Raw genomic sequence first — 57,671 nt, 5'->3', positions numbered from 1 at the left:
CGAGGATGTCAACATCCTGGTACTCGATACGGAGGTTTACTCCAACACGGGTGGTCAGAGTTCAAAGTCTACTCCGCTCGGCGCCATTGCTCAGTTTGCTGCCAAGGGCAAGCGTGTACGCAAGAAAGATCTCGGTCTGATGGCTACAACCTACGGTTACGTTTACGTAGCACAGGTTGCCATGGGTGCTGACAACGCACAGACATTGAAGGCCATCCGTGAGGCTGAGGCTTATCCCGGGCCGTCGCTCATCATCGCTTACTCTCCGTGTATCAACCACGGTCTGAAGATCAAGGGCGGTATGGGTCGCAGTCAGGCGCAGGAGGCCAATGCTGTTGCCTGCGGTTACTGGCACCTCTGGCGTTACAACCCGCAGTTGGCTGAAGAAGGCAAGAATCCGTTCTCTCTTGATTCCAAGGTACCGGACTGGAGCAAGTTCCAGGACTTCCTCCGCAGCGAGGTACGCTTCCTCTCTGTCCTCAAGGCTTATCCGGACGAGGGGGCTGAACTCTTCAAGGCCTGTGAGGATATGGCGAAACTTCGTTACCAGAGCTACGTCCGCAAGACGAAAGAGGACTGGAGCGAAGAGGCTTAACGGATTTTCTGAACGGAACACCTTATAGTCGAAGGACTATATGACTCATATTCCAACCCTCATTTTATAGGTACTGCCAGATTGTCTCTCAGTCTGGAACGCCTATAAGATGAGGGCTTTGACGTTTTATAGGAACGGTATCGGGCCTTCCGTTAAATGCGCAGATTGGGAATAGTGGCTTATGCACTTGCATGGTATGGCTGTCCAAAAGCAGAGGGGCTTACAAAAGGGGGCTACACTGCAATATAAGATGCAGAAAAGGCGAATTGATATGAAGCCTGTCCATCAGCCTGTCTTTCCGTCTTCTACAAACAACTTATTACCCTATCATCAGTATTTGTAAAATGTTTTCATGTAATGCAAAGCAACACATGCCCTTCTGGCTTCTAAAAGATGCCTGATTGGCTTGCAACAGGTGCCCTTTTAGCGTGTTGCCAACGCCCTTTTGAAGTCCAATCAAGCACCTTTTAAAAACGACTTGACAACCTGTTGATTTACTACTGGTTACAAACTTGCTTTTTTGTTTGTGTCTTTTATATTTACAGCTGATTCATTCGATATTATGTAATAGTTTTTCAAAACGGTGCCTGTATTTTCAACCTATTAAATTGAGAAGGGCTTTGTTTCGGAGGATGATGATGGAATAGCCAGTTGACGGTCTTGGCTATGTTTTTGTTGAATGAATCACTTCGGTTCTTCCGTTAAAACTATGCGAAAAGCATCCACGCATTTAACGGAAGAACCATATATAACACACATCGGAAACCGACTTCGCCGGTGTGTTGCGTTCGTTCTGTTGGTTTACACCACCCGTGTCGGATCTTCGCACCCTTATATTCTATTGCCTGGAAAATAGTAACTTACGGTGGAAGAAGCGTTGTACTGCCTCGGTCGGAGAATTGATGCACCTCTGTATACGATGAACTTTACCCCGGCAACGGTTTCTCTTAGCAGTTCTTCTTACAGCTCTGCACGGCCACACGCTTATGCACAGCTTAGCAGTTCTTCTTATAGCTCTGCACGGCCCACATGCTCATGAGAAGTCCGATTCCGAGCAGGGCGAGTACCTGATGGTAGATGCTTCCCATGTCGCCTCCGCGGATGCAGACCGTCCGCATGGCCTCGATGAAATAGCTTACCGGATTGACATAGGTTGTCAGATAAACTGCGTAAGGCATGGAACGTGTCGGTGTGAACAGGCCGGAGAGCAGCAGGAGCATCACGACGAAGAACCACATGACGAAGATGGCCTGCTGCATGGTGTCCGAATAATTGGAGACAATCAGCCCGAAGGACGAGAAGAACAGTGCCAGCAGCATCGCCAGCAGATAGACAAGGGCAATGCTTCCCGCGGGAACAATGCCGTATATCCCCCATGAAAGAAGCAGGCAGACGGTGACGACGAAGAAGGCGATGATCCAGTAGGGAATCAGCTTGGCAAGGATGAATGTCCATTTGCTTACGGGTGTCACGTTGATCTGTTCGATAGTCCCTGCCTCCTTCTCACCTACGATGTTGAGCGTCGGCAGGTATCCTGTCATCAGCATCATCACGATGGCGAAGAGTGCGGGAATCATGAAGCGTTTGAAGTCCAGCTGCTTGTTGTAGAGATATAAGGTAGACACCTGCGACTGGACAGAAGCTGCGGAAGGAGATGCGCGGGCGATGACAACCTGTGAGAGATAGGCAGACCCTATCGAGCCTTTTGTCCCGTTGACGGCGTTGGCAGCCACCAGCACCTGCGGCGTACGTCCCAGGACAAGATCCCTGCTGTAGTGCTGTGGAATGACCACTATGGCATCTGACGTGGAATGCTCTATGTTGCTGAGTGCTGCCGCATACGTAGGCTGCTGTCCATGAAAGACAAAGTAGTTGTTTGCTTCAATCTCATGCACCAGCCGCTGCGACTGTGTGGAGCGGTCGTTGTCGACGACATCTACCACGATATTCTTCACTTCCATGTTCATTACCCACGGCATGACACACATGACCATGATGGGGAAGACGATGATGAGCCGTGGCAGAAACGAGTTGCGGCGTATCTGGGTGAACTCCTTGCGTAAAAGATATTTCAGTACCATATAGTTTCTATTCCAGTCGTTTGTTGAACTTCGTAAGCGAGAGAGCCAGCAATATGACGAGCATGCCGACGAGAATCATCAGCTCACGGAACACCTGTCCGATGCCGGTGTCCATGATCATCAGCTTTCGCATGGCGCTGATATAGTAACGTGTGGGGATGATGGCCGACACATATTGCAGTATCCGGGGCATCGACTCGATGGGGAATACCATTCCCGAAAGCATGATGATGGGCATCAGCAGCACCATGGCCGACAGCAGCAGGGCGGCAAGCTGTGTTTTTGCGACGTTGGAGACCAGCAGTCCCAATGAGAGTGCCAGCAGAATGTAGACGGTGGAGATGGCGAATATCCAGAACAGGGAACCATGCAGCGGTACGTCCAGGACGTAAGTGGACATGAGGAGGATTGCCGTCAGAATCAGGAAGGCGAGTACCAGGTAGGGAACGACTTTGGCGACAATGATCAGCAGCGGACGTGTGGGCGATACGAGCAGCACCTCCATCGTGCCTCTCTCTTTTTCCCGGACAATGGAAATGGAGGTCATCATGGCACAGACCAGCATGAGCAGCATCCCCATGATGGCAGGCACGAAGTTATAGGCGGATTTCATCTGCGGATTGTAAAGCATCTGTGAATTGACGGCGGTCCCCTCCGCATTCATGAGCACGGCACGGGCATAGTTAGACCACAGCTGCGCCATGTTGGGATCCGCCCCGTCCACGATGAACTGGACTCCATGTCCCGGTTCTGTAAAGTCCTGTGCGAAGACAACCGCAATGTCCGCCTGCTGGTTGCGGATCGTCTGCTCGGCTTCGGCAGGTGTGGCGACGGTCTTCACGATCGTGAAATACTCCGATGCCGCCAGACGGTCAGCCGCCTGCCGCGTCGCATAGCTGGCATTGCTCATGACGATGACTGTCCGCACGTTCCGCACGTCGTTGGTGATGGCGAATCCGAAGATCAGCATCATGACGACAGGCATGCCGAAAAGCATCAGCATGGTACGCTTGTCACGGATGATATGTTTTGCCTCCTTGGTGACAAAAGCTATGAACTGCCTCATACGTTATGGATTGGTTTCATTCTTAATCTGCACATCTTGTGGCCTGCCGTGCCAGGAATGTAAAGACATGGTCCATGTCCGGCTGCCCCAGTTTCTGTTTCAGTTCTTCAGGTGTGCCCAGGGCTTTGATCTTGCCGTCTACCATGATGGAAATCCGGTCGCAGTATTCCGCCTCGTCCATGTAGTGAGTGGTCACGAAGACCGTTATCCCCTGCTTCGCAGCGTCATAGATCAGTTTCCAGAACTGGCGGCGTGTGGCGGGGTCTACACCCCCCGTAGGTTCATCGAGGAATACGACATGAGGGTCGTGGAAGATGCTGACCGAGAAGGCGAGCTTCTGCTTCCATCCCAAAGGCAGACTGGATACAAGCGTGTTTCGGTGTGCCGAGAAGTCCAGCCGATCGAGCAGGTCGCTGGTCTTGCGGCGTATCTCTCCGTCGTCCATGCCGTAGATGCCGGCGAAGAGACTGATGTTCTCGGCAACGGTAAGGTCCTCGTAGAGCGAGAACTTCTGGCTCATGTAGCCGATATGCTTCTTTATCTGCTCGTACTCGGTACGGATGTCAAAGCCTGCTACTTTTCCGTTTCCATCCGTCGGCTGGCTGAGTCCGGTGAGCATACGCATGGCTGTGGTCTTGCCGGCTCCATTGGCGCCGAGGAAGCCGAAGATTTCTCCTTTCCTGACCGTGAAGGAAATGTCGTCTACCGCATGGAAGCTGCCAAAGGCCTTGACGAGGTGTTTTACTTCGATGGCATTCTCGTTGCTCTTCGTTCCGGCTTCCGGATTCTCGATGGCAGGAGGATTGAAGGTGTCCCTGAAGGTGGTGAGGATGTCGTCTGGAGTACCGATACCCCTGATACGACCTTCCGAAAGGAAAGCGACACGCTCGCACATCCTCACCTCGTCCAGATAAGGCGTTGAGGCGACAATGGTCATCTCACGCTCCTTCAACTGGGACAGCATCTCCCAGAACTCTTTGCGGCTGACAGGGTCGACACCTGTTGTCGGTTCGTCAAGGAACAGGACACTCGGCTGGTGGACCAGTGCGCAGCAGAGTGCCAGCTTCTGTTTCATGCCGCCCGAGAGTGCTCCCGTCCTGCGTTTTCTGAACGGTTCAATCTGTGTATAGATGGCCTTGATGGAGTCGTAGTTTTCTTCTATCGTCGTTCCGAAGAGCGTGGCGAAGAACCTCAGGTTTTCTTCTACCGTCAGATCCTGATAGAGTGAGAACCTGCCCGGCATGTAACCTACCCGCCGGCGTATCTCTTTCATGCCGCTGACGACATCGTATCCGTTCACCGAAGCCGTGCCCTCGTCGGGGAGCAGCAGCGAGCAGAGAATGCGGTACAGCGTCGTCTTTCCGGCTCCGTCAGGGCCGATGATGCCGAACAGTTCGCCTCTTTCCACGGAGAAGCTGACCGCTTTCAGCGCCTGCACCTTGCCGTAACGGCGGGACAGATTGTTTACTTCGATTGCATTCATCGGTACTGACTAAAACTTCACCTCACCGTACATGCCGATCTTCACATAGCCGTCGTTGCGGAACCGTATCTTGACGGCATAGACGAGGTCGGCACGCTCGTCGTCGGTAAGGATGGTCTTGGGCGTGAACTCCGAACGGCTGGAAATCCACGTGACGATTCCGTTATAGGACTTCTTCTGCCCTTTTCCGTAGTCAGCCATGACCTTCACCCGCTGCCCGATCCTGACATTCCGGAGCTGTGCGGAGGTGATGTAGGCACGGATGAACATCCTGACTGTGTCTGCCAGCTTGAAGAGTGGCCTGCCGGCCTGTACGAACTCTCCCCGTTCGGCATACTTCTCCAGGACCGTCCCTGTGATGGGACTCTTCACGAAAGTATGGGCTATCTGGTCGTCAATCTGTGCCTGCTGGGTACGTACGCCGGCCTGCTGGGCATCCACGCCGGCCTGTTGGGCGGCGATGCCCTCCATCTGTGCGGCGATACCCTTGTCCTGTTCGGCCAATGCAGCGTTCTGGCTGGCAATCTGCTCTTCGGCTGCGGCGAGCTGTTTCTTCAGCACCTGGATCTGGTAATCGATCTCGTCAACCTGCCTGCGCGGTGCCGCCCCGTCCCGGAACAGTTCGTCAAAACGCTTCCGTTCCCTTTGCTGGTCGGCAATCTGCTGCCGTATGGCCGCCACCTGCTTTTCAAGGTCCAGCTGCCGGCTGACCGTTGCCTGCCTGCTGGCTGCGAGCTGCCGTCTGTTGGCTTCGAACTGTCCATGGGTCGCCCGGAGCTGGTCATTGTCCGTAGCCAGCTGGTCTCGTTTCAGCGCCAGCTGACGGGCATCGATCTGGCCTACCGTCAGCCCGCCATTGAGCAGTTGTCCTTCTGTAACGTCAAAACTTACCAGCTGTCCCGAGGACTCGGCCGATACGGTCACCTCCGTAGCCTCGAACGTTCCCGTGGCATCATACTCTTTCCCGCTGTCTTTGCAGGATACCGCCCCAAGGGCAAGTGCGGCGAATAAAAATATCTTTCTCATTTCCGTCAGTCGTTTCATTCGTTGTTGGTATATTTCAGGTTGTACATTTCCCGTAGCATATCCATCTCGTGTATTGCCTGCCGTATTCTGGCCGCATTCTCGTTGTTGATTTCCTGCATCAGTCCGTGGGCGTCGATGATGCCGTGGGCCAGCTTCGATTCGGCGGCCTTGCGGACGTGCGTGCGGAGACTGATGATTTCGTCGTCGGCAAGCATCATGCTTCGGTACCGGGCGGCGTTCTCCTCCGCCTGTATCTGTTCCAGACGGTTGTTGAGGAGGAACACCTCCCGCATATTCCCGATCTGTTCACGTTGCACTTCCAGCTTCTCCCTGTCGTTCTTCCGTGTATAGAGTGCGCCGACATCCCACGACAGCTTCACGCCGATGATGCCGTTGAGGCTCCACTTCCGGTTCATCATGTCGTCGAACATGTTAAGTCCCGGATAACCGTAAAAGCCCTGTGCGAAGAGCCCGACCTTCGGCCGCAGCCTTGCCCCCAGTGCTTTCTCCTGTGCGTCGACAAGCATCAGCTGACGGTCGAAGAGCCCGAGTTCCGGCCGGTTGCCGGTCTGCCCGGAAATCCTGACAGCGTCCGGTTTCTGCAGGTTGTAGATCTCTCTGCCACAGAAGACACCCAGCATCCGCCGCAGCATCTGCCGCTGTGCCCTGAGCCCGGTGTTCTGCTGCTCCTTGTCCAGCCGTCCCGCCTTTACATTCTCAAGGTCGCTTGCGGCGGCCGTACCGGCCCTGACCATTGCCGAAAGCGTCTTCTCGCTGGACAGCAGCAGTGCCGCCGCATCTTCGTTGAGCCTGATCTGTTCGTCGAGAAGCAGGAGTGAGAAGTACATCTCGTTGACACGTCTGCGTACCTGATAGAGGTTTACCTTGTTTTCGGCCTTCTGCACCTCTCCTTGTCTCCGTGCTATTCCCGCCTGGCTGCTGACCGCCCCGCCGTCGTAGAGCGGCTGGGTGACTTCTATGCCCGCCCTGTACTGGTCTTTGGACAGTCCTTTCATATCCAGTCCCATCCGCCGGTACGCCGTCCGTATGCCGTCCGGCCACGAGGCGACGCCGCTCTGGCAGGTCGCCTGGGCGGAGACGCTGATCTGGGGCAGCCATTCCTTTCTGATGTTGCTGACCGTCAGTTCCGTTGTCCGTGCAAGGAGTCCGTACCGCTTGATAAGCGGATAGTTCCGTCCGGCCGCCTGCTGACATTCGTCCAGCGTCTGTGCCGGAACGGCAATGGGAAAGACCGCCAGTGCGAGAAGTCCTAATTTCTTCTTCATGTGCTGTTTCTTCATCTCTTCTTTCTTGTCTAATCGGCTGTTTTCTTCTTCCTGTCGTGCAAAGATAGGACTATTATGCCATAGGAAGATGATGAAATACGAACAAAAACTTTCCCGATTGTATGATTTCCTGTGTCTCGCACGTATTATTACGGAGAATAATGTTAGATTTGCAATATAATCATACAATAAGGAAAGATGAAAGAGAAGTCCAGAACCATCAACCCGTTCTCAATGGACAGCATCAATCCCGAAGAACTGCTGCCGCAGCAGGGACGTGTCACGGCAAATGACGAGGCCGTCCTCGTCATCGACGGTCACATACAGCACAGCCGTTTCCTCGAGGAAGGGAAGATCTACCAGATAGTAGAGCCGAGGCTGGTATTTGTCATGGAAGGACATGCCGACCTCTGCATCAACCTCCAGGACTGGCATCTCGAGAAGGGGATGCTGATGGTGCTGCCTGCCGATACCATTGTCGACATAAAGAAAATATCGGAGGAAACGCGCGTCGTTGCCATCATCTTCCGCAAGGGGGTGGAGCTGCCGGAGGAGAGCGTACTCACCGTTTCGCCCACAGAGGCCGACCGGCTGCTGCGCATGATTTACCTCGTCTGGGACTTCATGCAGGTCCCCCCTGTCCGCCGCACGGTGCTGCGGCATCTCCTGCAGGCACTCGTGGACAACGTCCAGTACATCAGGGACACTGCCGAGAAGGCTGCGGCAGACAGTATTCCCATGCGCATGCAGGAAACCTTCAGGAAGTTCCGGCGGCTGGTACATCGCCACTGTGTCAGGGAGCGTTCCATTCCTTTCTATGCCGGAGAACTGAACATGACCCCTCACTACCTGTCTTCCGTCATCAAGAAGGCGAGCGGTCGGAGCGTCATGTACTGGGTTAACCGTGCGACGGTACAGGAGGCGAAAATCCTCCTGGAGACCGGCGGCCTGACCGGCTGCGAGATTGCCTACCGGCTGCACTTCCCCAGTGCATCCGCCTTCTCCAAGTTCTTCCGGAGAGAGGTGGGCACGACCCCTCGGAAGTACCGGGAGGAATGCGGATGATCCGGAGAGGGACAAACGTCCCTCCTCTGATTGTATGGGAGCCGGATTCCCAACCGTGTGGGAACAGCGGTACCAGCCCTTGGGAACAGCGGTACCGCCCCTTGGGAACAGCAGTACCAGCCACCGGCAGCAGCCGGTATCGCACAGAGTATTTTCCGCAGGAGGAATCTTTCTGGTTCTTCCGAAATATGGAGTGATAAAGTAAGTCTGCTACATAATGAGGTTTGAGATTTGAGGTTTGAGATTTGAGGTTTGAGATTTGAGGTTTGAGATTTGAGGTTTGAGATTTGAGGTTTGTCCACTATATTGCATCCATCAAAAAGGGTTCTCCCGAAATATGGAGTGATAAAGTAAGTCTGCTACATAATGAGCACGGAGAAGCTGGGAAAGCGGGGGCAGGACGGCGGAATGAGAGAATAATGTTTACCTTTTTACTCTTTTACCTTTTTACTGTTTCCAACAGCTCACTGTTTCTGTGTGATATTTCATCAAGGTCGTCAATTCACAGGAAAAGCCTCATCACTCCAAATTCCTGAAGATGCATATTTCTCCACGAAAAGTTTGGTGATAAGAAATAAAAGTAATAAATTTGCAGTCGAATACAAACGAAAATGAAGATTATGAGCACGTCTTATGTATCTTTCCGTTACTTTTATTTTTTCTTTGCAGAAAGTTGCAAGGCGGGAGGTTGCGTGTAGATTTCAACTTATGACCATCACATAAAGCAAGAAACAGACGACGAAGCGGTCCCGCCCATTCCTGGGCAGGGCCGTTTTTCGTAGACCGGCCTTCTGACGGGCCGGTTCTCCACAAAACAGACGAAGCAGATGAAACGAATAGCCATACAGGGAGAACGGGGATGTTTCCACGACATTGCCGCCCATGCTTACTTTCCCGATGAACAGGTACAGCTTATATGCTGCACCACTTTTGAGAAGGTGTTCGAGGAGGTGGAAAAAGACCCGACGGTCATCGCGCTGCTCGCCATCGAGAACACGATAGCCGGCAGCCTGCTGCACAATTACGATCTCCTGCGCAAGTCGGGGACAATGGTCGTAGGCGAGCAGCGGCTCCATATCCAGCACTGCATCTGCTGCCTGCCTGACGACGACTGGACAACGGTCACCGAGGTTCATTCCCACCCTGTGGCATTCATGCAGTGCCGTTCGTTCCTTGCCGGTCATCCTGCTCTCAAGGCCGTGGAGGCTGATGATACGGCCGGGGCGGCTGCCTGTATCGCACGGAAACGTTGCCGCGGCCGGGCGGCTATCTGCGCCGCGGATGCCGCACGGATCTACGGACTGAAGATTCTCGAGGATTCGATAGAGGACAACAAGCACAACTTCACACGTTTCCTCATTGCCTGCCAGCCGCAGAAGGCCGACTTCCTCCGTCCGCTGACGGATGTGGACAAGGCGAGCATCGTATTCTCGCTGCCGCATGAAGAGGGGTCTCTGAGCAAGGTGCTGACCATCCTCTCTTTCTATGGCATCAATCTCACGAAGATACAGTCTCTGCCCGTCATCGGGCACGAGTGGGAATACCTCTTCTATGTAGACCTGACTTTTGACAGCCTCACCCGCTACCGGCAGTCGATAGACGCCATCACTCCGCTGGTGAAAAGCATCAGGATTCTGGGAGAGTACAGAGAACATTAGCAGCCGTCGGCGCGGGGAAAGTGCCCCGGCAGACAGAACATGAACAGCAGATGAAAAGGAAACAGCCTATGATACAGCCGGCAAGCCGTGTACGGGAGGTGCAGGAGTACTACTTCTCGCGCAAACTGAAAGAAGTGGCAGAACTGAATGCGGAAGGACAGGACATCATCTCCCTGGCTGTCGGCAGTCCCGACCAGCCTCCCTCGAAGCAGACCATTGACAAGCTCTGCGAGGTCGCCCGGGAGGCGGCAGGGCATGGCTATCAGCCCACCATGGGCACAGCCGAACTGCGCGGGGCGATGGCCGACTTCTATAAACGCTGGTATGGCGTGGAGGTGGATGCGCTGACCGAGGTACAGCCGCTTATCGGATCGAAGGAAGGTATCCTGCACGTCACCCTGGCCTTTGTCAATCCCGGCGAACAGGTGCTTGTCCCGGATCCCGGTTATCCCACCTACACATCCCTCTCACGGCTGCTCGGAGCAGAGGTCGTGACCTACGACCTGCGGGAGGAAAGGGGATGGCAGCCCGATTTCGACGCATTGGAGCGGATGGATCTGGGCCGTGTCCGCCTGATGTGGACGAATTATCCGAACATGCCGACCGGCGGTAACGCCCGCCGGGAGACCTATGTCAGGCTGGTCGACTTTGCCCGCCGGCATGGAATCGTGGTTGTCAACGACAATCCTTACTCGTTTATCCTCAACGAGGGAGAGAAGCTGAGCCTGCTGCAGGTGCCCGGTGCCAAAGACTGCTGCATAGAGCTCAATTCCATGTCGAAGGCTTACAATATGCCGGGATGGCGTGTGGGGATGTGCATCAGCAATCCTACTTTCATCTCGTGGATACTGAAAGTGAAGAGCAACATCGATTCGGGAACTTTCCGGGGCATACAGCTGGCTGCGGCGGAGGCCATGAGGACGAATACGGATGAATGGCATCGGCGGTATAACATAGAGGTCTATCGCCGGCGGCGTGTCCTGGCCGAAGAGATGTTGACACTGCTGGGCTGCCGTTTCGACAGGGCACAGGTGGGGATGTTCCTGTGGGGAAAGATACCGGAGAAGTACGCCGATGCGGAGGAACTGACCGAACGGGTGCTGCACGGGGCACGTGTGTTCCTTACCCCGGGATTCATCTTCGGCAGCAACGGCAGGCGTTATGTCCGCATTTCCTTGTGTGCAAAAGACGAGAGGATGGCGGAGGCATGCGACCGTATTGCCGCCCTGGAGTGGTAAGGCGGTATGCCGGATGCCGTGCCGTTGCCGCCGGTGCGGCTTTTGAGGAGGAACGGGACGATGCGCTCATCCCATCAAGTGAAACTAAAGAACAGATGATTATGGAATTAGACTTAGAACCTTTAAGACTCCCGAGCGACAATGTTCGCCCTGTTGTCATCGCTGGTCCCTGCTCGGCAGAGACGGAAGAACAGGTAATGTCCACGGCACGCAGCCTGGCAGACAAAGGCTGCCATATCTTCCGTGCCGGGATATGGAAGCCGCGTACGAAGCCCGGTGGATTTGAGGGCAATGGCGAAACGGCCTTGCCCTGGATGAAGGAGGTGAAGGAAGAGACAGGCATGCTGATCTCTACCGAAGTGGCAACGCCCGAACACGTCGAACTGGCCTTGAAGTACGGCATGGACATACTCTGGATAGGGGCGCGTACCTCTGCCAATCCCTTTGCCATGCAGGCACTGGCAGACACCCTGCAGGGGATGGACATTCCCGTGCTGGTGAAGAATCCTGTCAATCCCGACCTTGAGCTATGGATAGGAGCGCTGCAGCGGCTGAACCAGGCCGGGCTGAAGCGGCTGGGCGTGATACACCGTGGCTTCTCAAGCTACGAAAAGAAGATCTACCGCAACGTGCCGATGTGGCAGATTCCCATCGAGCTGCGCCGGCGTATCCCGGGGCTTCCCATCATCTGTGACCCGAGCCACATCGGGGGCCGCCGTGACCTGATAGCGCCGCTCTGCCAGCAGGCGATGGACCTGGGATTCGACGGACTGATCGTCGAGAGCCACTGTAATCCGGAGAAAGCCTGGAGTGATGCGAAGCAGCAGGTCACGCCCGATATTCTCGATTATATCCTGTCGCTTCTGGTCGTGCGTGACCATACCTCAACGACTGAAGGACTCCGCCTTCTCCGTGCGCAGATCGACGAGGTGGACAACTCGCTGATGGGACTTCTTTCCAAGCGTTTCCGTATCTGCCGTGAAATCGGCACTTTCAAGAAAGAGCATAACATGACGGTCCTGCAGACCGGCAGGTACAATGAGATACTTGAGAAGCGCGGTGCACAGGCAAGTCTTTGCGGCATGGATCCCAACTTTGCCGCACAGGTCTTCGAGCTGATCCATGAAGAGAGCGTGCGCCAGCAGCTGGAGATAGTGAACAGGTAGGAGCATCGGGTGTCGATGGTTCGCATTGCCGGCCGACGGGTATCGGGGGGATAAGCGGTGATTGTCTGTTGTCGATCAGCCTCTTGGCTGTTATTGGCTGCTGCTTTTCTTCATCATGACAATCGGCTGGTAACGAGTAATGTCCGTCACCGAATCCCCCTCTTGAAAAAGGAAGAATATGAAAATACTGATTATGGGTGCGGGAAAGATGGGAAGTTTCTTCATCGACCTGCTCAGTTTCGACCACGAAGTGGCGGCCTACGAAAAGGATGCCCGCCGTCTCCGCTTTACATACAACTGCCGCCGGTTTACCACCTTGGACGAGGTGGAAGCCTTCCGGCCGGAGCTGGTCATCAATGCCGTGACGGTGAAATATACGGTTCCGGCCTTTGAGGAAGTACTGCCGGTGCTGCCGTCCGGCAGCATCCTGTCAGACATCAGTTCGGTGAAAACGGGGCTGAAGGAATGGTATGGCCGCTGCGGGCATCCCTACGTGTCTACGCATCCGATGTTCGGGCCGACCTTTGCCAATCTCAACCAGCTGAGCGAAGAAAACGCCATCCTCATCAGCGAGGGAGACTATATGGGGAGAATCTTCTTCAAGGATCTCTACCAGCGGTTGGGATTGAACATCTACGAGTATAGTTTTGAGGAACATGACAAGACGGTAGCCTATTCGCTGAGCATTCCGTTTGTCTCGACCTTCGTCTTTGCGGCCGTGATGAAGCACCAGGATGCACCGGGCACCACTTTCAAACGGCACATGCAGATAGCGAAGGGCGTATTGAATGAGGATGACTACCTGCTCCAGGAGATTCTTTTCAATCCCTGCACGCACGACCAGGTGGCGCAGATCCGTACGGAACTGAAAGAGCTGCTGCAGATCATCGACGACAAGGATGCCGATGGCATGAAAGCTTATCTGGCGAAGATCCGCAAGCATGTGAAGGGGTAGGGGATCCGTCGGGAGGTGGATGATTCAGAGGAGGATAAGTCGTCACCGTCGTAGGGAATGAACGGCCTTATGTCTTCATCGTGGTCTTCTTGCCGGAGAGGAAGTCCTCTTGTCTTCAGACAACACCCCTGCGGCCGATTCCCCTTTATGGATGGAATGCGGTAAAGGCCTGATACCTTTACTCACTTTCCCCTCTGGCTTCTCATCCTTCCTTCAACTACCCCGTCTGTCCCCGCAATACTTTTAACTCTTGATATTTAATTCCCAACGGCTTATGCGTTTAGCATTAATCTTTATCTTTACAGTACTGACCACCTTGCAGACCTTTGCACAAAGTCGCCTGACCGTCGTCGAACTCAATGCGGAGAACCTGTTTGACACACGGCATGACACGCTGAAGGAAGATCGTGAATTTCTGCCGGATTCTCCCCGGCATTGGACCCGGACCAAGTACTGGGAGAAACTGAACAGGACAGGACAGACCCTCATAGCCTGCGGCGAAGACGGCAGCGGCTGGCATCTGCCCGACATCGTAGGACTGTGCGAGGTGGAGAACGACTCCGTCCTGTTCGACCTTACCCGCCGTTCATTGCTCCGCAAGGCACGTTATGAATACGTAATGACCGCCTCCGGTGATGTGCGCGGCATTGATGTGGCATTGCTGTATTCTCCTTTTTCCTTCAGGCTGATCAGAGCGGATACGATACGTGTCGCACCGATTCTGGACATGCGTCCTACAAGGGACATTCTTCATGTGGAAGGTGAAGTGGAAAACGGCGACACGCTGCACGTCTTCCTGGTTCATGCGCCGAGCCGAATGGGAGGTGAACTGTATTCCAGACCTTTCAGGAAACACGTGGTAAACCGGCTGTGCGATGCGGTAGATTCTCTCCGGCTGTGCCACTCGGATCCCAAAGTACTGGTGATGGGCGATTTCAATGATTATCCTGACAGTCCCTCCCTGCAGACCGCATATACGCACGGACTGGTCAATGTGTCGGCAGAAGCGCGGGGAAGCAACGGAGCCAAAGGAACCTATCGTTACCATGGTGCCTGGGGGAGTCTGGATCAGATTCTGGTGAGCGAGAACCTGCGTGAGCGTGTGTCAGGCTGTCATGTCCATGATGCCGTGTTCCTGCTGGAGCCGGATGAGAAATACGGTGGAGTGAAGCCACGCCGTAATTATAATGGTATGCGTTATAACAATGGATTCAGCGATCATCTGCCATTGGTCCTGCACTTAGAACTGAAATGAGGGGACGCTGGAGCTTGGCGGAATCAGCCTGTCGCAAAAGCCGGAGGCTGACATCCTTTTTCTGATGAGGGAGGACTTCTACCCGCCTCTTGTGCTGTGTATCTGCCTGATACATGGTCTTCCCGCCTGTAAGTGGCATTAACGAAAAAGTCCGGAGTTCCGTTGCCGGACTTCGGACTTCGTTCCCCTGTTGTTACAGGATGCCTGTATTTATTGTTTCTTCAGCAGGTCGCGTATCTCCATGAGGATCTTCTCTTCGTTCGTCGGCTCTGGAGCAGGTGCCGGCGCAGCTGTCTCCTCCTTTTTCTTAGACAGTCTGTTGATACCCTTTACGAGGAGGAATACACAGAAAGCGATGATCAGGAAATCGAATGTCGTCTGGAGGAAATTGCCGTAGTTGATGGTGGCGGCCTCCATCTTCTCCACTCCCGGAATGTCGACGGTGGGGAGCGTGATCTTCAGGTCGGTGAACTTGACGCCGCCGATGAGCCATCCGATAGGAGGCATGAGGATGTCGTCGACGATAGATGAGACGATCTTTCCGAAAGCACCGCCGATGATTACACCGACCGCCATGTCGACGGCATTCCCTTTTACTGCAAAGTCTTTGAATTCTTGAATGAGTCTGCTCATAATTTTATCTGTTGTTAAATTGTTGTTGTCCTGTACTTCTTTATCCTAAACATCCCGCTTTTGGCATACGGACGTTACAATCTCGGTCTGTAGGATTGCATCCATCCATCTGTATGCGTGTCGCACGTTATTTTTTATAATATTTAATACGCAAAGCGTCTGCAAAAATAAAAAAATAATTGTATCTTTGCAATCGTAACAAGGAAAATATTTCTACTGGGGAGGTAAAAAGAAAATAGTTTTATAAACTTTCATAAATTAATTAAGGTAAAAAATGGTAAATGTAGCTATTAACGGCTTTGGCCGTATCGGTCGTCTCGCATTCCGTCAGATGTTTGAGGCTGAAGGTTATGAGGTTGTTGCAATCAACGACTTGACAAGTCCTAAGATGCTTGCTCATCTTCTGAAATACGATACCGCTCAGGGTGGTTTCGCCGGCAAGTACGGTGAGGGCAAGCACACTGTAGAGGCAACAGAGGATTCTATCATCGTTGATGGCAAGGAAATCAAGATCTCTGCTGAGAAGGACGCTACAAACTGCCCATGGGCTGCTAACAAGGTAGACGTTGTTCTCGAGTGCACTGGTTTCTACACATCAAAGGAGAAGGCTTCTGCCCACCTCAAGGCAGGTGCCAAGAAAGTGGTTATCTCTGCTCCGGCAGGCAACGACCTTCCTACTATCGTATTCAATACAAACCACAAAACCCTGACAGCTGACGACAAGGTCATCTCTGCCGCTTCTTGTACAACCAACTGTCTGGCTCCTATGGCAGCTGCACTGAACGCATACGCTCCTATCCAGTCAGGTATCATGTCAACCATCCACGCTTACACGGGCGACCAGATGATTCTCGACGGTCCGCAGCGCAAGGGCGACCTCCGTCGTTCACGTGCAGGTGCCTGCAACATCGTTCCTAACTCAACAGGTGCTGCAAAGGCCATCGGTCTCGTCATCCCTGAGCTGAACGGCAAGCTGATCGGTTCTGCACAGCGTGTTCCGACTCCGACAGGTTCTACCACCATCCTCGTTGCTGTTGTCAAGGGCAAGGACATTACCGTTGAGGGCATCAACGCTGCCATGAAGGCTGCTGCAACGGAGAGCTTCGGTTACAACGAGGACCTGATAGTTTCTTCTGACATCATCGGTATGCGCTACGGCTCACTGTTCGATGCGACTCAGACAATGGTAAGCAAGATCAGCGACGACACATATCAGGTACAGGTTGTTTCCTGGTATGACAATGAGAACTCTTACACTTCTCAGATGGTACGCACAATCAAGTACTTCGCAGAGCTGAAGTAATATTGCTGGAAAGTGAATCTGCAATTCTCTCTTGCGCAGAGAGACATTGACGGATGAAATATTAATCCCTGCCGGTTCTCCGGCAGGGATTTTTCTGTTATCTTCCTTCTAAAGAAAAAATATTTTCTTTATCCGACTGGCTTATAGTTCGGGAATTTTATCTAAATTTGCGACATGAAGCATGAACATACGGAGAGCGGTGCGGATTATGGGACGGCTTCGGGAAAACGTATGATAACCATTCTCGGGCCTACGGCATCGGGCAAGACAGACCTCGCCGCACATCTGGCGGTGCGCATTGGTGCTGAAATCATCAGTGCCGACAGCCGGCAGGTGTACCGGGACATGGACATCGGCACGGGGAAGGATCTGGGAGATTATACGGTGGACGGACGATCCGTTCCCTACCACCTGATAGATATATGTGAGCCCGGGACGAAGTACAATCTCTTCCGCTATCAGCAGGACTTCCTCAACTGTTATGAAGACATACGGAGCAGGGGGGTACCGCCCATTCTCTGTGGCGGGACAGGCCTCTACATAGAAGCGGTGCTGAAAGGTTACAGCCTGTCTCCGGTGCCCCAGAATCCGGAGCTGCGCCGGTCACTGGAGAACAGATCGCTTGGGGAGCTGACACAGATTCTGACCGGATTGAAAGAGAGGAACCACTCCGTCATGCACAACAGGACGGATGTAGACTCCTGTCAGCGGGCCATCCGCGCCATAGAGATTGAAACGCACAACCTGTCGGCTCCGACAGAAGACCGGCACTGCCCGCCGATAGACTCGTTCATAATAGGTGTGGACATTGATCGTGACGAGCGCAGGCAGAAAATAACAGAGCGTCTGAAAGCCCGGCTTGAAGCGGGGATGGTGGAGGAGATAGACCGCCTCCTGAAACGTGGTATTCCTGCCGAAGATCTTATTTATTATGGGCTGGAATACAGGTTTGTCACGGAATATCTCGTCGGACGGCTGTCTTATGAGGAAATGTTCGGACAGCTGGAAACGGCCATCCACCAGTTTGCGAAACGGCAGATGACATGGTTCCGGGGCATGGAACGGCGAGGCTTCACAATACACTGGGTCAATGCCCGGCAGCCGATGAATGCAAAGATAGAAGAAATATTAAGTCTATGGTAGAAGAAGAGAGGTGGGGCATCATCTATTGTCCCAAAGGCGGATTGCTGAGTAATCCTGTGAAACGCTGGGAACAGGCAGAACATTGTCTGCAATCGCATCATATATTGTATGACATGGTACAGAGTGAGAACCCGCGCAGTGTGGAAAGGCTGGTTCGTATGATGATCAACAACGGTTACAGGACCCTTGTCATCTTCGGCGGGGACTCTGCCCTGAATGATGCGGTCAACTACCTGATGCGCATGGAACCGGAAGAGCGGGGACAGATCACGCTGGGGGTGATTCCGAACGGGGTGCTGAACGACTTTGCTCATTTCTGGGGTTTTGATGAATCCTGTCTGGACCGGACCATCCGATGGCTGATGCAGAAAAGGGTGAGAAAGATAGATGTCGGATGTATCCGTTATCAGAACAGAAAGAACGAGCACTGCCGGCGTTATTTCCTCAACTGTGTGAACTTTGGCTTTGTTGCCACCATTATGAGCCTTCGCCGCCGTACCCGTCATCTGTTTGTCTCCAGAAGACTGTCCTTCATCCTTTCGACTTTCCTGCTTCTCTTCCAGCGTACCGACTTCCTCATGCACCTCCATGTCAATACGGAGACGGTAAACAAACGCCTTATGACGGTCTGCATAGGCAATGCCTCGGGCTACGGACAGACCCCCAACGCCGTACCGTACAACGGTCTGCTGGATGTCTCGGTCGTCTCCCAGCCCAAGACCGTGCAGATTATCGAGGGGCTTTATCTCCTCCTGCGTGGGAAAATTCTGAATCATAGGAGTGTGCATCCTTATCGGACGGCCGAACTGACATTGCAGGCAGAGAGCCATACCCCTGTCAGTGTGGATGGACGCCTGTTGAACGGGACGCCTGTCGGAACATGCAAGGTCAGCGTGGAGAAGGAGGTGATCAACTTCCTGATACCCGACTGACAGACGGCTTTCTGATGCTGGCAGTCCTGAATCCTTGTCAGGATATTATCTTGCCCGCAGCGGTGAAGGTGACCTTTTACCTTGTAAGACAGGAAACTTTCCTCATGGCGAATTTCCTTTAAACACATCGGCAGGAAAAGGGAAGAGCGGTTCGCTCCTGCCATGGTCCTATATAGTAAGGTGCTGATGGCCGGATTGTGCGGGAGCGGTCTGCCGGGCACACGGATCGAATGGGCAGACAGACGCTTCAGATGTATAATGACGGCATTAGCCGGAGATTATGAGCCTCTGTTTTGTCTCCTGTCCATGTATTTAACGGAAGAACTGAAAAATATAAGTAAGATTTTGACATTATCCTGATTTTTCTTCGTATCTTTGAAGTGCCAAACAGTGTAGTCGTACCGTGACTTCCTTTTGACTTGAGACCAAACAACAGAACATAAAACCTTTATAGACATGAGCTACTTAAAATTTGAAAAGGCTCTGATGACCAATCTTCAGGACTCGCTGCCACGAGAGTTGTTGCGGACCAACCGCTCGGGGGCATATTCCTGTTCTACAATCGTTGACTGCAATACGCGCAAGTATCATGGACTGCTTGTTGTGCCGGTTCCGGGACTGGATGACGACAACCATGTACTGCTTAGCTCGCTTGACCCCACCGTCATCCAGCATGGTGCTGCCTTCAACCTTGGGTTACACAAGTATCAGAGCGGCAATTTCAGCCCGCAGGGACATAAGTATATCCGTGAGTTCGACTGTGACACCGTGCCTACTACCGTGTATCGGGTAGGAGGTGTACTGCTGAAAAAGGAGGTTGTGTTCCAACACTATGAAGACCGTATTCTGATTCGTTACACATTGCTGGATGCCCACTCACAGACTACCCTTCAGTTCCGTCCTTTCCTTGCTTTCCGCAGCGTACGGCAGTTCACACACGAGAACTCCGTTGCGGACAGGTCGTACCAGGAGGTGGACAACGGCATCAGCACCCGCATGTATGCCGGCTATCCGTCGCTCTTCATGCAGTTCTCGAAGAGCAATGTATTCCACTTCGAGCCTTATTGGTACCGTGGACTGGAATATCCGAAAGAGCAGGAACGTGGTTATGCGTCCAATGAAGATCTCTATGTGCCGGGTTACTTTGAAATGAATATCCGAAAGGGAGAGAGTATAATCTTTGCCGCTTCTACGGCGGAATGCCATACATCCTCATTGAAATCCCTGTTTGAAAAAGAGGTGGCGTCACGCAGTCCTCGTGACAATTTCTTCCACTGTCTTGTCAATGCTGCCCATCAGTTCCATAACCGTTCGAAGAACGATGAGCGTTATATCCTTGCCGGCTATCCGTGGTTCAAATGTCGTGCCCGTGACCAGTTCATCGCTCTCCCGGGGTTGACGCTAAGCATCGAAGAGCAGGAATACTTTGAACTGGTAATGCAGACGGCGGAGAAAGGGCTGCGTGAGTTCATGGAGGGGAAACCGGTCAGCGTCAACATCTACGAGATGGAGAAGCCCGACGTTCCCCTGTGGTGTATATGGGCTATACAGCAATACGCCAAGGAGGCTGGCAAGGCACGCTGCCAGGAACGTTATGGCAGTCTGCTGCGTGATATTATTGATTACCTCTCTTCCGGCGGACATCCCGACCTCAGGCTGGATGCCAACGGTCTGCTTTATGCCAGTGCGAAGGGGAGAGCCATAACGTGGATGAACTCCACAAACAACGGTAAACCTGTTGTTCCCCGGACGGGATATATCGTAGAGTTCAATGCGCTTTGGTACAACGCCCTGCGCTTTGTCGCTTCCATGGAACAGGAGAGCGGCCATGAGGCACGTGCAGCGGAACTCGAGAAGACCGCTTCCAAGTGCAAGGAGGCGTTTGTCGCCACTTTCCTGAACGAGTATGGTTATCTCTATGATTACGTAGACGGCAGGATGATCGACTGGAGTGTACGTCCTAACATGATCTTTGCCGTAGCGCTTGACTATTCACCGCTCGACCAGAAACAGAAAAGAGGCGTGCTGGATGTCTGTACGCGTGAACTGCTTACGCCGAAGGGGCTTCGTTCTCTCTCTCCTAAGAGCGGCGGTTACAATCCGATGTACGTCGGGCCGCAGACACAGCGCGACCTGGCCTACCATCAGGGAACGGCCTGGCCATGGCTGGGAGGCTTCTATCTCGAAGCCTGTCTGAAACTCTATAAGCAGACGCGTCTGAGCTTTGTCGAACGCCAGCTGGTAGGGTATGAGGATGAGATGTTCAACCACTGTCTCAGCACGCTGCCCGAACTGTTCGACGGTAATCCGCCGTTCTGTGGGCGCGGAGCCATCTCTTTTGCGATGAATGTTGCTGAAGTGCTCCGTACATTAGAGTTGCTTGAGAAGTATAAATATTAAAATGGAGGAACCTGTATGAAAGTTTTAATGTTTGGATGGGAGTATCCTCCTCATGTATATGGCGGTCTGGCTACTGCCAACTTCGGTATCTCGGAGGGGCTTCATGCGCAGGGAGATGTCGAGACAATCCTCTGTCTGCCTCATCCTTTTGGTGACGAGGACCACACTTTTGCGGATATTGTGGCAATGGACCATGTGCCTATTGCCTATCGGGAGCTTGGCTACGACTATGTGAAGAACCGTCTCGGCAATCTGATGACACCGGAACAGTACTTCAAACTGCGTGAGCACATCTATGCCGACTTCAATTATATGCACGTCAACGACCTTGGTGCGATGGATTTCGCCGGCGGCTATCCGGATAATCTGCATGAGGAAATCAATAATTATTCGATCATCGCCGGTGTCGTGGCACGTACATTCGACTTCGATATCATCCATGCACACGACTGGCTGACCTATCCTGCCGGCATTCATGCCAAGCGGGTATCGGGCAAGCCGCTGTGCATCCATGTCCATGCCACCGATTTCGACCGTTCGCGCGGTAAGGTCAATCCGACAGTCTATGGCATCGAGAAGGACGGTATGGACAATGCCGACTGCATCATGTGCGTGTCAGAACTGACCCGCCAGACGGTCATCAATCAGTATCATCAGGATCCACGGAAGGTCTTCACGGTACACAATGCCGTCTACCCGCTGAAGCAGGAGATTGCCGAAATCCCGCGTCCCGACCATAAGGGGAAGGAGAAAGTCGTCACTTTCCTCGGCCGGCTGACAATGCAGAAAGGGCCTGAATACTTCGTCGAAGCCGCCAACATGGTGCTGCACCGTACACGTAATGTCCGTTTCTGTATGGCAGGATCGGGCGATATGATGGATCAGATGATTTACCTGGCGGCCGAACGGGGCATTGCCGACCGTTTCCATTTCCCCGGCTTTATGCGCGGCAACCAGGTGTATGAATGCCTGAAGGCTTCCGATGTCTATGTGATGCCGTCCGTAAGCGAGCCGTTCGGTATCTCTCCCTTGGAGGCGATGCAGTGCGGGACACCGTCCATCATCTCCAAGCAGAGCGGTTGCGCAGAGATTCTGGACAACTGCATCAAGGTAGACTACTGGGATATTCATGCGCTGGCAGATGCGATGTACTCCATCTGTCACAACGAAAGCCTCTTCGACTACCTCGCCGCTGAAGGAAAACGTGAGGTCGACCAGATAACATGGGAGAAGGTCGGCGCATGGATCCGCGAGCTTTACCTCCGTACATTGGGCTGGCAATAAGTCCGGATGATGGAAAACGAATGACCTAAATAAAACCAAAACAACAAGACAATGAAGACAATTTGTTTATATTTCGAGATACACCAGGTAATTCACCTGAAACGTTACCGTTTCTTTGACATCGGTACCGACCATTATTATTATGACAGCTTCGAGAACGAACGCACCATATCAGAGATTGCCGACAAGAGCTATATGCCGGCTCTGGAGGCCTTGCAGCAGATGATCCATGAGAGCGGAAAGGCTTTCAAAGTGACGTTCTCGCTCTCGGGCGTGGGCATCGAGCAGCTGGAGATACACGCTCCCCAGGTGCTGGAGAAACTGCAGGAACTGAACAGTACCGGCTGTGTGGAGTTCCTTGCCGAACCCTATTCCCACGGTCTTGCTTCGCTTGCCAATGAGGAAAGTTTCAAGTCGGAAGTAAAACGTCAGGCACAGAAAATCAAGGAATACTTCGGCCAGACTCCTAAGGTACTGCGCAACTCCTCGCTGATCTACAGTGATGAAATCGGTCTGCTGGCTTCCCGGATGGGCTTCAAGGGGATGTTGACAGAAGGGGCGAAACATGTACTGGGCTGGAAGAGTCCGCATTACGTGTACAACTGTGCGCTCGATCCGAAACTCAAGCTGCTGTTGCGTGACGTGAAGCTGAGTGATGACATCTCGCTCCGTTTCAACAATTCAGACTGGGAAGGGTATCCGCTGTTCGCCGATACCTATATGGACGAGATCGCGGCACTTCCCGAGGAAGAACAGGTCATCGGCGTTTTCATGAATCTGTCCGCTCTCGGCATTGAGCAGCCGCTTTCGAGCAATATCCTCGAGTTCTTCAAAGCGTGGCCGGCCTGTGCAAAGCAGCGGGGTATCACTTTCTCTACTCCGACAGAGCTATGTATGAAGCTGAAGAGTGTCGACCGGCTTGACGTGCCTGACACGTTGAGCTGGATGGATGAGGAGCGTGATGTCAGTACATGGCTGGGGAATCCGATGCAGCGTGAAGCATTCAACAAGCTTTACAGCATTGCCGACCGTGTGCGTATTGCCGACGACCCGCGCATCAACCAGGACTGGGACTATCTGCAGGCGAGCGACAACTTCCGGTTCATGTCTACCAAGCCCTCGCGGGTGGGAATGGACAGGGGCATCTATTCCAGTCCGTTCGATGCCTTTACCAATTACATGAATGTTCTGGGCGACTTCCTGAACCGTGTCAACAGTCTTTATCCTGCTGAAATCGACAATGAGGAGCTGAACAGCCTGCTTACAACTATCCGTAATCAGGGAGAGGAGCTTGAAATGAAGTCGAAGGAAATATCCCATTTGCAGGCAAAGGTCGATACGCTGGAAAAGGAAGAGCTCCGGCTGCGTGACGAAAAAGAGAAGAAAGCCTCGGGCAGAAAGCCCGCTGCGGGCAGGGCTGCAAAGAAGTCCGTATCAAGAAAGAAAACGGAGAAGGCCGTCCCTGCCGATGAAAAAGCAGGATAAAACCGCTTTCTGAAATCCGATCCATAACGCTCATACGGCACCTGATGGAAGTCAGCAGGTGCGGTATGGGCGTTTTTTCGTGTCCTTTCTTCATGACGGTTGCCCAAGGCACTACCGGTGCCGGCCGTCAGAACATCGGCAGGAGACCCGATCCGTTCCAGTCGGTGTCAGTAAAGTGGATGATACCCTGCATGTATGGAAAATGTTTACCGGACGGCAATCATCCGTAGTCTTTTCGTTGACTTTCCTCCGAAGGAAAACCACTTTCTTTATCCAACAGGCTCGTAAATCACCGTTTTTATGTAAATTTGTAGCATGAAACGATTGATCAACTGGAAAGAATTTATCGTGCTCTTCGTAGTCATCGGAGGCATCTACTATCTCACGAAGTCATTGCTTGTCACGGGCGGTATTCTTGCCATCCTGTTGCTGATAGACGGTCTGCTCCGTCAATATGACAACAAGAAACGGGGAGAGAAGCAGGCCGACGAGATAAAAAGAAAGCTGGAAGAATAGGAAACCGTCTCGCTCTTCCCCGGTTCTGCCTTCTATAAGAGGCTGGAGGAAAGACACTGAGCGGACTTTAATGTATGCAGGCTGTACCGTCGCCTATCTTCGGAGACAGCATAAGGAATAAGGGAATGGAGAAACTATTAGCACTGTATAAACGATGGAGAGGCAGCGAGCCTGCCGGTGTCGAAAAGCTGGAAGGGGCGGGGAGCAATCGCGCATATTATCGGCTGACGGACGAAGACGGTGAGCCGGTCATTGGCGTCATCGGTACAAGCCGCGACGAGAACCATGCTTTTGTCTATCTTGCCAGACACTTTGAGAAACGCCGGCTTCCGGTTCCACACGTGCTGGCCGTCTCGGAAGATGAGACCCGCTATCTGCAGACCGATCTTGGGGAACGTTCGCTCTTTGAGGCCGTCCGTGGCGGACGAGAAGCCGGCGGAAGATATAATCTTGCGGAGCAGGAACTGCTTCGCAGGACGATCCGTGAGCTGCCGAACATACAGCTGCGTGGGGCTCGGGGGCTTGATTTCTCCAACTGTTATCCACAGCCGGAGTTCGACCAGAGAGGGGTGCTCTTCGATTTGAACTACTTTAAGTACTGCTTTCTGAAAGCGACAGAGCTGGATTTCCACGAGCTGAAGCTCGAAGCGAATTTCCGTATGTTTGCCAAAGACCTGACCTCGGAGAAGATGGATGCCTTTCTTTATCGTGACTTCCAGGCTCGCAACGTCATGCTGGACAAGGAGGGGAAACCTTATTTCATCGATTTCCAAGGTGGCAGGAAAGGACCGTTCTATTACGACCTTGCATCCTTCCTGTGGCAGGCAAGTGCAAAGTATTCTTTCAAGCTGCGCAGGGAACTGGTGTTTGAGTACTACCAGAGTCTGAAGAATTACACAGAAGTGCCGTCGAAGCGGCATTTCGTCAACCGCCTGTCCCTCTTCGTCCTGTTCCGTACGCTGCAGGTGCTGGGTGCATACGGCTTCCGCGGTTACTTTGAACGGAAGAAGCACTTTGTCGACTCCATCCCTCCTGCCATACAGAATCTGCGCGATCTTCTGGCATTGGGAGAGGATGTATTTCCCTATCCTTATATGATGTCCATGCTGGAACGGCTTACCCGGCTGCCGCAGTTTGCACATATCGAGAGACCGGCGGCAAACAGGTCGGACGGTTTCAGGACAGCAGAGAAGGACATTTACAAGGCCAATCCGATGGACGGCCCTGCGACATTCTCCAAGTACGACGGGAAAGGGCCGCTGGTAGTCCGTGTGTTCAGCTTCTCCTATAGGAAAGGAATTCCCGAAGATACCTCCGGCAACGGGGGAGGCTATGTGTTTGACTGCCGGAGTACGCACAACCCCGGACGGTACGAGCCTTACAAAAAGATTACGGGACTGGATGAACCCGTCATTCGCTTTCTGGAGGATGACGGCGAAATACTCGATTTCCTCAAGCCCGTCTACAGACTGGCTGACCATCATGTGGAACGTTATATGCAGCGCGGTTTTACCGACCTGATGTTCTGCTTCGGCTGTACGGGAGGACAGCACCGTTCGGTCTACTGCGCACAGCATCTGGCGGAGCATCTCAATGAGAAGTATGGAATTGAAGTACACATAACGCATCGGGAGCAGGGAATCAGACAGACCCTGAATGCCCGGTGAGAGATTCCGGCTGTTGCCGGGGGAGACGGATTCATGCGGATACCCGGAATGACCTTTTGATGTCTTCTCTTCTTTTAGACGAACGGATCCTAAAATAACATAACGGACTCGTTCGGATGCTGGGAAGAAGGAACATGCTGAATAGGGGCGGAAAGCTGCGAAGGGGCGGCAGCCCCCTCTTAACATCGCCATGACAATGAGGGTATTGGGGAAGATGTCCCGACCGGACCGGCTGGTCGGGGAGGAAATGAATGAGAAAAAGCGTATCAGGCTAAGCTGGAAGGCATAGTCCGATACGCTTTTTCCGTAGACTTCTGTTTATTGGAGTTCCGCCACAATGTATTCAGACCTTGTTCCGATACGGAATTTCCCGCCCCAGATTCCGATTCCGGAAGATACGTAGTATTGCGTGTCTCCTTTTCGCAATGGCCCGAAGGCATCTTCGTAGATCAGGTCTTCGATCCAGCTGACAGGCCAGACCTGTCCATAATGTGTGTGCCCTGACAGCTGGAAGTCTATGCCGCATTGCTGTGCTTCTTCCAGATGGTAGGGCTGATGGTCCATGAGAATCGTGTAATAGCCCTTCGGAGAGTACCTCATCAGCTCCTGCAGGCCGGCCCGCCTCTTGTTCGTCCGGTCGTCGCGCCCCACGACAAGCAGACTGTCTCCGCCCGGCAGATGCACCAGGGCATGACTGTCGACCAGCAGGTGGATGCCTGCATCCTGATAGAATTTCTTTGCCTGTGATGCGCCTCCGAGATACTCATGGTTGCCCAGACAGGCGTAGACCGGGGCTTTCAGTCGCCTGAACTCTGCCGCCATGCCCTGTGCAGCCAATGCCCGGATGCTCCCGTCGACAATGTCACCTGCAATGAGAACAAGTTCGGGCTGCTCCCTGTTCACGCTGTCCACCCATTTCCTGAACTCGTCTGCACGGTTGTGGTAACCCAGATGCAGGTCGGTCATCATGACCATACGGTGCCGCTGGCGCATGGTCTTTGTAGCCTTCAAAGTCAAAGGCACACGTTCTTTATGCAGGTAATGCAGATAGCCATAGACAAACAGTCCGGTCATGACGATTGCGACTGAAGCCGTTCCGGTCCGGCTGTCGTAGAGCAATGAACGGGGGACAAGACGGAGCAGCCTCCCCATGTCGAGCACAAGGAAGAGCATCGCAAGATACAGACCGATGAAAACAGACGAGTTGCCCAGCTCATACAGCGTTATGGCGATGGGCATGGGCCTGCTGTCAAGTCCGAAGATGAAGTTGGTGAAGAAACAGACGATGAACAGCAGCAGAACCCCTACGACAATCCATCTGACAGGGGAAAAGAAAGGGAGGATATGCCAGATACGCCAGCCGACATATCCGCAGACTGACAGGAAGAAAAGTAAAAAGACGATGATTGCGGTGTATTTCATCTTTCGGAAAAATTAGATCAGGTGATGATAGAATACCGGTGCATCCATAAAAAAGACGCGGCTCCTCTCGCTGCAAGGAACAGGAGGAAAGCTATCCATAAGGCATCATTGCCCAGCTGCCTCCAGAACAGAAAATACACGGTGAAGAATGTTGCCATGGCCACCGCCGTTGAAAACAGCATGCCTTTGGTGGCGGTCAGTCCGATAAAGACACCGTCCAATACGAAGGCCGACATTCCGGCCGCCGGTATCAGATAAGCCCAGAACAGGTAGGGGCGGGCGGATGCGATGACAGCCGTGTCATCTGTGAGCAGACGCAGGAATCCTTCTCCGCCGACGGCATACACGGCGGTAAAGAGCACTGCCATGAGTCCGCCGAAGGCGAACAGCCGGCGGACGATGATACGCAGTCCCTCCCCGTCGGCTGCACCATAGTATTTTCCGCTCAAAGCCTCTCCGGCATACGCAAAGCCATCCATCAGATAAGAGAAAAGCGTGAAGAGCGTCATCAGCAGTGTGTTGACGGCCAGCAGCATTGCCCCCTGCTTCCCTCCGGCCGAGGTGAAGAAGAAGTTGACGGCTACCAGACAGACCGTCCGCAGGAAGATGTCCTTGTTTACACGGAAGAACTCGCCCCATGCGTCTTTCCTCTTCTGCACGTGTCTCCACGTGGCGTGCAATTGGGCTCTGAAAAGCCTGCCTGCCAGCAGGTCGAACCCCCTCACGGGGCGTCTGATCCGCCGGCAAGCGGCAGACAGGGACACGATGAAGCCCGCCCACTGTGCCAGGACGGTGCCGGCAGCGACACCGCTTATCTTCCAGTCCAGGACGAATACGAAGAACAGGGAGGCAAGGATGTTGACCACATTCTGCAGTATGGCGACCATCATGGGCATACGGGTATCCTGCATGCCGATGAACCAGCCTGTCAGTCCGTATAGCCCCAACATGGCGGGTGCGCCCCAGATGACAATCCGGAAATAGGTTCCGACAAGCCCCCATGAGGTCTCCGGCGTGTTCATCAGCCGGAGCATACCCCATTCCAGACCCCGCTGTATGGTGACAAAGAACAGTCCAGTTCCAATGCCTATCAGCAGCGTGCGTGCAAGGATGTCCAGACATTCTTTACGGTCATGCCGTCCGAAAGCCTGTGAGGTCATGCCGCTTGTCCCCATTCGCAGGAACCCTAACAGCCAGTACATGACGTTGAAGATCATCGATCCGACGGCAATGGCACTGATGTAAGTCTCATTGCCGATATGACCGACGACCGCCAGGTCGACAAGTCCCAGCAAGGGGACGGTCACATTACTTATGACGGAGGGAACCGCAAGGCGGAGGATTTCCCTGTTCCATTTGTCCATCAGCGGCATCCTCTTACTCCCTTATATAATCCTTGGCTATGAGGTCATAGTACAAGGCCTCGAGTTCTGCCAGCGACAGCCGTTCTATCGAATGCTCCAATATACGGACAAGTTCCGCCCGGCGGGTGTCTTCCTCTCTCTTCTCAAAATCCATGACTTTCGTTTTTACGCATCCGAGGACCTATTCTATCGACTCCACCGTGACATCCTTGAACTCCATCATGAAGTTAAGCAGATGGCTTTGGTACCGGTTGCGTTTCAGCTTCATTTCCATCGTCACGACGTAGTAGTGTCCGGAGGAGGTGTCCTTGCGCTGCATCTCATAGGAGTCGATGATGACTTCCTTCTCACGCAGCCGCTGGAGGACACGCTGGATGTCGGTCTCTTCGGGAGCACTGAAAGACACGTTGATGTTGCGTGTGCCGAAGTGCTGCAGGATGAAGTAAAGGGCTTCCAGGCAGAGCAGGACAAGCACGGTCGTGGCGATGGACAGTACGTACATGCCCGCACCGGCCGTCATGCCGATGGCCGAGGTCACCCAGAGGCCTGCCGCCGTCGTGAGGCCGCGTACCACGTGCTTCTGGAAGATGATCGTTCCGGCACCGATGAATCCGATGCCTGTCACCACCTGTGAGGCGATACGGCTCGGATCGAGCGACACCTGTCCGTAATGTCCCAGCACGCCGTCGAAACCGAACTGAGACAGGATCATGAACAGTCCGCTGCCCAGTGCCACGAGGAAATGTGTCCGGAAACCCGCCTCCTTGGCACGGTATTCCCGCTCCAGACCGATGGCTCCGCCCAGCATGGCTGCAATGAAAAGCCTCAGTACAAACTCGTAGGTTATCGTATCCATGATGTTTACTCCTTTCTTTGTCAAGATGTAGCTTAGTGCTGCAAATTTACAAAAATACTTTGTATTTTCCTTGTTTCCCGGTTTAAAATGAAGGGATGGACAAGCAGATCGTCTCGTTCCGTGATTCGGAATGGATGCCGGTACGGGACTGATCCTATGCGTCACCTTTGAAGGGGTCTGTCTTTCAGACGGACTGTTCCTGCTTCCTTCCTGGACGGATATGGTGTCGGGCCATGCTGCTGAAAGCGGAAGACGGTGCATGGAGACAGAGGAAGCAGCAGGGAACAGATGTACGGAGTGCCTGTATGTCAATACAGCTTTTGGGAAATGGCGGAAGTGATTTCTCATGAGATTGCTTGCGGAATCCGGTGCAAAGGACTATATTTGCAGGAAAGACTACCACAGGTTTACAGATCGGCGCACGTATGTGTCGGGCAGGACAGGCACAGGGGACCGACCGGTTCTTTTGTACCGACAGACCTGTGTTCTTTCAGAATCTGCCTGAATGGACATCTTTAAAATAAATCAGAAGACAATGACAGAGAAAGAGAAACAGCAGCGAGGAATGCTTTACCAGGCAAATGATCCGGAGGTCTTGAAGGACCTTTATTACTGTGAGAATGAGTGTTACGAAATCAACCGGATTCCTCCTTCACACAGGGAGGAACGCATGGAGCGGCTGCGGAACCTGTTCGGCAGGGCTGGTGACGGACTGTTCATCGTCGCTCCGTTCTTCTGCGATTATGGTTATAACATAGAGGTGGGGAAGAACTTTTTCGCCAATACCAACTGCGTGATACTTGATGAAGCCAAGGTGACGTTCGGCGACAATGTCTTCGTCGCACCCAACTGTTCGTTCTATACTGCGGGGCATCCGCTCGATGTCGCTCAGCGCAACAGGAAAATAGAATATGCCCTGCCCATCCGCATCGGCAATGATGTGTGGATAGGCGGTAATGTCGTTGTCCTGCCCGGTGTGACCATTGGCGACGGGACCACGATCGGTGCAGGTTCTGTCGTAACCCATGACATCCCCGCCGGTGTGGTGGCGGCAGGCAATCCCTGCAAGGTCATCAGGAAAATAGGCGAGGAGTAAATACCGGTTTGTGATGCCTGCGGCCTTCCATGGACAAGAAGCTTTCCGCAGGACTCCGGCGTTGTAGAATACAGGCTGCCGGGATGTGCTGAAAAAGCCACGGACATACCGGTGCGATGGAATCCGTCAACGCTTTGCGGATTCCGTTTTGAAAACTGTCGGGATGGGGCTGCCGGGAGTCCTGTTCCCGACGGCTGGGAATCCTGTTCCCGGTATTTGGGAATGATGTTCCCAATCGGTTGGGAATCCTGTTCCCATGCAGATGCGTGTTGTATACCCTGTATCTTCCTGTTCTGGGCTGATGGGTTCTCGTCTTGTTTTTAAACTCGGTTGACGGGTGAAAGAACTTTTTTAAATGATTATCGTCTGTATGAGACCGCTGTAAAGCCCTGTTTATCACAACACTGCATATTCGATTATCAACAGGTTACACTTTCCGGAAGCCTCGTGTAAGAGAGCTTTTCTGCGGCCTCGGTATGTTGTTTAATGTTTTCGTCTGGCAGTTTTCTGCCTCTGCCGGTTTCCCTGATTGAAAGCCTGTGAAAAAGTCCCTACCTGTCGGCTGACAAGCTGACGTGACGGAACATGACTGTGGATAGCGGAAAATCCACAAAAAAAATCCCACCGCGGCCAGCCTGTTATGCTGCTGCGGTGGGATTCAGCTATGGGCATATTCGCATCCCGCCGTCCTGTCAGAGACGGCGAGACACGGTACGGTCATCTGTTCAGCTGCTTTTTCAACAGCTCCGGGATTTCTCTTGTCTCACGTGCCACAGGTACACCGACGGCCTCGAAGGCGGCAATCTTCTCGCTTGCAGAGCCTGATCCGCTTGAGATGATGGCACCGGCGTGTCCCATCTGCTTTCCTGGAGGTGCCTGCTGCCCGGAGATGAACACGGCCACCGGCTTCGTCACGTGCTCCTTGATGAATTTAGCTGCACGCTCTTCGGCATCGCCGCCGATTTCACCGATGAGTGCGATGCTGTCGGTCTCCGGATCATCCTGGAACATACGGAGCAGCTCCTCAAAGTAGAGACCCACTACGGGGTCGCCTCCTACGCCTACGGCCGTTGACTGTCCCAGGCCGGCCTGAGTAAGGTTGTAGACCACTTCGTAGGTAAGCGTACCACTGCGGCTGATGACACCTGTATGGCCTTTCTTGAAGATGTTGGTCGGCATGATGCCGGCCATGCTCTCGTCCGGAGAAATCAGTCCCGGACAGTTCGGGCCGATGACGCTTACGCCCTTGATGCGTGCATAACGCTGTGCGGCGACGGCATCGAGGGTCGGCACACCCTCGGTAATGCAGATGACGAGCTTGATGCCGCCGTCAATCGCTTCGAGCATGGCATCCTTTGCAAAGGGGGCTGGAACGAAGATGATGGAGGTGTTGGCACCGGTTGCCGCAACCGCATCCTTGACGGTATTGAACACCGGAATGCCGCTCACTTCCTGTCCGGCCTTGCCCGGCGAAGTGCCGCCCACCACGTTGGTGCCATACTCTTTCATCTTGGAAGCGTGGAAACTGCCGTCACGTCCTGTAATACCCTGTACGATTAGTTTTGTATTTTTGTTGATCAGAATACTCATAGTTCTTGTGTTTTAAAGTTTTTTGCTCAGTTCTACAGCCTTGTGTCCTGCGTCGGCCATGCTTGTGCCGACGGTAAAATGAGTGCCTTCGAGGATGGCTCTTCCTTCGGCTTCATTGGTTCCTGTCAGACGGATGACGATAGGTATGTCGGTCTCGATTACCTTGAAAGCCTCCAGAAGTCCGTTGGCCACATCATCACATCGTGTGATGCCACCGAAGATATTGATCAATACGACCTTTACATGTTTGTCGCTCAAGAGAAGCTTCATCGCCTCGACGATCTTCTCGGGATTGGAACTGCCGCCGATGTCGAGGAAGTTGGCAGGTTCGCCGCCATACAGTTTGATCATGTCCATGGTAGCCATGGCAAGACCGGCACCGTTTACCATGCAGCCGATGCTTCCTCCGAGGTTCACATAGCTGAACCCTTTGTCCTTGGCTTCACGCTCCTTGCGTTCTTCTTCGGTCGGCTCGAAGAGTTCGGCCACATCCGGGTGGCGGAAGAGGGCATTGTCGTCGAAGGTCATCTTGGCATCGATTGCTTTCAGTGTCCCATCCTTCAGCAGGACCAGAGGATTGATTTCTGCCAGCGAGGCGTCTTTCTCTGTGAACAGCTTATAGATGTTCTTAAAGACGGGAACAGCCTGCTTCACCTGCGCCATGTTGTCGAAGAGCTTGAAGGCAGCCTCTCTGGCGAGGTAGTCGTTCATGCCGACAACGGGATCGATGACGATCTTCTCGATCTTTTCCGGTGTCTCCTTGGCAACCTGCTCGATGTCCATACCGCCGGCACGGCTCAGCATCAACATCGGACACTTCGATTTACGGTCTACAAGGATACTCATGTAGTACTCTGATGCGATGTCGACGGCCTCGCTCACGAGCACCCTGTCGACGATAAACCCCTTGATGTTCATGCCCAGAATCGCCTCAGCATGCTGGCGGATCTCGGCTTCGCTGCTGCCAAGTTTCACACCACCGGCCTTGCCTCGTCCGCCCGTGTGAACCTGTGCCTTGACCACGGCTTTCTCAACACCTAACTGCTTGTAGGCAGCTACAGCTTCATCGGGGGTGCGACAGATGATGTTGCGGTCCACCGGAAGTCCATAACTTGCAAAGAATTTCTTTGCCTGGTATTCATGTACCTTCATAAGATTTGGTTTTAAATTATAAGTTTTAAATTATAAAATGATAGTTGAATTGTTTAGGATTCCTGATCGTGACGGTGACTTTCGTCAATATTCCCGTGCCGTTCTCTCTCCGCACAGGACAGCCAGTGCATTCTCGGTCAGTGCCAGCATCTCGTCCTGCCCGGGATAGACGTGGATCGGGGCAAGATAGCTGAGCCGCCGCCTGAGCCTTTCGATGATATAGTCACATTTCGCCATGCCGCCTGTCAGAAGAATGGCATCGATTTTCCCGTACAGTACGGCACCTTCTGCTGCAATATTCTTTGCGATGTGCCATATCATGGCTGAAACAATGAGTTCGGCATGCTTGTCACCTGCTTTTATCCAGTTCATTATCTCCTTGAGGTCGTTGGTTCCGAGGTGTGCGATGAGTCCAGCCTGTCCGCTTACTTTCTTCAGCAGCTGGTCTTCGGTGTATTTCCCGCTGAAACAGAGACGGATCAGGTCGGCTGCGGGTAACGACCCGGCCCGTTCGGGAGAGAACGGTCCTTCTCCATCCAGGGCGTTGTTGGCATCGACGGCCCTGCCGTGGTCATGGGCCGCAATGGAGATTCCTCCGCCCAGATGGCATATAATGAGGTTTAGCTTCTCATAGGTTGTCCCCATGTCTTTGGCAAATCGTCTGCCTATCGCTTTCTGGTTCAGAGCGTGCCAGATACACATACGGGGCATCAGCGGAGAGCCTGAGATACGTGCCTCGGGCTCCATCTCGTCTACGACACCGGGGTCGGCTACGAAGCTCCTGCACCCCGGAATCTCACGGGCTATCTCGTCGGCAATCATGCAGCCGAGGTCGCATACGTGCTGGTGGATAGCCTGCTGCTGGTCGAGGATCATCTTTTCAGTAATGGAGAAGACACCGCTGGGAACGGGTTTGGCAAGTCCGCCTCGACCGATGACGGCATCGAAGTCAAGGGGAATATTGCGTTTCTTCAGCTCCTCTATGACAACCTGCTTGCGGAAGTGGAACTGGTCGGAGATGCGTTTGAATTTGCTCAGCTCTTCCTGGGAGTGGGTGATGTCCGCCACGAACACCGGCTGGTCGTCGTCAGCAAGGGAAATCTTTGTGGAAGTCGAGCCGGGGTTGATTGCTAATATCTTGTATGGCATAATGTCTTGTTGCACCTTAATGTAGAGGGGATATGCTACCTGGAAATCAGGCTTGCCAGCGCGAGGCTGTATAATTTGGATTCGACAGTGTCGCCTCGGCTGGGAAGTACAACGGGCGCCATTGTACCCTGAAGGACGGCAGCTGTCTCTGCACGGCAGAAGAGAGTGACGGCCTTGTAGAACAGATTTCCGGCTTCAATATCGGGGAAAATCAAGGCATCAGCATCGCCTCCTATGGGGGAATCGATCCGTTTGACGCTCATGGCCTCAGGCGAACAGGAGGTCTTCAGGTCCAAAGGACCGTCTATCAGGCAGGAACCGAAAGCTCCGTTCTCCCCTTCCTCTCGGAGTGTCGCATAGGATGCGGTATAAGGAAAATGGCGTTCGTCTACCTTTTCAGAACAGTGGATAAGGGAGACTCTCGGGCAATCAATCTGGAAGGCATGGCAGAAATCGACAACGTATCTGACCTGTTCCCGTCGCTGTTTGTCCGTCGGGGCGGGGATGACCGCCGCATCGGTAAAGAACAGCAGCTTGTGGTATTCGGGCAGTTTGGCGACGGTGATATGGGTCAACACCGTGTCTTTCGGCAGGATTCCGACCTCCTTGTCAAGAATGGCACGCAACAGCACATCCGTGTTCAAGAACCCTTTCATGAGGACATCTGCCTGTTTCTCCCTTACCAGTCCGACTGCTTTCTGTGCCGCCTCTTCAGGTGTCCGGGCGATGACCGACTGAAAGCCATGCCTGCCGGCATAGCCTTCTGCGGTTTCTTCGGAACAGACCAGTATAGGGCTTATAAACCCTTCCTGCGCTGCCCTGGTGACAGCTTCCTGCGTATGAGCATCCTCCGGCCACGCCACGGCGGTGCGCTTGCAGACGTTCTTCTCCTTGAGAAGAGCGATGAGCTGGCTAAAGTCTTTGATCGTCTTTTTTTGTTCTGGCATAGTTAATCGATTTTCAGTTATAGTCTGATGACGTGACAAAGATACTACTTTGTTTTGAAATACAATCGTTCTCTGGTGAAAAAACACAGGAAAATTCTTTTTTTCAGCTTCATTGATGTATATTTGCGGTCGTATTAAAGATTTTATATGAGACGTTTGCACATTGTTATGTGGGTATGCGCCGTGTTCCAACTGGCCTCAGCCCAGAAGGTTTCACGCAGCTACATTCCTCATGGAGCTTTGTTCTATAACAGCCGGTGGCAGCCTGTTCCCAGTGCTGACAAGGCCTCCTATTATCGTGTTCTTGCTGTGGATGAAAAGGGGCAGAAGATGTTTTACGACTATTTCATCACCGGACAGCTGCAGGCCGAGAAGCATTATACAAGTCTTGACAGACAGAATGACCGCAGGACCGTACTGACCGGGGTATGCCGGACATTCCACAAGTCAGGCAGGGTAGAGTCCGTCATGCAGTACAGAAATGGCAAGGCGGACGGCAGAGCGCTGTCTTTTTTCCCAAGTGGAAATATTGGAATGAAGTTGAGTTACCGGAACGGTGTCCTCGACGGCCCATGCTATACTTATGATGAAAACGGACATCTGGAATATACAACCGTCTGGCGGAACGGGGCTAAGGTCAGAGAGATACAGGGCGGAAAAGACCACTACATAGACCGACAGACCAACGAGGATGCTTTCTGTGAGCGTTTCCGGCACGATGAGGCGCTGATCATGGCACAGTCGAAGACCATCTCCAGGACCCGGGAATCCGGCATACCGGAGTCCGGAGAAAGCGAAGACCGTCCGGAGAAGCACGTGACTTCAGATGTAAGACAGGAAGATGTGCGTAGAGATGCGGATTTCCAAGGATCCCATACCGCCGGCAAGACTCCTTCGAAAGCCCGTGATGGAAGACCCTCAAAGGACATGACAAAAGAGCAAGAGCTTGTGGCGGACGTGAAGTATCCAGACCGTCTGCCGGCCGACTCTGCCTCTGCGAGAGACGAAAAGACGGTCATCGCATCAGAAGACGGCCAGTCCTTTTTCCCTTTCTCCTATCTATATGGCCTTTTGAGCCGGGAAGAAGAAAGCTTGAAACGGATAGACGAATTGACAGGTTTAGGCAGACGCCTCCGGTTGGAGGACACCCAGACCGTCAACGGCTACGGCGCACAGAAGGAAATAATCCTCCATCACCATCTGCCTTATGATGCACAGACAGGAAAAGACAGGGTGACGGGTGACAGACCGCGGCAGGCGGGCTTTTTCGGTTCCTCCATGGGAGACAGCCTTTCCATTAACCGCATTAACCTCTTTACATGGTCGGAAGCCGAGATGGGTTCCTTTGCCCGGCAGGCTGTAGAGTGCGGTTATGCTGTGCTCGGTGGAGGAGACTATCGTACCTTGGACGGGAATTTCATCCTTGAACGGAAAGGCAGCCCGACTGCATACGGCGAACGTGAGGTCATCCTCACCTTCACCCATCAGTCCGGTCTCTACGCAGGACTTTATCATATCCAGATGGATGTGCGGTGATGGAAAAGCGCGAATCCGTTGCAGAGGGGTCAATTCTCTGCGACTTAAATTAGGACGTTTAAGTTTTTTTGCTTAAATTTGCAGCCTAAATTAAAACTAATAAAATGGATTTGCAGGCCTTCTTTCTGCATTCAGAGAGGGTTATGGCTTAATTTATGAATGGGATATGAAGGTAGTCGACAAGCTTTTCAACTGGTATCTTTCTGTTAATGCCCTTCCTTACTGGGTGGTGCTCGGCATGGACATTCTTATCTGTTACCTTTCCGGCATCTTCGTCTTCTGGCTGTATTATCACGGGGCGGTAGCCTTGGGAAACATCGCCCTGCTGACCAAGACCATCTTCATGTATATGGTCTTCAACCTGATAGGATTCAAGCTTTTCCGTACCTATTCGGGCATCATCCGCTATTCTTCCTTCGTCGATCTGCAGCGTGTGGGACTGGCAATGCTGCTCTCGCTGGGCATTGCAGAGGCCATGCACTACGTGGTCTATCATTGGAATCTGGAGTTTGTACGGCTCGAAGGACGGCAGATTGCCGCCATGTATCTTGTCGCGACCATCGGCATGATGGCGTTCCGTATCCTGACGAAGTCGCTCTACGATGTCCTGTTCAATACGGACAAGGGGATGCGTACACTCATCTATGGTGTGAGGGACGGCGGTGTAGGACTGGCGAAAATCATCCGCAGCGAACGGCCTTGCCGTTTTCTGCTGAAAGGTTTTATCTCTCATGATCCGTCCATCAAGGGACGTATCCTCATGGGCACGAAGGTGTATGTAGCGGATGACAAACTTGCAGAACACATCAAGGATATGAACATCCAGGCAGTCCTTGTCTCGCCCTTGCAGAATGAGTACTTCCGTAATGACCAGAAGCTGCAGGACACGCTCCTCGGCCTTGGCATCCAGATTTTCATGAGTTCGGGAGAGAAGGAATGGAAGCAGGATGACGACTATTCCCAGGTGCAGCTTAAGGAAATCAGCATAGAGGATCTTCTGCCCCGTGAACAGATCCATGTGGACATGGACGCCATCGGCCGTCTTCTGCGTGGGAAGAAAATCATGATAACGGGGTCTGCCGGCAGCATCGGCTCCGAAATGGTGCGCCAGATAGCTGTCTATGAACCTTCCGAACTGATCCTGATAGACCAGGCGGAGACCCCCCAGCATGACATCCGGCTGATGATGCACTTTGACTGGCCGGAGATAAAGGCGCACACCATCGTTGCCAGCATCGCCAACGAGGAGCGCATGGAAAAGATTTTCCAGACCTACCGCCCCGACTATGTATTCCATGCCGCCGCTTACAAGCACGTCCCGATGATGGAGGACAATCCTTCGGAGAGCATACAGAACAATGTCTGGGGAACGAAAGTCATCGCCGATCTCAGCGTGAAGTATGGTGTCAGGAAGTTTGTGATGATTTCCACCGACAAGGCCGTGAACCCGACCAACGTGATGGGTTGTTCCAAACGCATCTGCGAGATCTACTGCCAGAGTCTGAACAGGAAAATCAACGGGCAGGCCGGCAGCAGGCCGGTGACACAATTCGTAACGACCCGCTTCGGAAACGTGCTGGGCTCCAACGGATCCGTGATACCGCTTTTTGAAAAGCAGATTAAGGCCGGCGGGCCGGTCACGGTCACCGATCCCGATATTATCCGTTTCTTCATGCTCATCCCGGAGGCCTGCAAGCTGGTGCTTGAAGCGGGCACTCATGGCATCGGCGGGGAGATATTCGTTTTCGATATGGGCCAGCCGGTCAGGATAGCCGACCTTGCCCGACGGATGATCAGGCTCTCCGGGGCCAAGGACGTCAAAGTGGAATACACCGGGCTGCGCCCTGGCGAGAAGCTCTACGAAGAGGTATTGAGCACGAAGGAGGACACCCTTCCGAGTTTCCATGAGAAAATCCGTATCGCCAAGGTATGCGAGTATGACTACGAGGCGGTAAACAGTCAGATCGTCTCTCTTGTCTCGTTGAGCCATACATACAATGACATGGCCATCGTCGGCAAGATGAAGGAAATCGTGCCGGAATATGTAAGCAACAACAGCAAGTACTCCGTTCTTGACAGGAAAGATGTATCCTGACGGGAGAAGGCGGTGCAAACGAATCGTCGCAAATGAATGAGAAAGAAATGAAATTGTCCGCCCTTTTTGCCGACTTCCTGCGTTTCTGTCTGCGGGAAGAAGCGCAGGAACCGGCCGGGCTGGCCGAGATGGATTGGGACGCCCTCTATGACTTCGGTTACAAGCAAGCCATTCTGGGTGTCTTTTTCCATGGAATCAAGCGCCTTTCCAAGTCCGAACACCGTCCCGGCAGACAGCAGATCCTAAAATGGTATGGCAGCTGTTCGTTTATCGAACGGGCTAACCGGCAGGCCTACAAGGATGCCTCTATGCTCACGGCCTTGATGCTGAAGGAATATGGTGTGCATAGCTGTGTGCTGAAAGGACAGACAAATGCGCTGATGTATCCCGATCCGTATATGCGGACATCGGGCGACATTGACCTTTGGACAGATGCGGAGACATTGGATGTCATCCGCATTTCCAGACAGCTGGACAAACACGGGGAAATCGGCTATCATCATATTGAGGTCGGGTGTTTCAAGACCCCTGTCGAAGTACATTTCTTCCCATCCTTCATGGGCAATCTATGGCATGAATACAGGTTGCGGCGTTTTTTCAACCAATGTAAGGCTTCACAGTTTGAAAAGCTGACGGAGCTGCCTGACGGATCAGGGTATATGTACACCCTGACCGACGAGTTCAACCGGGTTTTCCAGATGTCACACCTCATGCACCATTTCTTCTTTGAGGGCATCGGCCTTCGTCAGATGATAGATTATTACTATCTGCTTCTCCACGGCTTCAGCGAGGAAGAACGCCGGAGAACGCTGCGCATCTTCCGGCAGACAGGAATGTACAAGTTCGCAGCGGCCGTGATGTATGTGATGAAGGAGACGCTGGGGCTTCCCGATCAGTATCTGCTGCTGGAACCAGACGAGAGGATCGGCAGGATGCTGGTATCCGAAATGCTGCAGGCAGGGAATTTCGGCTTTCATGACAGACGCTATTCTTTTGCGGGGAAGTCAGTCTATTCGCAGTATTTCGTCGAGATATACAGGAACCTGCATTTTGCCATGGACTTCCCCTCCGAGACGATATGGGGCCGTCCTGTTTCGCGCTGGTGGCACATGATTTACAAGGCTTATCTGCGGCGCCGCCTGCGTCAGCTGCAGAAGTAAGACGGTATTGTCTGCTTCCGCTCTTTTCTTCCGCCGGTGTTGACACGTACATTCACACAGGACCAATAGGGCTGGGTCAAGAGTGCATGTGGCAGCACAAGCAGGGACGGGCACCCCTCGTCTGTTCGACGAACAGTCTGTCTTGCGGACAGACGGGGGCATCGTTCCCTACGGTAGGGTATGCGACGCTCTTTCGGTCTTTTTGGCCGGGTGACGTTTTCTGTACAGTCAGTGGGGACAGGGACGAGTGACATGATTTGCGAAGAAATCCTGACCTCTTGATATGGAAAAAGCAAGGAGGAGAATGCCATCTTTACATTCTCCTCCTTGCTTTTTTCTGTCTTGTCCAGAGAGTAGGTTCCATCCTCCGGGATACTTTCGTCCGTCAGTAAGTAGCCGGCCGGTCAGTCGCCGGTATTTCCCTGATTGCCGGGAAGAGTTGTGTCCGACCGGTCGGGACGGCTGTTCCCAGCGGCTGGGAATGTCGTTCCCAAGCCTTGGGAATGCTGTTCCCAAGCCTTGGGAATACAGTTCCCGTTTGGTCTGGTGTTTTGGGCTGACCGCTTTCCGGCTCGCTTCCAGACCTGATCGGCAGGCCTGACATGTGCAGCTTGCTCAGAGACTCCACCAATGCTTTTTTTTCGGCGGTTTATGCTCCTCGAATGAATGATGTCCGAATCCACGGCTCTCCCAGGTCTCATGGTGCGTAATCATCTGATAGATGGTCCCCCAGTCGGGCAGCCCGCCGAAGTTGCGGTCGTCGATGAACATATCCGCCTTGAGTTTCCTTGAGAAGTGGTTGTTCTTGTCTTTCTCTTCCTCCGGGTAGTCTTTGTTGACGGCCCAGAAGTCTACACCGCGTGCATGACACCAGTCGACCGCTTCCTGAAGCAGGTCGCCCTCCCTTACGCTCCACATGATCAGCCGGTGTCCGTCCTTGATCAGCATCTTCAGTGTATCGGTGGCGAAGGGTACTTCGTCACCGATTTTCGGGTATTTATGTTCTACGATGGTTCCATCGAAATCAACTGCAATTGTCATCTTCTTCTATGTTTATCTCTTTATAGAGTGATCATCCTTATTGCCATAATGGCTGCTGCTATAGTTGCCGTAGTTGCCGTAGTTGCCATAATGTCCGTACTGTCCGTATCCATAGCTGCTGAGTCCACGTCCGTAACGTCCGTACTTACCGTATCGGCCATAGCCGTAGTAGTAGCCGTACTTCTTCTTGGACATGTCGATACCGTTCAGCACAACCGCCATATTAGGCAGCTTCTTCTCGTTGGCCAGTGCGTTGATCATCTCGAAGTTCGCCTTCGGCGTGTAGTCTGCACGGCACATATAGATGGAAGCGTCGGCCACGCGGGAAATCTGCAGCGTGTCGGTTACCAGACCGACAGGTGCCGTGTCAATCATGATGTAGTCGTACTCGTCTTTCAATATTCCGATAATATCCTCCAATGATTTGCGGGCGATAAGCTCGGCAGGGTTAGGGGGAACGGGGCCTGCCATAAGGAGATCCAGATTCTTGTTGACACCGGAGGGCAGGATCTGTTCCCGTACTTCTGCGGCTGTCGGAGACTCCTTGACAAGGAGATTGGTGATTCCATGCCTGTGGTCCTGGATGCCGAAGAGCTCGGCCAGACGGGGACGGCGGATGTCAAGACCTACCAGGATGACCTTCTTGCCCAGGAGACCGAAGCTGACGGAGAGGTTGGCAGCCGTGAAGGTCTTGCCCTCGCCGGAGGTAGAGGAGGTGAAGAGCACCACTTTCTGTCCTTCATGCAGCATGAACTGCAGGTTGGTGCGCATGGAGCGGAAGATCTCTTCCATCTGGTTGTTCTGATTCTCGTGCACGACAATGTCGGCCTTTCCCTTTGCGGTATTGCTTGCGATGGCCACATCGGCGATGATCGGGAGTTTCGTAAGCCGTACCACATCCTCGTGTCCTTCGATCTTGTAGCGGAACAACTGCTGCAGGAAGATGATCAAGGCCGGAATAGCCAGTCCGATCAGCAGGGCGATCAGCAGGATGATGGAAGACCTCGGACTGATCTTCCCGTCGAGCTGCGGGTCGTCGATCAGCTTTCCCTTGTCGGCTGTAGCGGCCAGGGAGATGCTGTTCTCCTCACGTTTCTGGAGCAGCATGAGGTACAGTCCCGACTTGACTTCCTGCTGGCGGCCGATCTGTGTCAGCATACGTTCCTGCTGAGGAGTCTCGGCGACCTGTTCGTTGAACTTGCTGACCTGTGCCGCCAGGGCATCCCGCTGGATCTGCAGATTCTGCCGGGCCGCCGCAATGGCGCGTCGAATGTTCCCGTTCAGTTCGCGGATCTGGACCGTGAGCGGCTCTACGACCGGCGAGTTCTCGGAAGCACTGCGGAGCAGACGGTTGCGTTCGAGCACCAGCTCGTTGTACTTGTTGATCAGGGAGGTGGAGCTCTGGTCGTCCAGACCCACATTAGAAGGGATTACCTGTGAGAGGTTTCTCGACGAACTTTCGACCTCCTGTGCGATGGTTCCGAAGAGCTCGATCTGTGTCTGCATGTCCGCCAGTTTCAGTTCGGACTCGTTCTGGTTGGTGACGGCATTGCCGGCGTTCAGCTTCAGTTCCACCATGCCGTTCTGCTGCTTGTAGTTCTGCAGCTGTCCTTCCGTCTTGCCGAGTTCGGCGTTGATTTTCTGCAGACGGCCGTTGATGAACTTCTCGGTACGCAGGGCGACGATGTTCTTGTCCTCATTGGCCTGCCGGTTGTAGACGATGGCAAGCTGCCTGAGGTAGTCCAGCGAACGCTGCGGCACCTCGTCCGTCAACTGAAGCTGTGCGATAGAGGTGGTCTTTGAAGTCTGTGCGACCTGTAGCTCGCTGACGTACTTGTCTGATGCCATCTTCGGCGAGAGGATTTCGACCTTCAGGGTCTGTCCGTCATGCAGGCTGTGTCCGTTGTTGGAGCTGATGGTGATGATGCCGGCGCGGGTGGCGATGGTTGCGGGAAGCGAAGTGAACTTCCTGTTGAGGGAGAAGGGGCCTTCACTCTCGTTTTCGTCCGTCGGGACAGAATAGGTCCCGCTGACACTGTATGTTGTGCCGTTCCTCGTAATGGCCAGGTCGATTGGCATGTTCAGCTTTTCCAGATGTGCTCTGTCCACATCCACGTTGAGCGGCTGGTCGCGATAGAGTATGATATTCTTGATTCTGCCCTTCGTCGAATAGTCTGCGTAGAGTTTCAGGTCTCTGATGGCATCTTCGGCGATAGAGTGCGAGCTGAGGATTTCCATCTCGTTGTCGATTCCGGCGGAATTGGAGATGATGCCGAGGTTCGTCATGTTCTGTAAAGACTGCCCGCGCTTGCTTCCGCTGTCATCATCCTTGATCAGCAGCTTGGCAGAGGACTGGTATTTCGGAGTGGCGTATCTGAGGTAAATCGCGCCTAAGCCACCGCAGATGATCAGTGACAGGATGAACCAGTACCAGTTGAGTATGATGGTTCGGTAGAGGACTGCGAAGTCAATGGAGGATTTGGTCTCTTGTGCCTCCTGCTCCTGTCCTTGTTCTAATTTTGTTTTCTCTTCCATATTTCTTTTCGTTCTTTATTTCCTGATGTCGATCCGTAAGGGGTTATACGTCTTCTTCTGCAAGCCGGAGAAGATACTTCCCGTAGTTGTTCTTTGCCATGGGCCGGGCTTCTTCTCTCAGTCTTTCTTTTGTGATCCACCCTTTCTTGTAGGCGATTTCTTCCAGACAGGCCACCTTAAGTCCCTGCCGTTTCTCTATACATTCAATGAATGTACTTGCCTCCGACAGGCTGTCGTGGGTGCCTGTATCGAGCCATGCAAAACCGCGCTGGAGTGTCTGTACCATCAGCGCGTCCTGATTCAGATAGCGCTGGTTGACGGTCGTTATCTCCAGTTCGCCTCTTGCGGAAGGCTCGATGCGGCTGGCGATTCCGACGACACTGTTGGGATAGAAGTAAAGCCCTACGACGGCATAGTTGCTCCTGGGGTGTTCCGGCTTTTCTTCTATGCTGAGGCATCTTCCGTTCTCATCAAACTCCGCCACACCGTACCGTTCGGGGTCGTTGACATAGTAACCGAAGACGGTTGCCCTGTTTTCCTTCTCTGCACGTTGCACGCTGCTGTACAGCAGGCTGCTGAGTCCTGCTCCGTAAAAGATGTTGTCGCCTAAGACCAGACAGACGGCATCGTTTCCGATAAACTTCTCGCCGATGATGAAGGCCTGTGCCAGTCCGTCGGGTGAAGGTTGTTCTGCATACTCGAAGTGTACACCAAAGCTGCTTCCGTCACCTAACAGCCGCTTGAAACCCGGCAGGTCGAAAGGGGTGGAGATGATCAGTATTTCTTTGATTCCTGCCAGCATCAGCACGGAAATGGGGTAATAGATCATCGGCTTGTCGTAGATGGGGATAAGCTGCTTGCTTATGCCTTTGGTGATAGGGTAGAGGCGGGTTCCCGATCCTCCTGCAAGAACTATACCTTTCATAATGGTGTTGTTTGAAATCTGTTTTTATTTAGTAGTTGTTTCTTTTCCTGTACGGCATCTTCCTGTATGGGGCGGCATGAAACGAAGTCAATACGCATGCTTGTCCGGATGGGCGATGCTCCATGCTGTCATGAGGATGATTTTCATGTCGAGCCAGAAGGTCCAGTTCTCTATGTACCAGATATCATGCTTTATCCTTTCCTCCATGAGCCGCGGATCCTTGGTCTCGCCCCGGTATCCCGTGACCTGCGCCCAGCCGGTAATGCCGGGCTTTGAGAAATGCCTTACCATGTACTTGTCTATTATCTCAGAATAGAGTTCCGTATGGTAGAGCATGTGAGGACGCGGTCCTACGATGCTCATGTCCCCCTGCAGGACGTTGAAGAACTGCGGGAACTCGTCGAGATTTGTCTTGCGCATGAAATTGCCGAAGGGGAATTTGCGCGGGTCGTCCTTCGTTGCCTGTGCCGTGTCCGCCTGCCTGTTGACGTGCATGCTGCGGAACTTGTAACACAGGAAGGTCACCCCGTTCAGCCCCGTCCGCTCCTGTCTGAAAAACACGGGACCGGGACTCTGCAGCTTTATGCAGAGGGCTATGAATGGGATGAGTGGAAGGAGGAGGAGGCATACAAGCAGACTGACGATGATGTCGAAGGATCTCTTGATGAACTTGTTTCCCATGTCAGACAAAGGTTCGATATGATTGGTGAAGAGATCCAGACTGCCTACACGTTCTGCCGTCAGCTTGAGCTGGTAATTGGCAAACATACGGGGAACATAGTGAAAGTGGATGACATGGTCGTCGCAGAACCGCATCAGTTTCACAATCTCTTCAGCATCGTTGTGCGACATGCTGCAGAAGATCTCGTCGTAAGGTCTGACGTTGACAGAAGGGACCATGTCCCTGTTGAGGGCGGCAATGGTACCCATATACGTCAGAGCCACCCCGTCCGGAAGGTTGCGGATGGGGGCATCTGCATAATAGCCTTTGATGATGTATCCCGTAGAAGGGTCGTTCGTCAGTTCCCTGTAAACGCTGATGAGCGCCGGGTCGTTTCCGACGAGCAGGACAGAACGGCTGTTTCCTCCTCTCTGCCGGTAACGCCTTAAGAGCCAGCGCTCGATGATTCTTGCAAGTATGATCAGCGTGTAGAGGCTAAGTGCGAATTCGGCCGAGAACGTGAAAAGGTTCTGTGCGTCTTTCATGAAATGGAGGAAGACCGCAGCGACTGCAACTTGCGTGATGACGAGTTTGCAGGCACGTGTCAGAATGTCCTGGAAGGTAAGGTGCCGGAGATTGATGATTGTCGAGAAAGCAAGCTGGGCGAGAATCATGGTAGCGTTTCCGACAAAGAAGAAAATCCTGGGTTCCGTGTAGATAAATTCCGGAGCGTGTTCTGGGGGGAGAAGCAGAAACGCCATCATAGTTATGTTCAAGATGATGAAATCATTGAAGATAACTAACCATTTGATAAAATCGTTGCCGTTATACTCTCTCATTTGGAAAATCGGATATCTCTGCGTGCAAAGGTAATAATTAAAATCGAATTAAAGAGTCTTTAAAAAGAGAAAACATTTGCTTGTCGGGTACTTTTCGTGTTTCTTATTAACTTTCCTATTAAGGAAATAAACATTTTCTTCACCTCACTGGCTTATAAATCACAGTTTTTGTGTAAATTTGCAATCGGTAAACGAAAAGGGTACTCCTCAATTACTTTTAAAACTTCAAAAAGAATATGGGATTTCTATCAAAGATCTTAGGAAAGAAAGAAAATGCACAGGGCAAGACCGGCGGCATGGAAGACTATATGACACTTGTACGGGTGTACTTCCAGGCAGCACTTGCAGGACGGTTGGGCATCAACAACTTGGCGACACTCCCCGACCTTCGTACTTATAAGCAGACCTTCCGTGTTCCGACATTGAACAACAAACTCGGTCCAGGAGAGAAGGCAAGCGTGCGCAAGACGATGAAAAACATTTATAAAGTTGACGACGATTTCTTCGATGAGATAGATGCGAGCATCAAAAAGAATTGCAAGAAGATGCAGGATGTACAGCCCTACCTGTACATGTTCCAGGGCTTCACCCAGGACCTGATGATGCTGGTAGGAAATCTGATGAAGTTCAAGCTGCGTGTCCCGGGATTCTTCAAGAAGGCCATTTACACCATGACCGAGAAGACCGTGAATGACATTTATGAGAAGAACAGTTTCTCCGACCCCGGCATCATCAAGGCTGTCATGTCCATTCGCCAGTACGACCATCGTCTGGGATTCAGCCGGAAATGGACAACGGATTTTGTCTACCAGATGGTGATCCTGGCAAAGAAAGAGCCCAAACCGGCCGAGGAGACACCGGCAAAATAATCAGAAAGATGTTTGCTTAAATAAAAACTTTAATGTAATTTTGTAGCCAAAACGAACAGATTAGCTATGAATGCGAATGAGAAATCTCTGAATACGTTTGCGACGCGTGTACGTCAGATGATCCTTCAGTACGAAGCGCAGAGAAAGGAGAATGACGAACTGTATACGCTTGTCGACCAGCGTGACCGGGAGATAACGCAGCTGCAGCAGGAGCTGGCTCAGGCGCATGCCGACTACAATACGTTGAAGATGGCTAAGATGCTCGAGATCACGGATGGGGACATGGAAACGGCACAGAAGCGCGTCGCCAAGCTGATCCGTGACGTGAACAAGTGTATCACGCTTCTAAGTGAGAAATAAAATAGAATGTAATGGCAGACGATAAGCTACACATACGATTGCACGTTTACAATGCAGAACTCTCCGTGAATGTTCCACGGGAAGACGAGGAGTATTATCGTTCGGCAGCCAAGCTCATTACGGACACCATCAATACTTATTCCACGCTCTTCAAAGGCAAGAAGGAGAATCGGGACATCTTGTACATGGCGATGTTGGATATCGCATTGCGGTATAAGAAAGAACGTGCACGTAATGATACGGCTCCATTCAATGATATTCTCGGAAAACTCACTTCTGAAATTGAAGATGCACTGAAGAAGTAACGGGAATATTTAATTTAAATCATAATTAAGAATCAATGAGTCCAATAGTAACAGTCATCATAGCTGTGATTTGCCTCGCAGCAGGGTGTGCCGGTGGATTTGCGGTCTTCCGTTATATCCTGACGGGGAAGTACAGAGACACCATGGAGAAAGCAGAGAAAGCTGCAGAGGTAATCAAAGAGAAGAAGCTCTTGGAGGTGAAAGAGAAATTCCTCAACAAGAAGAGTGAACTGGAAAAAGAAGTGCAGCAGCGTACGCTGAAGATACAGCAGGGTGAGAACCGGCTGAAGCAGCGTGAAGTCGCACTGAACCAGCGTCAGGAGGAAATCAACCGTCGCAGGCAGGATGTCGACCAGCAGCAGCAGCGTGTCGACAATGAAAAGAAACTGTTGCAGGTGAAGCAACAGGATCTCGAGAAGATGCAGGAGCAGGAGCGTACGAAGCTCGAGGAACTCTCCGGTCTCAGTTCGGAAGAGGCCAAGAAGCGCCTGGTGGAAAGTCTGAAAGACCAGGCGAGGCTTGATGCTGCATCTTATGTCAATGAGATCGTAGACGAGGCAAAGCTCAATGCCAACCAGCAGGCGAAGAAAATCGTCATCCAGACGATCCAGCGGGTTGCCACAGAAACGGCGATCGAAAACTCCGTAAGCGTATTCCACATTGACAGTGACGAGGTGAAAGGCCGTATCATCGGCCGTGAAGGGCGGAACATACGTGCCCTTGAAGCTGCGACCGGGGTCGAGATTGTCGTTGACGATACGCCGGAAGCGATTGTCATCTCCGCTTTCGACCCTGTCCGCCGTGAGGTCTGCCGTCTGGCTCTTCATCAGCTGGTAGCAGACGGCCGTATTCATCCTGCACGCATTGAGGAGGTTGTCGCCAAGGTCAAGAAGCAACTCGACAACGAGATCATCGAGACCGGAAAGCGGACAGCCATCGACCTCGGCATCCATGGGTTGCACCCGGAGCTGATCCGTATTGTCGGCAAGATGAAGTACCGGTCTTCATACGGCCAGAACCTCTTGCAGCACGCACGTGAGACCGCCAACCTCTGTGCTGTCATGGCAAGCGAACTGGGACTGAACCCGAAGAAGGCCAAACGCGCGGGACTGCTGCACGATATCGGCAAAGTCCCTGATGAAGAGACCGATCTCCCGCACGCCCTCTATGGTGGCAAGATCGCCGAGAAGTATAAGGAGAAACCGGATATCTGCAATGCCATCGCAGCCCACCATGATGAAGTGGAAATGACAACGCTCCTTGCACCGATCGTGCAGGTCTGTGATGCGATTTCCGGTGCCCGTCCTGGTGCCCGCCGTGAGATCGTCGAGGCTTATATCAAGCGTCTGAACGACCTCGAGGCCATTGCGATGAGTTATCCGGGCGTGACGAAGACCTATGCCATCCAGGCCGGTCGTGAGCTTCGCGTCATCGTAGGTGCTGACAAGATGGACGATGCGGAGAGTGAGAAGCTCAGTTCTGAGATTGCAGAGAAGATCCAGAACGAGATGACCTACCCTGGACAGGTGAAGATCACGGTCATCCGTGAAACCCGTTCTGTGGCCTATGCCAAATAAGCGACGACTTGCTTACCGTAAGATGCATGAAGAATGCAAACGCTTTCCCGTGCCTCTTACAGTTTGAAACAATCCAATAGAAAAGACCATTTCCTGTTTCGTTTTTCGAGTAAGGAAATGGTCTTTTTTGTTTTCTGCCGTCTCTTCAAGCGTCTCCGGAAGATAGTCTGTCCCTCTCCGGATCAATCAAAGGGAATCCGAGGCCTCTGCAAGACAGTTCTGTGAAGAGACTATAAGATATGCGACGTATGGATTGTCAATAACGCTTTTCTGTACGGATGGAGTCAGGCAGAGCTATTCCATCCGGGGCATCCGAGTTATAGCCTCCTGGCTCTTTCGCCAAGCTCATCCTATCCGAAGATCCGTTTGAAGAGACCTTTTTTCGGAGTCTGTCCACATTCTTTCCGCTGCTCTTGAGAAAGGCCTTCTGCTGAAGGCTGGACTTCCTCACCGACTTCTTCTCCGACTTTCTCAGCAATCATCTCCGGAATGTCCTCCCCTTCGATGATTCCTGCAACGCCCCATTGGGAAGCAAGCGCGGTGGCATCTTTCCGGGCAGTAAGTTTGTCGATTTCATATTCACCGCAGAGCAGTTCCACAAGATCCTCTACTGTGAAGGAACTCCGTTTCTGCACTTCTTCCCACAGAAAAGCGGAACTTTCGTTCATAGAGATGATGTTGCTGAAATCAATGTTTTCATCCCCTTCAGCAACAATGATATGCTCCCCGCATACTTCACGGAGTTTAAAACCGTTTTTTACTTTCATACTTAACTGGTGATTTTCTTGTTCTTACTGACATTAAACCGGCCCGAAGTACGGAATCCACAGGCGGCGGTAAATCCCAAGGAGGTATCGCCGCAGGGGGAGAAGCCGTATCCAGAAAAAGCTGTACAGCCTCCATTTCCACCCGTCTGTGCGGTCCATGTGCGACCGCCCTTTCCGATAAAAACCGATGATGCTGCCGACGATGTTCTCCATCCTGCAATGCTCGACACCGAGATTTCCGTCACCGCGCAAGGTGACATGATTTCCCTCTATCCTGTCAATCCGGTGCAGGACATAGTGTCCGGGAGAATCTTCTGCCAGGACAGGATCGCCCACTTTTACGGCAGAAGGCTTCACCAGAAGAGCCTTGTCACGGTCGTTCTCAAGGAAAGGACGCATGGAAAAGCCACGCAGTCGCAGTGTGACCGTATGGCCTTCGTTCAGCATTTTGACCACCTCGGGGAGGAAGTCGGCATTGGCGAACTGAATCTCAGAGGCTGTAAGAGGTATCTTGGGCATATAGCCGGGTCTTTATGAGTTTTCTCCTTCTGTCACGGCCTTGCAGCACACTTCGGCCGCTTCCCGGTCGGGCAGACAGTGCAGCGTGAATATTCTCCCGGTCTCTACCACCTTCGTAATGGTGTCACAGATGGCGTTGTAGATTGCCGGATCCCATTTCATGCTGGAGCAGGAGGGCAGGAGAGAGGCGAAAGCCGAAATAGGGTCGGGCTTTTCCACCGAATTGGCTGCTGCTCTGTCAATGCGTGTGAGCGCACCTAAACGGGCCTTTACATTGCGGTAGCAGGGGGTCTTCCCGCTCCATGGGCTGCCGTATATCCACGCTTTACCTTCTATGATTCTCACGATGGGATTGTCATCGTTCATCAGGTCGCACCCCGGGACATAGCGCAGCCACATGCTGACCTGTGTGGACTTTCCCGTCCCGCTCTTGGCAATGAAGGCATAGCCGTAGCCGTTGTGGCGGACAAGGGAGGCATGGATCAGCAGGACATTCCGGTGTGCTCCGGCAAAGGCGAAGATGAGCATCAGCGCATTGTTCAGTCCGAATATACGCATATTCGTACTGCCGTTGAGCGCACAGCGGCAGTCGGTGAAGTCCTTGTTGCACTGCAGCAGGCAGCAGCCTGCACCGTTGATGTCCTTGATGATATACTGATAGCCGCCGTCATCCACACGGTCGACGATCGTGTCACCGTTGCCCGTGTCAAAGGTGCGGATGCGCTTTCGCCGTTCTTTCGGGATAGGTCGGAGCGTGTCGTCGACCGTCAGCCGGAAGAACAGTTCCTCGGAAGGCCTGCCGGTCCTGAAGGGTTCAAGAGAATGCAGCAGCTGCTTTCCGTTGACAGCCGTGTCACGGAAAGCAATCTGCACGTCGAGGTCGGCTATGTTGAAGTTATTTGTCTCCATCTTCTTCCGGCCGTATCTTCTTTTTCGATTTCCTGGTCTTCTTCCCCGGATTCTGTGAACTGTTGTAGACGGCGAGTTCGTCGGGTTCAACGGTCTTATAGCCGAACTGGCTTTCCGCAATTCCCTTGATGACGTATTTCTTTTTGGACTTCTCGTATCTGTTTCTCAACTTCACGTATTTCTTCATGGCCTGTTTCTCGTTCTCTGCGAACATCGTCACACAGGTAGGGTAGTGTTCCAGGCCGTTGTCCTGCAGATAGGAACGCAGCTGGTAAGAGTAATCCTCGCGGTTGGCAAGGAAATGCGTGCGGTCATTGACGAGATAGGCGTCGACCTGCTGGATGTCAGTCATATAGACGGTCGAGTCGTTGAAAGAGGCTGCAAAGCCGAACACATAGACTTTGGCGGGTTTGTATCCTTTGGCGTAACTGCTGTTCACCCATCCCAGCAGCAGTGCTGCAATGACGAACATCTGACGGAGTCTCATCTTCATTATAATCTATCTTTCTGTGTTGATTTATTGTCCTAAATAAGCCTTCAGAACCTTGCTGTTGGTCTGCTGCCGCAGGCGCCGGATGGCTTTCTCCTTTATCTGTCTCACCCTTTCACGTGTGAGGTTGTATTTGCTGCCGATCTCTTCCAGGGTCATTTCACGCTGGTTGATGCCGAAGTAGGCCTCTACCACCATCTTCTCCCGGTCTTCAAGGATCTGCAGGACTCTGCCGATCTCCTCCCGCAGGCTCTCTTCCACCAGCCCTCTGTCGGTAGACGGCGCATTGTCGTTGGGAATGACATCGAGCAGGCTGCTCTGCTCGTCGTCGTAGAACGGCGCATCCACCGATACGTGCCGCGAGTTGGCCTTCATCGCGTCGGCGATCTTGTCTTCAGGTAGGTCGGTGCTCTGGGCGATCTCATCGATGCTGGGCCGGCGTTCGTTCTCCTGTTCAAAACGGTTCAGAATTTTGTTGATCTTATTGACCGAACTGACCTGATTCAAAGGCAGTCTGATGATACGGCTCTGCTCGGCGATGGCCTGCAGGATGCTCTGCCGGATCCACCACACGGCATAGGAAATGAACTTGAAGCCACGCGTCTCGTCGAACTTCTCCGCAGCCTTGATCAGGCCGAGATTCCCCTCGTTGATCAGGTCGGGCAGGGAAAGCCCCTGGTTCTGATACTGCTTGGCGACAGAGACAACGAATCGCAGGTTGGCTTTCGTCAGACGTTCCAAAGCCTTCCGGTCACCTTTCCGTATGCGCTGGGCAAGTTCGACTTCCTCTTCGATACTGATCATTTCCTCGTGACCGATTTCCTGTAGATACTTGTCGAGAGAGGCGCTCTCCCGATTCGTAATCGATTTCGTGATTTTCAATTGTCTCATGTGCGTGGCATTATGTAAAGTGACGGCAAATTTACACAAATTCAACGAGTTGAACAAATAAAACGGAGAAAATGTTACCTTATTATAATATGGAAAACCTCCATCTTCATGTCGTGAACATGAGGATGGAGGTTTCCCGCATGGCTGATTCCGTCTCTTTCAGGACACCGGAATCCGTGTTCAATCGGACAGCGGAACGGCGAAGTAGGCCTTCTTTCCAGTCGGATAGATTCCCTGGATATAGAGTACCGGATCCTTGCTGGTGGAAGCCTTTTTGACGAGGTTCTGCAGGTCGTCGATGCTCTTTACCATCGTGTCGTTCACGTTCTGGATGATGAAGCCGCGGTTGATGCCGGCGGTTTTCAGCGCACCGTTGCTGACCTTCAGCACTTCAAGTCCGTAGTTGATGTCCAGCTGCTTCTTCAAGGTCTCGGGGACAGGACGGAACTGTCCGCCAAGCACGTCGATGTCCGCCTGCTCTATGAACTTCGTTGTCCCCTGTGCATTCTTCAGGGTGATAGTCCGGGTGATCTCTTTCTTGTGACGGAGGTAGGTCACAGAGGCCTTGTCGCCCGGACGCTTGCTGTTAAGCGCCTGCTGGAGCTCGGACATGCGTGTTATCTTCTGACCGTCAAACCTGGTGATGACATCGCCTTTCATCAGGCCCAGGGAAGAACCGTTGCCGTCCTCGGACACCTCGTTGACATAGACTCCCTCGTTCGTGCCGAGGTCGACGTTCTTGCCGTCTTCCTTCTGCGCGTTGATGTAATTCAGCACGTCGCCGCCCTGAATGCCGAGCATGACACGCTGTACGCTGCCATACTTCTTGATGTCGTCGACGACCTTGTTCATGATCGTCGTCGGGATGGCGAACCCATAGCCGCTGTATGCGCCTGTCTGTGAGTAGAGCATGGCGTTGATGCCGACAAGTTCGCCCTGTGTGTTGACCAGTGCGCCGCCCGAGTTGCCGGGGTTGATGGCAGCATCCGTCTGGATGAAACTCTCAATGCCGTTCTGGGTGGCACCCAGTCCACGCGACTTGGCGCTCACGATACCTGCGGTGACGGTAGAGCTGAGGTTGTAAGGATTGCCGACAGCAATGACCCATTCGCCCACTTTCAGCTTGTCAGAGTCGCCGATGGGCAGTGTGGGAAGGTTCTTGGCGTTTACTTTCAGCAGGGCGAGATCGGTCTGCTTGTCCGTCCCGACGATGCGGGCGGAGAACTCCCGGTTGTCATTCAGTGTGACCGTCAGCTCGTCGGCCCCCTCCACCACGTGGTTGTTCGTCACGATATAACCGTCCGGTGAGATGATGACACCGCTTCCGGTAGCTTCTTTCTTCGGAGTCTGCACCTTCTGGCGGCGGGATCCGCCGTTGCCCTGCCCCGGATTGCCGAAGAAGCCGAACGGGTCGAAGAAGCCGCCGAACGGGTCGTCCTGGACATCGACGGTCTGTGTCTTCGAGTTCTGGACATACTTGATGTGAACTACAGCCGGGAGTGCCTTCTCAGCCGCATAAGTCAGGTCGACAGGCTGTCCGGGAGCTGTAACGGGTGCTTCAGCCGCATAGACTTTGATGAAAGCACCTGTGGAAAAGGCGAGGGCGGTCACACAGGCTGCACCTGCCAGATACTTTGATAAATTCTTCATATTCTTTTCTGTTCGTTAATTTCTATTGAATGTTCCAACGGGAATCTTTACAAAACGCCTCCCGATGATTTCGGTGGGTGCAAATATAGAGGCAAAAAACGTAAATCCGCCATTCTGTCAGCTATCTTTATCCGATTTTAACACTTCAAAATCGCCCCTTAACGGCTCTTAATTAGAAGTGTGGTTAAATTTACATTCATTCAGCTTACCCTTTCCTCCGCCCCCCCTCTTCGGATCCGGGGGCGCTCCGTCTCCGGACAACCCGGAAAAAAGTAAACCGCACGGGAATGCTGTTCCCAACCGGTCGGGAACAGCATTCCCAAGGCTTGGGAACAGCATTCCCAACGTCCGGGAATCCGGTTCCCGACCGTTGAGAATCCTCCCGTCGTGCAGGAAGCGGAGATGATTTCACCGGCAATTCATCTTGAGGATGTACTTAACCGGCAAAAAATTTTGCCTTTTCCATGTTTTCCACTATCTTTGCACGCATGATAAGGCAGTGCCCCGGCTCTGTCGCTGGCATCTGTAACGGATGCGAGAGGAAAGTCCGGGCAGCATAGGGCATCCTGCTTCCGAAAACAGAAGCTATTGGTGACAGTAGATGTAGGCAGAAGAAAACAACCGCCATCCGGCAGCGGATGGTAAGGGTGAGAAGGCGGTGTAAGAGACCACCGGCAGGCGGGTGATCGTCTGGCTGTGCCGTTCAGGAGCTGCAAGTTCATGTAAACCGTTGTCTGAGGGCTGCCCGCCCGAGCGCAAGCACAACGGAGGGTAGAATGCTTGAGTTGCAGGGCGACTTGCAAAGTAGATAAATGACAGGCATCTTCCTATTATCGAAAGATGAGGAAGAGACGGAACCCGGCTTACAGGGGCACTGCTTTATTTTTTCTTTCATGGCAGGATCTGGAATCCACCTCTGGCGGTTTCCTGTCTGTCAGACGGGCAGATGCGGCCTTTTCTTGCAAGGAGCATGGCGGACCATGCAGCCGAAGGGGGAATGCTGGAGATGCCGCATAAAGACAAAGAAGCCATGAAACGCCGGCAGGATCCGTACCGGCGGAAGACCGGCGGTTTTTTCTGGGCGTGCCTCCCTGTGTCCCCGGTTCCGTGCAGTCCGGCAGGAAAGTCAGGGGACGGTTGTTGTGGGCAATAAGATTTTTACGTACATGAAAGATTTAGAAGAGCAATACGTGACGGTACTGGACGATTTCCAGCACACGGTGGAGAATAAAATCAGAAACCACATGGACGAGGCGGGATTTCCGCAGATGCCGGCAGGTGTGGATGCGGAGAGCCTCTCCGATTACCTGTTCGACTATCAGGCGGCCTTGGACAGCGAGGGGACGGAACGGTCGCGCTACACGGTGGCGGGCATCCTGCTCTGTCTCCCGATTCTGGTGATGTCGGCTTTCCCCGACTCATCGCTGCCGTTCAAAGGGGTATGGAATGTACTGGCTGCCATAGCGGTGGGGCTGGTTCTCTTCCTGGTCTACAGGATCCTGATGAAAGCACTGGTGCGGCGGCGGATCCGACGTGCCGGCCGTGATTATCCGGAGGAAAAGGCCTACGTCGACCGGGTGCTGGCCTTCAAGTGAGGCTACGTCAGGAGAAGATGCGGCGTACCTGCATCCACGGCCTTCTGTCCGGGGGCGTATGGGTCCGTAGATACGCTGTAAGTGCAACCAAATATTGACAACGATATGGAATTACCCGATTTGCAGAAATACAAAGACAAGTTTTCCCAGCAGGGGTTTGTCGAAAAGATACAGCGCATTGCGAAGCGCGCCGGCGCCAAGCTGGTCTATGTGGCCTTTATCCTGTATTACCTGATACAGAGCGACAAGGTGTCGCTGAAGGACAAGGCAATCATCATCGGCGCACTGGGCTATCTCATCTCACCGCTGGATGTCGTGCCGGACGCGATTCCCATTGCCGGACTGGGCGATGACCTTACGGTACTGCTCTATGCGCTGGGCAAGGTGTGGACGTCGGTAGATGAAGACATGAAGGCGAAGGCACGTGAGAAACTCTCGAAATGGTTCGATGAAGACGAGCTTCATTTCACCGAGGACCTTTTCTCCGAGGATCCGACCGACACGCCCGTCTGATGCAGAAAGGAGGCTGGTATGTGGCAGTATATTGTCTTGGCCATCGTGCTTCTCTGCGCCCTGGGGTACGTAGCCTGCCGGGTGTGGGAGACTTTTCAGACGGCGAATGATCCGTGTCATGGCTGTGCAGGCTGTGCCCTGCACGACCGGTTGAAGGCGCAGCAGAAACTGAAAGGGCGGAAGAAGCCGGTCTGCTTCAAGACGGATTCCGGAAAACACCTTTGAAGAATCTGGCGTCGGACTCCCTTCCACAACACCTGCATGGCACCAGTTTCATGGAACAGGCCTTCAGCTGGACGGCAGAGACACCTCGGGTAGGGCGGTCCCCAATGGACCGGTCTGTCCTTTCTTACAGGGGAAACTGCCGGGAGATTTGCCCGGAAGGGGTTTGTGTTGTCTTTCTTGAAAAAAGTCGTTGAAATATTTGGCAGGACCGAATAAAGTGCTTATCTTTGCACTCGCAAAATCAAAACTGCAATGGTGCTTGGGCCGGGAGGTTAGGCAATGGTCTGCAAAACCATGTAGAGCGGTTCGATTCCGCTAGGCACCTCACGAGGAGATTCCTTATTCAAGGAATCTCTTTTTTGTATCAGGATGATTTCCCGGACCGTCCCTGTATTT

The 57,671-nt window shown here is 52.9% G+C and carries 50 protein-coding genes, 1 tRNA gene and 1 other RNA gene (1 of these 52 only partly in view); 28 read left to right on the top strand and 24 right to left on the bottom strand.

Translation table 11 applies throughout. The annotated features are described in order from the left end of the window. Positions 1-595: the 3' end of a pyruvate:ferredoxin (flavodoxin) oxidoreductase gene (nifJ, locus tag HMPREF9141_RS09935; protein ID WP_007368599.1), read on the top strand. The gene continues 2,981 nt to the left of window position 1, outside the view; the window shows 595 of its 3,576 coding nt (coding positions 2,982-3,576); its start codon lies beyond the left edge, outside the window; the stop codon is at positions 593-595. A gap of 995 nt (positions 596-1,590) precedes the next feature. On the opposite strand, the gene HMPREF9141_RS09930 is transcribed toward nifJ, so the two are convergent. The 5 genes from HMPREF9141_RS09930 to HMPREF9141_RS09910 are packed head-to-tail and all read right to left on the bottom strand — an operon-like array spanning position 1,591 to position 7,537. Continuing rightward, on the bottom strand, positions 1,591-2,676 hold the full coding sequence (locus tag HMPREF9141_RS09930) for an ABC transporter permease (RefSeq protein ID WP_007368598.1): 1,086 nt from the start codon (positions 2,674-2,676) through the stop codon (positions 1,591-1,593). Positions 2,677-2,683: 7 nt separating this feature from the next. Beyond that, a complete protein-coding gene (locus HMPREF9141_RS09925) occupies positions 2,684-3,742 on the bottom strand; it encodes an ABC transporter permease (protein WP_007368597.1) in 1,059 nt (352 codons plus the stop codon). Positions 3,743-3,764: 22 nt separating this feature from the next. Further along, a complete protein-coding gene (locus HMPREF9141_RS09920; RefSeq protein WP_007368596.1) occupies positions 3,765-5,225 on the bottom strand; it encodes an ATP-binding cassette domain-containing protein in 1,461 nt (486 codons plus the stop codon). Between the two features lie 9 nt (positions 5,226-5,234). Continuing rightward, entirely contained in the window at positions 5,235-6,251 is a 1,017-nt protein-coding gene (locus HMPREF9141_RS09915; protein ID WP_040555056.1) for an HlyD family secretion protein, read from the bottom strand. Positions 6,252-6,265: 14 nt separating this feature from the next. Next, the gene (locus HMPREF9141_RS09910; RefSeq protein ID WP_040555054.1) at positions 6,266-7,537 is read right to left on the bottom strand and encodes a TolC family protein; all 1,272 of its coding nucleotides are present in this window, start codon (positions 7,535-7,537) and stop codon (positions 6,266-6,268) included. Between the two features lie 198 nt (positions 7,538-7,735). Between HMPREF9141_RS09910 and HMPREF9141_RS09905 the strand changes: the two genes are divergently transcribed. The 6 genes from HMPREF9141_RS09905 to HMPREF9141_RS09880 all read left to right on the top strand — a co-directional run bounded on the left by HMPREF9141_RS09905 (position 7,736) and on the right by HMPREF9141_RS09880 (position 14,874). Further along, on the top strand, positions 7,736-8,602 hold the full coding sequence (locus tag HMPREF9141_RS09905) for a helix-turn-helix domain-containing protein (protein ID WP_007368593.1): 867 nt from the start codon (positions 7,736-7,738) through the stop codon (positions 8,600-8,602). Positions 8,603-9,429: 827 nt separating this feature from the next. Then, positions 9,430-10,260, top strand: a complete 831-nt coding sequence (locus tag HMPREF9141_RS09900) for a prephenate dehydratase (protein WP_007368592.1) — start codon at positions 9,430-9,432, stop codon at positions 10,258-10,260. A gap of 68 nt (positions 10,261-10,328) precedes the next feature. Next, a complete protein-coding gene (locus tag HMPREF9141_RS09895) occupies positions 10,329-11,498 on the top strand; it encodes a pyridoxal phosphate-dependent aminotransferase (protein ID WP_174256080.1) in 1,170 nt (389 codons plus the stop codon). Between the two features lie 101 nt (positions 11,499-11,599). Then, positions 11,600-12,664: a bifunctional 3-deoxy-7-phosphoheptulonate synthase/chorismate mutase type II gene (locus tag HMPREF9141_RS09890; RefSeq protein WP_040555050.1), complete on the top strand. Its 1,065-nt coding sequence runs from the start codon at positions 11,600-11,602 to the stop codon at positions 12,662-12,664. Between the two features lie 178 nt (positions 12,665-12,842). Continuing rightward, the gene (locus HMPREF9141_RS09885; RefSeq protein ID WP_007368589.1) at positions 12,843-13,619 is read left to right on the top strand and encodes a prephenate dehydrogenase/arogenate dehydrogenase family protein; all 777 of its coding nucleotides are present in this window, start codon (positions 12,843-12,845) and stop codon (positions 13,617-13,619) included. Between the two features lie 274 nt (positions 13,620-13,893). Further along, the gene (locus HMPREF9141_RS09880; protein ID WP_007368588.1) at positions 13,894-14,874 is read left to right on the top strand and encodes an endonuclease/exonuclease/phosphatase family protein; all 981 of its coding nucleotides are present in this window, start codon (positions 13,894-13,896) and stop codon (positions 14,872-14,874) included. 210 nt (positions 14,875-15,084) lie between these two features. Here the strand turns inward: HMPREF9141_RS09880 and mscL are convergent, their stop codons facing one another. After that, the gene (gene mscL / locus HMPREF9141_RS09875; protein WP_007368587.1) at positions 15,085-15,507 is read right to left on the bottom strand and encodes a large-conductance mechanosensitive channel protein MscL; all 423 of its coding nucleotides are present in this window, start codon (positions 15,505-15,507) and stop codon (positions 15,085-15,087) included. Positions 15,508-15,781: 274 nt separating this feature from the next. Between mscL and gap the strand changes: the two genes are divergently transcribed. From gap to HMPREF9141_RS09830, 8 genes are all read left to right on the top strand, one after another. Next, positions 15,782-16,810: a type I glyceraldehyde-3-phosphate dehydrogenase gene (gene gap / locus HMPREF9141_RS09870; RefSeq protein WP_007368586.1), complete on the top strand. Its 1,029-nt coding sequence runs from the start codon at positions 15,782-15,784 to the stop codon at positions 16,808-16,810. Between the two features lie 174 nt (positions 16,811-16,984). After that, positions 16,985-17,953, top strand: a complete 969-nt coding sequence (miaA, locus tag HMPREF9141_RS09865) for a tRNA (adenosine(37)-N6)-dimethylallyltransferase MiaA (RefSeq protein WP_007368585.1) — start codon at positions 16,985-16,987, stop codon at positions 17,951-17,953. After that, on the top strand, positions 17,947-18,885 hold the full coding sequence (locus HMPREF9141_RS09860; RefSeq protein WP_007368584.1) for a diacylglycerol/lipid kinase family protein: 939 nt from the start codon (positions 17,947-17,949) through the stop codon (positions 18,883-18,885). The genes miaA and HMPREF9141_RS09860 overlap by 7 nt, the downstream gene beginning before the upstream one ends. A 456-nt stretch (positions 18,886-19,341) precedes the next feature. Continuing rightward, entirely contained in the window at positions 19,342-21,285 is a 1,944-nt protein-coding gene (locus HMPREF9141_RS09850; protein WP_007368582.1) for a glycogen debranching enzyme N-terminal domain-containing protein, read from the top strand. A gap of 15 nt (positions 21,286-21,300) precedes the next feature. Then, entirely contained in the window at positions 21,301-22,569 is a 1,269-nt protein-coding gene (locus HMPREF9141_RS09845; protein ID WP_007368581.1) for a glycosyltransferase family 4 protein, read from the top strand. Between the two features lie 51 nt (positions 22,570-22,620). Further along, positions 22,621-24,054, top strand: coding sequence for a glycoside hydrolase family 57 protein (locus HMPREF9141_RS09840; RefSeq protein ID WP_007368580.1), 1,434 nt, complete (start codon positions 22,621-22,623; stop codon positions 24,052-24,054). Positions 24,055-24,369: 315 nt separating this feature from the next. Next, positions 24,370-24,570: a hypothetical protein gene (locus tag HMPREF9141_RS09835; RefSeq protein ID WP_007368578.1), complete on the top strand. Its 201-nt coding sequence runs from the start codon at positions 24,370-24,372 to the stop codon at positions 24,568-24,570. Between the two features lie 125 nt (positions 24,571-24,695). Continuing rightward, positions 24,696-26,237: a RapZ C-terminal domain-containing protein gene (locus tag HMPREF9141_RS09830; RefSeq protein WP_040555048.1), complete on the top strand. Its 1,542-nt coding sequence runs from the start codon at positions 24,696-24,698 to the stop codon at positions 26,235-26,237. 318 nt (positions 26,238-26,555) lie between these two features. Here the strand turns inward: HMPREF9141_RS09830 and HMPREF9141_RS09825 are convergent, their stop codons facing one another. Genes HMPREF9141_RS09825 through HMPREF9141_RS09815 form a run of 4 tightly spaced genes read right to left on the bottom strand, consistent with a single transcriptional unit; the run spans position 26,556 to position 29,879 of the window. Beyond that, complete coding sequence (locus HMPREF9141_RS09825) at positions 26,556-27,659, bottom strand: metallophosphoesterase (protein WP_007368576.1); 1,104 nt, start codon at positions 27,657-27,659, stop codon at positions 26,556-26,558. 17 nt (positions 27,660-27,676) lie between these two features. Continuing rightward, positions 27,677-29,023, bottom strand: coding sequence for an MATE family efflux transporter (locus HMPREF9141_RS09820; RefSeq protein WP_040555046.1), 1,347 nt, complete (start codon positions 29,021-29,023; stop codon positions 27,677-27,679). A gap of 13 nt (positions 29,024-29,036) precedes the next feature. Further along, a complete protein-coding gene (locus HMPREF9141_RS13600; protein WP_007368574.1) occupies positions 29,037-29,177 on the bottom strand; it encodes a hypothetical protein in 141 nt (46 codons plus the stop codon). A 27-nt stretch (positions 29,178-29,204) separates the two neighbouring features. Next, on the bottom strand, positions 29,205-29,879 hold the full coding sequence (locus HMPREF9141_RS09815; RefSeq protein ID WP_040555044.1) for an MgtC/SapB family protein: 675 nt from the start codon (positions 29,877-29,879) through the stop codon (positions 29,205-29,207). A 535-nt stretch (positions 29,880-30,414) separates the two neighbouring features. Between HMPREF9141_RS09815 and HMPREF9141_RS09805 the strand changes: the two genes are divergently transcribed. Beyond that, positions 30,415-30,975 carry a sugar O-acetyltransferase gene (locus tag HMPREF9141_RS09805; protein ID WP_040555043.1) on the top strand — a complete coding sequence of 187 codons (561 nt, stop codon included), beginning with the start codon at positions 30,415-30,417 and terminating at the stop codon, positions 30,973-30,975. A 717-nt stretch (positions 30,976-31,692) separates the two neighbouring features. Here HMPREF9141_RS09805 and sucD read toward each other — a convergent pair. The 4 genes from sucD to HMPREF9141_RS09785 all read right to left on the bottom strand — a co-directional run bounded on the left by sucD (position 31,693) and on the right by HMPREF9141_RS09785 (position 35,813). Then, on the bottom strand, positions 31,693-32,565 hold the full coding sequence (gene sucD, locus HMPREF9141_RS09800; RefSeq protein WP_007368569.1) for a succinate--CoA ligase subunit alpha: 873 nt from the start codon (positions 32,563-32,565) through the stop codon (positions 31,693-31,695). 12 nt (positions 32,566-32,577) lie between these two features. Then, complete coding sequence (gene sucC / locus HMPREF9141_RS09795; RefSeq protein ID WP_007368568.1) at positions 32,578-33,717, bottom strand: ADP-forming succinate--CoA ligase subunit beta; 1,140 nt, start codon at positions 33,715-33,717, stop codon at positions 32,578-32,580. Between the two features lie 84 nt (positions 33,718-33,801). After that, complete coding sequence (gene buk / locus HMPREF9141_RS09790) at positions 33,802-34,866, bottom strand: butyrate kinase (RefSeq protein ID WP_007368567.1); 1,065 nt, start codon at positions 34,864-34,866, stop codon at positions 33,802-33,804. Between the two features lie 35 nt (positions 34,867-34,901). Beyond that, positions 34,902-35,813 (bottom strand): phosphate acyltransferase, encoded by a 912-nt coding sequence (locus tag HMPREF9141_RS09785; RefSeq protein ID WP_007368566.1) that lies wholly within the window; start codon positions 35,811-35,813, stop codon positions 34,902-34,904. 147 nt (positions 35,814-35,960) lie between these two features. Here HMPREF9141_RS09785 and HMPREF9141_RS09780 point away from each other — a divergent pair, with 147 nt between their 5' ends. From HMPREF9141_RS09780 to HMPREF9141_RS09770, 3 genes are all read left to right on the top strand, one after another. Beyond that, on the top strand, positions 35,961-37,349 hold the full coding sequence (locus HMPREF9141_RS09780) for a toxin-antitoxin system YwqK family antitoxin (protein ID WP_040554799.1): 1,389 nt from the start codon (positions 35,961-35,963) through the stop codon (positions 37,347-37,349). Between the two features lie 166 nt (positions 37,350-37,515). Continuing rightward, entirely contained in the window at positions 37,516-39,444 is a 1,929-nt protein-coding gene (locus HMPREF9141_RS09775) for a polysaccharide biosynthesis protein (RefSeq protein ID WP_007368564.1), read from the top strand. Positions 39,445-39,476: 32 nt separating this feature from the next. Further along, entirely contained in the window at positions 39,477-40,604 is a 1,128-nt protein-coding gene (locus tag HMPREF9141_RS09770; protein ID WP_007368563.1) for a nucleotidyltransferase family protein, read from the top strand. A 615-nt stretch (positions 40,605-41,219) separates the two neighbouring features. Here HMPREF9141_RS09770 and HMPREF9141_RS09765 read toward each other — a convergent pair. The 4 genes from HMPREF9141_RS09765 to HMPREF9141_RS09750 all read right to left on the bottom strand — a co-directional run bounded on the left by HMPREF9141_RS09765 (position 41,220) and on the right by HMPREF9141_RS09750 (position 46,605). Continuing rightward, positions 41,220-41,645: a BT0820 family HAD-type phosphatase gene (locus HMPREF9141_RS09765; protein WP_007368561.1), complete on the bottom strand. Its 426-nt coding sequence runs from the start codon at positions 41,643-41,645 to the stop codon at positions 41,220-41,222. A 12-nt stretch (positions 41,646-41,657) separates the two neighbouring features. After that, positions 41,658-44,180, bottom strand: coding sequence for a GumC family protein (locus tag HMPREF9141_RS09760; RefSeq protein WP_007368560.1), 2,523 nt, complete (start codon positions 44,178-44,180; stop codon positions 41,658-41,660). 43 nt (positions 44,181-44,223) lie between these two features. Beyond that, the gene (gene rfbA, locus HMPREF9141_RS09755; protein ID WP_007368559.1) at positions 44,224-45,105 is read right to left on the bottom strand and encodes a glucose-1-phosphate thymidylyltransferase RfbA; all 882 of its coding nucleotides are present in this window, start codon (positions 45,103-45,105) and stop codon (positions 44,224-44,226) included. A gap of 87 nt (positions 45,106-45,192) precedes the next feature. Then, the gene (locus tag HMPREF9141_RS09750) at positions 45,193-46,605 is read right to left on the bottom strand and encodes an undecaprenyl-phosphate glucose phosphotransferase (RefSeq protein WP_007368558.1); all 1,413 of its coding nucleotides are present in this window, start codon (positions 46,603-46,605) and stop codon (positions 45,193-45,195) included. Positions 46,606-46,841: 236 nt separating this feature from the next. Here HMPREF9141_RS09750 and HMPREF9141_RS09745 point away from each other — a divergent pair, with 236 nt between their 5' ends. The 4 genes from HMPREF9141_RS09745 (at position 46,842) to rny (ending at position 49,716) form a co-directional block, all read left to right on the top strand. Further along, positions 46,842-47,474 (top strand): DUF8491 family protein, encoded by a 633-nt coding sequence (locus HMPREF9141_RS09745; RefSeq protein WP_007368557.1) that lies wholly within the window; start codon positions 46,842-46,844, stop codon positions 47,472-47,474. A 66-nt stretch (positions 47,475-47,540) separates the two neighbouring features. After that, positions 47,541-47,834, top strand: a complete 294-nt coding sequence (locus tag HMPREF9141_RS09740) for a coiled-coil domain-containing protein (RefSeq protein ID WP_007368556.1) — start codon at positions 47,541-47,543, stop codon at positions 47,832-47,834. A gap of 11 nt (positions 47,835-47,845) precedes the next feature. Next, on the top strand, positions 47,846-48,139 hold the full coding sequence (locus HMPREF9141_RS09735) for a cell division protein ZapA (RefSeq protein WP_007368555.1): 294 nt from the start codon (positions 47,846-47,848) through the stop codon (positions 48,137-48,139). Positions 48,140-48,174: 35 nt separating this feature from the next. Next, on the top strand, positions 48,175-49,716 hold the full coding sequence (gene rny / locus HMPREF9141_RS09730; RefSeq protein WP_007368554.1) for a ribonuclease Y: 1,542 nt from the start codon (positions 48,175-48,177) through the stop codon (positions 49,714-49,716). Between the two features lie 350 nt (positions 49,717-50,066). On the opposite strand, the gene HMPREF9141_RS09725 is transcribed toward rny, so the two are convergent. From HMPREF9141_RS09725 to HMPREF9141_RS09700, 6 genes are all read right to left on the bottom strand, one after another. Next, on the bottom strand, positions 50,067-50,483 hold the full coding sequence (locus tag HMPREF9141_RS09725) for a PqqD family protein (RefSeq protein WP_007368552.1): 417 nt from the start codon (positions 50,481-50,483) through the stop codon (positions 50,067-50,069). 33 nt (positions 50,484-50,516) lie between these two features. After that, a complete protein-coding gene (locus tag HMPREF9141_RS09720; protein WP_007368551.1) occupies positions 50,517-51,002 on the bottom strand; it encodes a S24/S26 family peptidase in 486 nt (161 codons plus the stop codon). Between the two features lie 12 nt (positions 51,003-51,014). Beyond that, positions 51,015-51,911: a hypothetical protein gene (locus HMPREF9141_RS09715; RefSeq protein WP_007368550.1), complete on the bottom strand. Its 897-nt coding sequence runs from the start codon at positions 51,909-51,911 to the stop codon at positions 51,015-51,017. Then, on the bottom strand, positions 51,898-52,404 hold the full coding sequence (locus HMPREF9141_RS09710; RefSeq protein ID WP_007368549.1) for a hypothetical protein: 507 nt from the start codon (positions 52,402-52,404) through the stop codon (positions 51,898-51,900). The genes HMPREF9141_RS09715 and HMPREF9141_RS09710 overlap by 14 nt, the downstream gene beginning before the upstream one ends. Before the next feature lie 24 nt (positions 52,405-52,428). Then, positions 52,429-53,292 (bottom strand): sigma-70 family RNA polymerase sigma factor, encoded by an 864-nt coding sequence (locus HMPREF9141_RS09705; protein WP_007368548.1) that lies wholly within the window; start codon positions 53,290-53,292, stop codon positions 52,429-52,431. A 180-nt stretch (positions 53,293-53,472) separates the two neighbouring features. After that, a complete protein-coding gene (locus HMPREF9141_RS09700) occupies positions 53,473-54,942 on the bottom strand; it encodes a trypsin-like peptidase domain-containing protein (RefSeq protein WP_007368547.1) in 1,470 nt (489 codons plus the stop codon). A gap of 496 nt (positions 54,943-55,438) precedes the next feature. On the opposite strand from HMPREF9141_RS09700, the gene rnpB reads away from it, so the two are divergent. From rnpB to HMPREF9141_RS13710, 5 genes are all read left to right on the top strand, one after another. Further along, positions 55,439-55,824, top strand: an RNA gene (gene rnpB, locus HMPREF9141_RS12495) — RNase P RNA component class A. Between the two features lie 284 nt (positions 55,825-56,108). Further along, positions 56,109-56,537 (top strand): hypothetical protein, encoded by a 429-nt coding sequence (locus HMPREF9141_RS09690; protein WP_007368545.1) that lies wholly within the window; start codon positions 56,109-56,111, stop codon positions 56,535-56,537. A 105-nt stretch (positions 56,538-56,642) separates the two neighbouring features. After that, a complete protein-coding gene (locus HMPREF9141_RS09685; protein ID WP_007368544.1) occupies positions 56,643-57,050 on the top strand; it encodes a YkvA family protein in 408 nt (135 codons plus the stop codon). A gap of 18 nt (positions 57,051-57,068) precedes the next feature. Then, the gene (locus tag HMPREF9141_RS09680) at positions 57,069-57,275 is read left to right on the top strand and encodes a hypothetical protein (RefSeq protein WP_007368543.1); all 207 of its coding nucleotides are present in this window, start codon (positions 57,069-57,071) and stop codon (positions 57,273-57,275) included. A gap of 254 nt (positions 57,276-57,529) precedes the next feature. Continuing rightward, positions 57,530-57,600: transfer RNA gene (locus tag HMPREF9141_RS13710), tRNA-Cys, on the top strand. Positions 57,601-57,671 lie beyond the last annotated feature (71 nt).

This window comes from Prevotella multiformis DSM 16608 (assembly GCF_000191065.1).
GTDB classification, from domain to species: Bacteria; Bacteroidota; Bacteroidia; order Bacteroidales; family Bacteroidaceae; genus Prevotella; species Prevotella multiformis.
Note: the sequence above shows the minus strand (reverse complement) of the source record. Positions and strands in the feature narration are given on the sequence as shown.

Coding starts and splice junctions, on each gene's coding strand:
- HMPREF9141_RS09930 (WP_007368598.1), bottom strand. CDS start 2,676: ATGGTACTGAAATATCTTTTACGCAAGGAGTTCACCCAGATACGCCGC.
- HMPREF9141_RS09925 (WP_007368597.1), bottom strand. CDS start 3,742: ATGAGGCAGTTCATAGCTTTTGTCACCAAGGAGGCAAAACATATCATC.
- HMPREF9141_RS09920 (WP_007368596.1), bottom strand. CDS start 5,225: ATGAATGCAATCGAAGTAAACAATCTGTCCCGCCGTTACGGCAAGGTG.
- HMPREF9141_RS09915 (WP_040555056.1), bottom strand. CDS start 6,251: ATGAGAAAGATATTTTTATTCGCCGCACTTGCCCTTGGGGCGGTATCC.
- HMPREF9141_RS09910 (WP_040555054.1), bottom strand. CDS start 7,537: ATGAAGAAGAAATTAGGACTTCTCGCACTGGCGGTCTTTCCCATTGCC.
- HMPREF9141_RS09905 (WP_007368593.1), top strand. CDS start 7,736: ATGAAAGAGAAGTCCAGAACCATCAACCCGTTCTCAATGGACAGCATC.
- HMPREF9141_RS09900 (WP_007368592.1), top strand. CDS start 9,430: ATGAAACGAATAGCCATACAGGGAGAACGGGGATGTTTCCACGACATT.
- HMPREF9141_RS09895 (WP_174256080.1), top strand. CDS start 10,329: ATGATACAGCCGGCAAGCCGTGTACGGGAGGTGCAGGAGTACTACTTC.
- HMPREF9141_RS09890 (WP_040555050.1), top strand. CDS start 11,600: ATGGAATTAGACTTAGAACCTTTAAGACTCCCGAGCGACAATGTTCGC.
- HMPREF9141_RS09885 (WP_007368589.1), top strand. CDS start 12,843: ATGAAAATACTGATTATGGGTGCGGGAAAGATGGGAAGTTTCTTCATC.
- HMPREF9141_RS09880 (WP_007368588.1), top strand. CDS start 13,894: ATGCGTTTAGCATTAATCTTTATCTTTACAGTACTGACCACCTTGCAG.
- mscL (WP_007368587.1), bottom strand. CDS start 15,507: ATGAGCAGACTCATTCAAGAATTCAAAGACTTTGCAGTAAAAGGGAAT.
- gap (WP_007368586.1), top strand. CDS start 15,782: ATGGTAAATGTAGCTATTAACGGCTTTGGCCGTATCGGTCGTCTCGCA.
- miaA (WP_007368585.1), top strand. CDS start 16,985: ATGAAGCATGAACATACGGAGAGCGGTGCGGATTATGGGACGGCTTCG.
- HMPREF9141_RS09860 (WP_007368584.1), top strand. CDS start 17,947: ATGGTAGAAGAAGAGAGGTGGGGCATCATCTATTGTCCCAAAGGCGGA.
- HMPREF9141_RS09850 (WP_007368582.1), top strand. CDS start 19,342: ATGAGCTACTTAAAATTTGAAAAGGCTCTGATGACCAATCTTCAGGAC.
- HMPREF9141_RS09845 (WP_007368581.1), top strand. CDS start 21,301: ATGAAAGTTTTAATGTTTGGATGGGAGTATCCTCCTCATGTATATGGC.
- HMPREF9141_RS09840 (WP_007368580.1), top strand. CDS start 22,621: ATGAAGACAATTTGTTTATATTTCGAGATACACCAGGTAATTCACCTG.
- HMPREF9141_RS09835 (WP_007368578.1), top strand. CDS start 24,370: ATGAAACGATTGATCAACTGGAAAGAATTTATCGTGCTCTTCGTAGTC.
- HMPREF9141_RS09830 (WP_040555048.1), top strand. CDS start 24,696: ATGGAGAAACTATTAGCACTGTATAAACGATGGAGAGGCAGCGAGCCT.
- HMPREF9141_RS09825 (WP_007368576.1), bottom strand. CDS start 27,659: ATGAAATACACCGCAATCATCGTCTTTTTACTTTTCTTCCTGTCAGTC.
- HMPREF9141_RS09820 (WP_040555046.1), bottom strand. CDS start 29,023: ATGGACAAATGGAACAGGGAAATCCTCCGCCTTGCGGTTCCCTCCGTC.
- HMPREF9141_RS13600 (WP_007368574.1), bottom strand. CDS start 29,177: ATGGATTTTGAGAAGAGAGAGGAAGACACCCGCCGGGCGGAACTTGTC.
- HMPREF9141_RS09815 (WP_040555044.1), bottom strand. CDS start 29,879: ATGGATACGATAACCTACGAGTTTGTACTGAGGCTTTTCATTGCAGCC.
- HMPREF9141_RS09805 (WP_040555043.1), top strand. CDS start 30,415: ATGACAGAGAAAGAGAAACAGCAGCGAGGAATGCTTTACCAGGCAAAT.
- sucD (WP_007368569.1), bottom strand. CDS start 32,565: ATGAGTATTCTGATCAACAAAAATACAAAACTAATCGTACAGGGTATT.
- sucC (WP_007368568.1), bottom strand. CDS start 33,717: ATGAAGGTACATGAATACCAGGCAAAGAAATTCTTTGCAAGTTATGGA.
- buk (WP_007368567.1), bottom strand. CDS start 34,866: ATGCCATACAAGATATTAGCAATCAACCCCGGCTCGACTTCCACAAAG.
- HMPREF9141_RS09785 (WP_007368566.1), bottom strand. CDS start 35,813: ATGCCAGAACAAAAAAAGACGATCAAAGACTTTAGCCAGCTCATCGCT.
- HMPREF9141_RS09780 (WP_040554799.1), top strand. CDS start 35,961: ATGAGACGTTTGCACATTGTTATGTGGGTATGCGCCGTGTTCCAACTG.
- HMPREF9141_RS09775 (WP_007368564.1), top strand. CDS start 37,516: ATGAAGGTAGTCGACAAGCTTTTCAACTGGTATCTTTCTGTTAATGCC.
- HMPREF9141_RS09770 (WP_007368563.1), top strand. CDS start 39,477: ATGAATGAGAAAGAAATGAAATTGTCCGCCCTTTTTGCCGACTTCCTG.
- HMPREF9141_RS09765 (WP_007368561.1), bottom strand. CDS start 41,645: ATGACAATTGCAGTTGATTTCGATGGAACCATCGTAGAACATAAATAC.
- HMPREF9141_RS09760 (WP_007368560.1), bottom strand. CDS start 44,180: ATGGAAGAGAAAACAAAATTAGAACAAGGACAGGAGCAGGAGGCACAA.
- rfbA (WP_007368559.1), bottom strand. CDS start 45,105: ATGAAAGGTATAGTTCTTGCAGGAGGATCGGGAACCCGCCTCTACCCT.
- HMPREF9141_RS09750 (WP_007368558.1), bottom strand. CDS start 46,605: ATGAGAGAGTATAACGGCAACGATTTTATCAAATGGTTAGTTATCTTC.
- HMPREF9141_RS09745 (WP_007368557.1), top strand. CDS start 46,842: ATGGGATTTCTATCAAAGATCTTAGGAAAGAAAGAAAATGCACAGGGC.
- HMPREF9141_RS09740 (WP_007368556.1), top strand. CDS start 47,541: ATGAATGCGAATGAGAAATCTCTGAATACGTTTGCGACGCGTGTACGT.
- HMPREF9141_RS09735 (WP_007368555.1), top strand. CDS start 47,846: ATGGCAGACGATAAGCTACACATACGATTGCACGTTTACAATGCAGAA.
- rny (WP_007368554.1), top strand. CDS start 48,175: ATGAGTCCAATAGTAACAGTCATCATAGCTGTGATTTGCCTCGCAGCA.
- HMPREF9141_RS09725 (WP_007368552.1), bottom strand. CDS start 50,483: ATGAAAGTAAAAAACGGTTTTAAACTCCGTGAAGTATGCGGGGAGCAT.
- HMPREF9141_RS09720 (WP_007368551.1), bottom strand. CDS start 51,002: ATGCCCAAGATACCTCTTACAGCCTCTGAGATTCAGTTCGCCAATGCC.
- HMPREF9141_RS09715 (WP_007368550.1), bottom strand. CDS start 51,911: ATGGAGACAAATAACTTCAACATAGCCGACCTCGACGTGCAGATTGCT.
- HMPREF9141_RS09710 (WP_007368549.1), bottom strand. CDS start 52,404: ATGAAGATGAGACTCCGTCAGATGTTCGTCATTGCAGCACTGCTGCTG.
- HMPREF9141_RS09705 (WP_007368548.1), bottom strand. CDS start 53,292: ATGAGACAATTGAAAATCACGAAATCGATTACGAATCGGGAGAGCGCC.
- HMPREF9141_RS09700 (WP_007368547.1), bottom strand. CDS start 54,942: ATGAAGAATTTATCAAAGTATCTGGCAGGTGCAGCCTGTGTGACCGCC.
- HMPREF9141_RS09690 (WP_007368545.1), top strand. CDS start 56,109: ATGAAAGATTTAGAAGAGCAATACGTGACGGTACTGGACGATTTCCAG.
- HMPREF9141_RS09685 (WP_007368544.1), top strand. CDS start 56,643: ATGGAATTACCCGATTTGCAGAAATACAAAGACAAGTTTTCCCAGCAG.
- HMPREF9141_RS09680 (WP_007368543.1), top strand. CDS start 57,069: ATGTGGCAGTATATTGTCTTGGCCATCGTGCTTCTCTGCGCCCTGGGG.